This window comes from Bradyrhizobium sp. UBA2491 (assembly GCF_002341725.1).
Lineage (GTDB): Bacteria > Pseudomonadota > Alphaproteobacteria > Rhizobiales > Xanthobacteraceae > Bradyrhizobium.
In genome coordinates this window covers 56,515-100,219 of the sequence record NZ_DDOP01000039.1, presented here as the reverse complement: position 1 = coordinate 100,219, position 43,705 = coordinate 56,515, and the positions used below count along the sequence as shown (strand labels likewise).

Annotated in this window: 36 protein-coding genes and 2 riboswitches; of the genes, 17 read left to right on the top strand and 19 right to left on the bottom strand. The window is 64.4% G+C overall.

Annotated elements, in window-relative coordinates; genetic code table 11:
• Nucleotides 1–125: 125 nt before the first annotated feature.
• Nucleotides 126–1,370: an acyl-CoA dehydrogenase family protein gene (locus B2W55_RS11760; RefSeq protein WP_024580262.1), complete on the bottom strand. Its 1,245-nt coding sequence runs from the start codon at nucleotides 1,368–1,370 to the stop codon at nucleotides 126–128.
• A 351-nt stretch (nucleotides 1,371–1,721) separates the two neighbouring features.
• On the opposite strand from B2W55_RS11760, the gene B2W55_RS11755 reads away from it, so the two are divergent.
• A complete protein-coding gene (locus tag B2W55_RS11755) occupies nucleotides 1,722–3,911 on the top strand; it encodes a prolyl oligopeptidase family serine peptidase (RefSeq protein WP_024580263.1) in 2,190 nt (729 codons plus the stop codon).
• A gap of 247 nt (nucleotides 3,912–4,158) precedes the next feature.
• Here the strand turns inward: B2W55_RS11755 and B2W55_RS11750 are convergent, their stop codons facing one another.
• The 3 genes from B2W55_RS11750 to metE form a co-directional block, all read right to left on the bottom strand.
• The gene (locus B2W55_RS11750) at nucleotides 4,159–5,094 is read right to left on the bottom strand and encodes a helix-turn-helix domain-containing protein (protein ID WP_024580264.1); all 936 of its coding nucleotides are present in this window, start codon (nucleotides 5,092–5,094) and stop codon (nucleotides 4,159–4,161) included.
• 209 nt (nucleotides 5,095–5,303) lie between these two features.
• Nucleotides 5,304–5,501 carry a hypothetical protein gene (locus B2W55_RS11745; protein WP_024580265.1) on the bottom strand — a complete coding sequence of 66 codons (198 nt, stop codon included), beginning with the start codon at nucleotides 5,499–5,501 and terminating at the stop codon, nucleotides 5,304–5,306.
• Nucleotides 5,502–5,643: 142 nt separating this feature from the next.
• Nucleotides 5,644–7,986 carry a 5-methyltetrahydropteroyltriglutamate--homocysteine S-methyltransferase gene (gene metE, locus B2W55_RS11740; protein ID WP_024580266.1) on the bottom strand — a complete coding sequence of 781 codons (2,343 nt, stop codon included), beginning with the start codon at nucleotides 7,984–7,986 and terminating at the stop codon, nucleotides 5,644–5,646.
• A gap of 110 nt (nucleotides 7,987–8,096) precedes the next feature.
• A riboswitch (cobalamin riboswitch) is annotated at nucleotides 8,097–8,296 on the bottom strand.
• Nucleotides 8,297–8,568: 272 nt separating this feature from the next.
• On the opposite strand from metE, the gene B2W55_RS11735 reads away from it, so the two are divergent.
• From B2W55_RS11735 to B2W55_RS11720, 4 genes are all read left to right on the top strand, one after another.
• Nucleotides 8,569–9,558, top strand: coding sequence for a DUF6925 family protein (locus B2W55_RS11735; RefSeq protein ID WP_244442169.1), 990 nt, complete (start codon nucleotides 8,569–8,571; stop codon nucleotides 9,556–9,558).
• Nucleotides 9,559–9,604: 46 nt separating this feature from the next.
• The gene (locus B2W55_RS11730) at nucleotides 9,605–10,186 is read left to right on the top strand and encodes a hypothetical protein (protein WP_024580268.1); all 582 of its coding nucleotides are present in this window, start codon (nucleotides 9,605–9,607) and stop codon (nucleotides 10,184–10,186) included.
• Nucleotides 10,187–10,302: 116 nt separating this feature from the next.
• Nucleotides 10,303–10,523, top strand: a riboswitch (cobalamin riboswitch).
• Nucleotides 10,524–10,638: 115 nt separating this feature from the next.
• A complete protein-coding gene (locus tag B2W55_RS11725) occupies nucleotides 10,639–13,518 on the top strand; it encodes a ribonucleoside-diphosphate reductase subunit alpha (RefSeq protein ID WP_024580269.1) in 2,880 nt (959 codons plus the stop codon).
• A 15-nt stretch (nucleotides 13,519–13,533) separates the two neighbouring features.
• Complete coding sequence (locus tag B2W55_RS11720) at nucleotides 13,534–14,664, top strand: ribonucleotide-diphosphate reductase subunit beta (protein WP_024580270.1); 1,131 nt, start codon at nucleotides 13,534–13,536, stop codon at nucleotides 14,662–14,664.
• A gap of 88 nt (nucleotides 14,665–14,752) precedes the next feature.
• On the opposite strand, the gene B2W55_RS11715 is transcribed toward B2W55_RS11720, so the two are convergent.
• Complete coding sequence (locus B2W55_RS11715; RefSeq protein WP_024580271.1) at nucleotides 14,753–15,526, bottom strand: SDR family oxidoreductase; 774 nt, start codon at nucleotides 15,524–15,526, stop codon at nucleotides 14,753–14,755.
• Between the two features lie 137 nt (nucleotides 15,527–15,663).
• Between B2W55_RS11715 and B2W55_RS11710 the strand changes: the two genes are divergently transcribed.
• Nucleotides 15,664–16,572, top strand: coding sequence for a LysR family transcriptional regulator (locus B2W55_RS11710; protein ID WP_024580272.1), 909 nt, complete (start codon nucleotides 15,664–15,666; stop codon nucleotides 16,570–16,572).
• A gap of 52 nt (nucleotides 16,573–16,624) precedes the next feature.
• On the opposite strand, the gene B2W55_RS11705 is transcribed toward B2W55_RS11710, so the two are convergent.
• The 3 genes from B2W55_RS11705 to B2W55_RS11695 all read right to left on the bottom strand — a co-directional run bounded on the left by B2W55_RS11705 (nucleotide 16,625) and on the right by B2W55_RS11695 (nucleotide 17,768).
• Nucleotides 16,625–16,777, bottom strand: coding sequence for a hypothetical protein (locus B2W55_RS11705; RefSeq protein ID WP_160306739.1), 153 nt, complete (start codon nucleotides 16,775–16,777; stop codon nucleotides 16,625–16,627).
• 144 nt (nucleotides 16,778–16,921) lie between these two features.
• Entirely contained in the window at nucleotides 16,922–17,395 is a 474-nt protein-coding gene (locus B2W55_RS11700) for a hypothetical protein (RefSeq protein WP_024580273.1), read from the bottom strand.
• 46 nt (nucleotides 17,396–17,441) lie between these two features.
• The gene (locus B2W55_RS11695; protein WP_024580274.1) at nucleotides 17,442–17,768 is read right to left on the bottom strand and encodes a hypothetical protein; all 327 of its coding nucleotides are present in this window, start codon (nucleotides 17,766–17,768) and stop codon (nucleotides 17,442–17,444) included.
• 113 nt (nucleotides 17,769–17,881) lie between these two features.
• Between B2W55_RS11695 and B2W55_RS11690 the strand changes: the two genes are divergently transcribed.
• From B2W55_RS11690 to B2W55_RS11680, 3 genes are all read left to right on the top strand, one after another.
• On the top strand, nucleotides 17,882–18,814 hold the full coding sequence (locus B2W55_RS11690; RefSeq protein ID WP_024580275.1) for a LysR family transcriptional regulator: 933 nt from the start codon (nucleotides 17,882–17,884) through the stop codon (nucleotides 18,812–18,814).
• A 113-nt stretch (nucleotides 18,815–18,927) separates the two neighbouring features.
• Nucleotides 18,928–19,542 carry a TetR/AcrR family transcriptional regulator gene (locus B2W55_RS11685; protein ID WP_024580276.1) on the top strand — a complete coding sequence of 205 codons (615 nt, stop codon included), beginning with the start codon at nucleotides 18,928–18,930 and terminating at the stop codon, nucleotides 19,540–19,542.
• A gap of 70 nt (nucleotides 19,543–19,612) precedes the next feature.
• Entirely contained in the window at nucleotides 19,613–20,473 is an 861-nt protein-coding gene (locus tag B2W55_RS11680) for a DMT family transporter (protein ID WP_024580277.1), read from the top strand.
• Between the two features lie 55 nt (nucleotides 20,474–20,528).
• On the opposite strand, the gene B2W55_RS11675 is transcribed toward B2W55_RS11680, so the two are convergent.
• Together B2W55_RS11675 and B2W55_RS11670 are read right to left on the bottom strand one after the other, a co-directional pair.
• Nucleotides 20,529–22,742: a TonB-dependent receptor gene (locus B2W55_RS11675; protein WP_244442171.1), complete on the bottom strand. Its 2,214-nt coding sequence runs from the start codon at nucleotides 22,740–22,742 to the stop codon at nucleotides 20,529–20,531.
• Nucleotides 22,743–22,949: 207 nt separating this feature from the next.
• A complete protein-coding gene (locus B2W55_RS11670; RefSeq protein WP_024580279.1) occupies nucleotides 22,950–23,345 on the bottom strand; it encodes a DUF2946 family protein in 396 nt (131 codons plus the stop codon).
• Between the two features lie 300 nt (nucleotides 23,346–23,645).
• Here B2W55_RS11670 and B2W55_RS11665 point away from each other — a divergent pair, with 300 nt between their 5' ends.
• On the top strand, nucleotides 23,646–24,257 hold the full coding sequence (locus B2W55_RS11665; protein WP_024580280.1) for a PRC-barrel domain-containing protein: 612 nt from the start codon (nucleotides 23,646–23,648) through the stop codon (nucleotides 24,255–24,257).
• Nucleotides 24,258–24,344: 87 nt separating this feature from the next.
• On the opposite strand, the gene tuf is transcribed toward B2W55_RS11665, so the two are convergent.
• Nucleotides 24,345–25,550, bottom strand: coding sequence for an elongation factor Tu (gene tuf / locus B2W55_RS11660; RefSeq protein ID WP_024580281.1), 1,206 nt, complete (start codon nucleotides 25,548–25,550; stop codon nucleotides 24,345–24,347).
• A 363-nt stretch (nucleotides 25,551–25,913) separates the two neighbouring features.
• On the opposite strand from tuf, the gene B2W55_RS11655 reads away from it, so the two are divergent.
• Both B2W55_RS11655 and B2W55_RS11650 read left to right on the top strand, forming a co-directional pair.
• Nucleotides 25,914–26,528 carry a hypothetical protein gene (locus B2W55_RS11655; protein ID WP_024580282.1) on the top strand — a complete coding sequence of 205 codons (615 nt, stop codon included), beginning with the start codon at nucleotides 25,914–25,916 and terminating at the stop codon, nucleotides 26,526–26,528.
• A 114-nt stretch (nucleotides 26,529–26,642) separates the two neighbouring features.
• Nucleotides 26,643–27,416, top strand: coding sequence for an SDR family NAD(P)-dependent oxidoreductase (locus tag B2W55_RS11650; protein WP_024580283.1), 774 nt, complete (start codon nucleotides 26,643–26,645; stop codon nucleotides 27,414–27,416).
• A 103-nt stretch (nucleotides 27,417–27,519) separates the two neighbouring features.
• On the opposite strand, the gene B2W55_RS11645 is transcribed toward B2W55_RS11650, so the two are convergent.
• A complete protein-coding gene (locus tag B2W55_RS11645) occupies nucleotides 27,520–29,721 on the bottom strand; it encodes a TonB-dependent receptor (RefSeq protein WP_024580284.1) in 2,202 nt (733 codons plus the stop codon).
• A 22-nt stretch (nucleotides 29,722–29,743) separates the two neighbouring features.
• On the opposite strand from B2W55_RS11645, the gene B2W55_RS11640 reads away from it, so the two are divergent.
• The 4 genes from B2W55_RS11640 (at nucleotide 29,744) to B2W55_RS11625 (ending at nucleotide 34,243) form a co-directional block, all read left to right on the top strand.
• Nucleotides 29,744–30,424, top strand: a complete 681-nt coding sequence (locus B2W55_RS11640; RefSeq protein WP_145987286.1) for a hypothetical protein — start codon at nucleotides 29,744–29,746, stop codon at nucleotides 30,422–30,424.
• Nucleotides 30,425–30,464: 40 nt separating this feature from the next.
• On the top strand, nucleotides 30,465–31,094 hold the full coding sequence (locus B2W55_RS11635) for a response regulator transcription factor (RefSeq protein WP_024580285.1): 630 nt from the start codon (nucleotides 30,465–30,467) through the stop codon (nucleotides 31,092–31,094).
• Between the two features lie 363 nt (nucleotides 31,095–31,457).
• Entirely contained in the window at nucleotides 31,458–33,629 is a 2,172-nt protein-coding gene (locus B2W55_RS11630; protein WP_024580286.1) for a PQQ-dependent dehydrogenase, methanol/ethanol family, read from the top strand.
• 215 nt (nucleotides 33,630–33,844) lie between these two features.
• Nucleotides 33,845–34,243, top strand: coding sequence for a calcium-binding protein (locus tag B2W55_RS11625; protein ID WP_024580287.1), 399 nt, complete (start codon nucleotides 33,845–33,847; stop codon nucleotides 34,241–34,243).
• Nucleotides 34,244–34,349: 106 nt separating this feature from the next.
• On the opposite strand, the gene B2W55_RS11620 is transcribed toward B2W55_RS11625, so the two are convergent.
• Genes B2W55_RS11620 through B2W55_RS11610 form a run of 3 tightly spaced genes read right to left on the bottom strand, consistent with a single transcriptional unit; the run spans nucleotide 34,350 to nucleotide 37,444 of the window.
• Entirely contained in the window at nucleotides 34,350–35,024 is a 675-nt protein-coding gene (locus tag B2W55_RS11620) for an RraA family protein (protein WP_024580288.1), read from the bottom strand.
• Between the two features lie 32 nt (nucleotides 35,025–35,056).
• Nucleotides 35,057–36,082, bottom strand: coding sequence for an amidohydrolase family protein (locus B2W55_RS11615; protein ID WP_024580289.1), 1,026 nt, complete (start codon nucleotides 36,080–36,082; stop codon nucleotides 35,057–35,059).
• A 30-nt stretch (nucleotides 36,083–36,112) separates the two neighbouring features.
• A complete protein-coding gene (locus tag B2W55_RS11610) occupies nucleotides 36,113–37,444 on the bottom strand; it encodes an MFS transporter (RefSeq protein ID WP_024580290.1) in 1,332 nt (443 codons plus the stop codon).
• Nucleotides 37,445–37,654: 210 nt separating this feature from the next.
• On the opposite strand from B2W55_RS11610, the gene B2W55_RS11605 reads away from it, so the two are divergent.
• A complete protein-coding gene (locus B2W55_RS11605; protein WP_024580291.1) occupies nucleotides 37,655–38,587 on the top strand; it encodes a LysR substrate-binding domain-containing protein in 933 nt (310 codons plus the stop codon).
• A 47-nt stretch (nucleotides 38,588–38,634) separates the two neighbouring features.
• Here the strand turns inward: B2W55_RS11605 and B2W55_RS11600 are convergent, their stop codons facing one another.
• From B2W55_RS11600 to B2W55_RS11585, 4 genes are all read right to left on the bottom strand, one after another.
• The gene (locus tag B2W55_RS11600) at nucleotides 38,635–39,957 is read right to left on the bottom strand and encodes an AAA-associated domain-containing protein (RefSeq protein ID WP_024580292.1); all 1,323 of its coding nucleotides are present in this window, start codon (nucleotides 39,955–39,957) and stop codon (nucleotides 38,635–38,637) included.
• Between the two features lie 15 nt (nucleotides 39,958–39,972).
• A complete protein-coding gene (locus tag B2W55_RS11595; RefSeq protein ID WP_024580293.1) occupies nucleotides 39,973–41,709 on the bottom strand; it encodes an ABC transporter permease in 1,737 nt (578 codons plus the stop codon).
• A 128-nt stretch (nucleotides 41,710–41,837) separates the two neighbouring features.
• Nucleotides 41,838–42,548, bottom strand: a complete 711-nt coding sequence (locus B2W55_RS11590) for a type 1 glutamine amidotransferase (protein WP_024580294.1) — start codon at nucleotides 42,546–42,548, stop codon at nucleotides 41,838–41,840.
• Between the two features lie 78 nt (nucleotides 42,549–42,626).
• Nucleotides 42,627–43,580 (bottom strand): hypothetical protein, encoded by a 954-nt coding sequence (locus tag B2W55_RS11585; RefSeq protein WP_024580295.1) that lies wholly within the window; start codon nucleotides 43,578–43,580, stop codon nucleotides 42,627–42,629.
• Nucleotides 43,581–43,705 lie beyond the last annotated feature (125 nt).

Sequence of the window (43,705 nt, the reverse complement as noted above, 5' to 3'; positions counted from 1 at the left end):
AAGCGCCCCTCGATCGGGTGAGACGGCAGCATTAGACAACTGAGTTGGGGGCCGCGTCAAGAGGAAATTCGGAAAAAGCGAATAGCGGTCGAGGGAGGTCTCGCTCTCCCGGAACTTCCGCCAGATCATGCCGCTCCGCTTGCGGCAAGAGGATCGTAGTCGTGGCTCTTGAACATCGTGTGCAATTGCCGCCGCCGGATGCCCAGATTGCCTCCATCGAAGATCGGCAGCGCGAGCGCGTCCTGGAGCAAGCTGCCGAATGGCGTCTCATGATCGTAGCTGTCGATCCCGACCACCCGCATCAGATCGGTGATGACGCGTACGGCGGCCTCGGAGCCGAAGATCTTGGCTTGCACTGAAAGCTCCTCTGCGGCCGGCGATTGGGTGTCGAGGGCATGGCAGGCGCGCCAGCTGAGATAACGCGCGGCTTCGATCGTGGTCTTGGCATCGGCGAGCGCGTATCCGACCGCTTGATGCTCGATGATGGGGTGAACGCCGCCGCGCTTTTCGGTACGAGCAAAATCCAGCGCGAATGCGAAGGCAGCGCGCATCAGCGCGACGCCGAAGATTCCGACCAGTGCCGCGGTGCCGGTGAACGCCGCTGCGGTCAGCGCCAGGCCGGCACCCTGCTGTCCGAGCAGATTGTGGTGCGGCGCCTGCACGTTCTGGAAGCCAAATTGCGGTACGAGATGGGCGCGATGACCGATGCTGTCGATCGCGCGTTCGAACACGAGGCCGCTCACCGGACCTTGCACGGCAATGATCGAGATCGCCGCATCGGACGCGGCTGCCGGATCGGTCCGGCATACGATGGTCAGAAGATCGGCGCCATCCCTATTCCAGCCTGTCGCCGAGGACACCCATTTCTTGCGACCGTTGATCACCCAATTGTCGCCCTCCCGCCGCGCGGTGGTGCGGACGCCTTCACCGGGCGGCGGCGCGGCGGCGTTGGCGCTGCCTCCCGGTTCGCTGGAGCAGAAGGCGGCGAGCGGCGCGCCATTGGTCTTCAGGAACGGCGCAAGCAGCCGCTGACACTGCGCCGGCGTGCCACCGAGCAGCAGCGGCAGCAGGCCGAGCACGCTGCCGAGCATGGTGAGGGTCACACTCGGATTCACGCTATAGAATTCCTCGGCCAGGATCGCCATGTCGACCATGCCGGCGTTGTCGCCGCCCGCCGGCGCCGGAATGCACTTGCGCAAATAGCCGGCCGCGACCATCGCCTCATAAGTCGGCTTGGTCGCGAGAAAGCGCTGCTCGGGCGTCGGCAGCTGTTCGGCGGCCCTGGCATCGGCCAGCACCTCCCTGGCAAACTTGCGAGAGTCGAGTTGCAGTTCGCGCTGCTGTGCGGTGAGCGTGAAATCGATCGCCATGTCAATGCCCTCTGTGTCGGCCGTTGGGGCAAATGGCTATCCCGATGTGGTCGGGAAATCTTGGACAGCAGCGCCAGATTTCTTGGCGCAGAGTGAACCGGAGCGGCCGTCGGACACGGACGGGCCGCGGCCTTGCACTCGATCTTTCAGCCGCCTGGCTTGTTGTCGGGATCGGCCGAGACAAGGTTTGCAACGATGGGGCGAACGACACTGCCGGGGTGTTGACGAGGAAGTGAGTGTTCCCAAGGCTCAAGTCGCCGTTATGATTTGGGCATAATCATTGGTAGCTGTTGCTCAAAGCATAAACCAAAAAGAGAGCGTCAAGTTCTTAACCTCGAGGGGAACGCAGACGTGGCACTCGACGACAATTTCCAGCCGACGCGCAGGGACGCCTTGATCGGCGGCCTGGCGTCTGGCGCGTTCGCGATCGCGGGGCCAGCCTTCGCACAGGCCGCCGACGGGCTCGTTGCGGCGATCAGCCTTGCGCCTCCGCGCGACGACAGCGTGGTGCAGACCTTTCATGGCATCAACATTCCCGATCCCTATCGGCCGCTTGAGGATACCGCCCGGGCCGAGGTGAAAACCTGGATCGAAGGCCAGAACGCGCGCACGCGCAGCATGATCGACGCGCTGCCGGTCCGACAGCGGTTGCAGGACTTCATGAACGCGGCGCTGGACTACCCGAGGACCACGATCCCGGGCCAGTATGGCCGGCGCTACTTCAGTTTCTTCTCCGATGGCCTCGTCAACCAACGCAGTGTCGGATTTCAGGAGTACCTGGCCGGCCCGCGCAAGACGCTGATCGACGCCGGCGCGCTGTCGTCGGATGGAACGGTTGCGATCCTGTCGTTCTTCCCCGATCGGGTCGGCAGCAAGGTCGCCTATCTGCTGTCCGAAGCCGGCAGCGATCGGGAGACGCTGCATGTCCGTGACGTCGAGACCGGCCAGGACCTGCCGGACGTGCTCGCATGGTGCAAGCACACGACCGTCGCTTGGGCCCGCGACGGACGCAGCTTCTACTATTCCCGCTATCCGGGCGACACAGAGCCTGCCGATTGGTACCGCCGCAGCCAGATCGTGTGCCAGCACCGGATCGGCGAGCCCCAGTCGGCAGATCGAGTGATCTTTCGGCAGTCGGCGCGTCACGATTACTATTGTCAGGTGACGGCATCGCCTGAAGCCGATCTCTTGAAGATCGTGGTGAGCATCGGAACGTCTGAAAAGGCGGGTTACTACGTCGCTCCCCTTCACGACGCATCTGACATCACGGAGATATTCCCGATCGGGATAGCCGGCTTCTACCCGATCGCCAATGTCGGAGCGACGCATTACGCGATCACGAATCTCGACGCGCCGAACTTTCGACTGGTGCGGATCGATCAGGCCGACCCGAAGCCGGACCGGTGGCATACCGTGATCGCCGAAAGCGATGCGGCGCTGAACGCCGCGGCGGTGTTCGACAGCAAGCTGGTGGTCAAGCACTATCGAGATGTCAACCAGCGGGTGGCGATCCACGATCTCAACGGACAGCACCTCTCGACGATCGATCTCGGCGGCCTTGAGAGCGTCGCGTTCGGGCGCTATTTCAGGGGCGACGACCATCTGCTGCTCGAGGTGAACGACTACAAGCGGGCCAGCCGCATCGAATGGCTGGATCTGGAGAGCGGCAAGCCGTCGTTGTTTCGCGCTTCGGCCGCCAGGCACAGCCTCGCCGATGTCGTCGTCGACCAGGTCTTCGTGACCAGCAAGGACGGCACGCGAGTTCCGATGACATTGATCTATCGGCCCGGGATTGCGCGCGACGGCAACAATCGCACGCTGCTCACCGCCTATGGCGGCTTCGGATACGCGTTGTGGCCCTATTACAGCGACAGGATTGCCGCCTGGGTCCGGATGGGCGGCGTCTATGCCCTTGCCTCCATTCGAGGCGGCGGCGAATACGGCCAGCCGTGGCATGACGGCGGGCGGCGAACCCACAAGCAGTCCTCCTACGACGATTTCATCGCCTCGGCGGAATGGCTGATCGGCAACGGCTACACCCGAACCGAGAGGCTCGGCATCAACGGCGCCAGCAATGGCGGGCTGCTGGTGCTTGCGACCATGTTGCAGCGACCCGACCTGTTCGGCGCAGTCGTCTCGGCCGTTCCCGTGACTGACATGCTGCGTTTCCCGAAATTCACCTTCGGCATCAACTGGATTCCGGAGTACGGTGACGCTGAAAGCAATGAGACGGATTTCAAGACGCTGCTCGCCTATTCACCACTTCACAATATCCGCAAGGACGTGAAGTATCCGCCGCTTCTGGTTCTCACTGCCGACAATGATGACCGGGTAGCGCCGGCCCATTCCTACAAATTCGTGGCGACGCTGAATGCCCTCTCTCCGGAGAGTGTCGTATATCTTGGCGTCGAGCGCCGCGCCGGCCACGGCGAGGGCAATGCATTGAGCAAATCGATCAACCGCGACTGCGATACGCTCGCGTTTCTTTGCGACAAGCTCGGTGGTCCGATGCAGGAATTGCCCAAGCTCGCGCCGGCCTGATCGCAGCGGAGCCGCCAAACCTGCCGGAATTGCCCGCGTTGGAGGTGTCGAATGGTCGACACCATCCATCTTGCGAACGGCATGCGGCGCCATGGGGGCCGCCATGCGTCGTCACCTTGAGCTTGCCGAAGCGAAGTTGCGCGAGCGTGCGCATCGATCCAGATCTTGAGGGGATGAGGCGGGAGTCCGAGCCATCGCGATTTCCGGTCTTCGCGGCGTCCGCCGGACTGGCTGGCCGCGTCGTGCGTCAGCTCAAGGCGGTTCGGCGAAACTCGCGGGGGGCCAGGCCATTGTGGCGCTTGAACAGGCGGTTGAAATGCGAGATGTCGCGGAATCCCGCCGCAAAGGCGATCTCGGCGATGGTCCTGTGGGCGGAGTTGCGATCGAGCAGCGCGCGCGTGCATACGGCAATCCGCTCCGCGTTGACGTGCTCGCCCACCGAGCGGCCGGTGGTCGCAAACAGGCGGTGCACGTAACGCTCGGAGCAGTGGAATTGCGTGGCGAGCGCGAGCGCGCCGAGATCGGGGTCGTCGCTGCGGCGGGCGATATGATCGAGCATCATCGACAGCAGCACGGGCGTATGCACGCGCTCCGCCGGCATGTCGGTGAGGATGTCCGGCGCGTGCGCGATCAACTCGGCGATGTGCGTGCCGATCATCGTCGAGGTCGTTGCGCGCTGGCGGCCATTGAGGCAGAGCTCGGCGTAGCTCGCCAGCGTCCGGGACAGCGTGCGGCCGGTTTCGGTCGCCGACAGGCCGAGGCGCGGTCGATCGAACAGCGCATCAGGCAACAGGCGTCGCGGCACGGCGAAGCAGAACAGCTTGAAATCGCGGCGATGGGCGATCTCGAACGGCTGGGTCGTATCCGCAAGCGCAAGGTCGCCGGGTGCGCAGATCTGCTCGTGGCCGCGCTGCGAGGTCCGTCCCAGGCCTTCAAGCTGGAGATTGACAAAGCAGAGATCGTCGGTGCTTGCGGCGATGTGCGACGGGAGCCGGACCACGGTGTGTCCGCTCGCAGTGACCTGGGAGATCTGAACCGGAGCGGCGTCGACCTTGGAGATCGCGCCTGCAAAGGACTCCCCGGCGATCCGGCGCGGCTCCAGCCGCACGAAAGCAGCCGCGAGGTCGTCGGCCCAACTTCCGAAAGGCTGATCCGGACGGGCCGGCCTGGTCGACCATTCCATGAGCGCCTCGAATAGATTGCCACTGCGAAGGGCCCGGCGCCCGAACGATACCGCCGGCAAAACCAGCGGTCAAATTCGGTTCAGGGGATCGACCAGGCGGCGACTGGCCGGGCCGGTCTCATTAATCCGGATGAGCGGCGATCTTGCGAAGATCAGGTGCGGACGTGGGTGCGGACGGCCCGAATTCAGGTCTGATCGTCAGTCTCCCGTTATGCTTTCGTCGTCGGCCCGAGATGCAGCTCCATGATCTGCTGCGGTGTCTCGCGGACCTCCATCGTCTGTCCGTCGCCGCCGACGAAGGCGAGCACGGTGCGCTCGCCGTCGCGCAGCATCGAGCCGACCAGCGCGATGTTGATGTGAATGGCCTGCCCGTTGTCGAACCGCGTGCACTCGATCCAGAAACGCATGGTGTCTCCTTCGATGTCCGGGTTCGACCCGGGCAGGGTTTTTCAAGGCGCGATGACGTTCGGGTGAATGTCATCGCGCCTTGGCTTTTCATAGGAGTATGATCTTTCCCGAAAACCGCTTCACATTTTTCCGGATCATGTTCTAGGCCAGCTCGCGCAACTCGCGGGCCGCGGCGACCATGTTGACGAGGGCCGGGCGGACCTCATCCCATTTGCGGGTCTTCAGGCCGCAATCCGGATTGATCCAGAGCTGGCCGTCGGTCAGGCGCTCCCGTGCCAGCTTGAGCAGCTCGGTCATCTCGGTCACCTCTGGCACACGCGGCGAGTGGATGTCATAGACGCCGGGACCGATCTCGTTCGGATAGCGATAGTTCCGGAACGCATCCAGCAACTCCATCTTCGAGCGCGAGGTCTCGATCGAGATCACGTCGGCATCCATCGCGCCGATCGCGTCGATGATGTCGTTGAACTCGGAGTAGCACATATGGGTGTGGATCTGGGTCTCGTCGCGGACGCCGGACGAGCAGATGCGGAAGCACTCCACCGCCCAGTCGAGATAGGTTGTCCACTCCGAGCGACGCAGTGGCAGGCCTTCGCGCAGCGCCGCCTCGTCGATCTGGATCATGCCGGCGCCGGCCGTCTCGAGGTCGGTGACCTCGTCGCGGATCGCCAGCGCGATCTGCCGGCAGGCCTCGCTGCGCGGGATGTCGTCGCGGACGAACGACCAGTTCAGGATGGTGACCGGCCCGGTCAGCATCGCCTTCATCGGCCGCTTGGTCAGCGACTGCGCATACTGCCACCACTCGACCGTCATTGGCTTCGGACGCGACACATCGCCGAACAGGATCGGCGGCCGGACATAGCGCGAGCCGTAGGACTGCACCCAGGCGTGCTCGGTGAACACGAAGCCGGCGAGCTGCTCGCCGAAATACTGCACCATGTCGTTGCGCTCGAACTCGCCATGCACCAGCACGTCGAGGCCGATGGTTTCCTGCCAGCGCACGGTCTCGGCGGTCTGCTCCCGCAGGAAGGTCTTGTAGTTGGCGTCGCTCAAGCTGCCCTTGGCATGCGCGGCGCGGGCCTTGCGGATCTCCGGCGTCTGCGGGAACGAGCCGATGGTGGTGGTCGGGAACGCGGGCAGGTTGAAGCGGGCATGCTGAACGTCGGCCCGTTCTTCGAACGGGCTGGCGCGGCAGCGCATCGCGGCGTCGACGGCAGCAAGGCGGCTCGCCACCTTCGGATCGTGAATCTGCGGCGAGGTCTTGCGCGCGGCGGCGGCTGCATCGGAGGCCTTCAGCGCATCCGCGATCGACGCGCGGCCGGCGGCAAGCGCGGTCCCGAGCGCGGCCAGTTCCTCGATCTTCTGCACCGAAAAGGCGAGCCAGCTCTTCACCTCGGCATCGAGCTTGGCTTCGAGTGCGAGATCGATCGGCACATGCAGCATCGAGCAGGAGGGTGCGATCTGCACCCGGTCCTTGCCGAGCTTGGCGACCACAGGTTCGAGCCGGTCGAGCAGCTTGCTCAGATCGGCGCGCCAGATGTTGCGGCCGTCGAGCACGCCGAGCGAGACGACGCGGTCGGCCGGTAGCCGGGCAAGATCGTCGAGTTGCTCCGGCGCGCGGACCAGATCGAAATGCAGGCCGGCGACCGGAAGCGCGAAGGCCGTGTCGCGGTTCGCGCCGAGGCTGCCGAAATAGCTCGCCAGCATGATCTTGACCTGCGGTACCGCCTTGGCGATCTCGGCATAGGCGTGGCGCAGCGCATTGCGCGCGGCATCGTCGAGATCGAGCACCAGGCAAGGCTCGTCGATCTGCACCCAATCGGCGCCGCGCTTGGCGAGCTCGCGCAGCACCTCGATGTAAACCGGCAGCAGCCGGTCGAGCAGCGACAGCGGCTCGAAGCTGACGTCCTTGCTTTTGGCGAGCTTGAGGAAGGTGACCGGACCGACCAGCACCGGGCGGGTCTGGTAACCGAGCGCCTTGGCTTCCTCATATTCCTCGATCGGCTTGCGCGAGGCGAGGGTGAACTGCTGATCCTTCGACAGCTCAGGCACCATGTAGTGATAGTTGGTGTCGAACCATTTGGTCATTTCCTGCGCCGGTACGCCATGACCGTGGCCATGATGGGCGTGGCCGCACGACGCGTCGTGCGTGTCACCCTGCGCGCCGCGCGCCATCGCGAAGTAGGTGGCAAGCGGTACTGGACCGCCGCTCCAGCCATAGATCGCGGGAATCGCGCCGACCATCACCGAGGTGTCGAGTACCTGGTCGTAGAACGAGAAATCGTTCGACGGGATCACCGAGACGCCGAGCTTCTTCTGGCGCGCCCAATTGGCGGCGCGCAATCCGATACCGGTGTCGATCAACACCTGCTGGCTTGACGCGCCGGACCAGAAGCTTTCGAGCGCGAGCTTGAGTTCGCGCCGCGGACCGATCCGCGGCGTGCCGAGTGTGGTAACCGGAAGAGAGGAGAGATTGGTAGACATTGGCTTAACCCCAAACAGTTGGGGGCAAAGGCCGTAGTGACACGTCTGGACTCCGCACGTGCCAAGGCGCTAGCGGGTCGCAACCGCACCACCGGGACACCCCGCCCGAGGACGTGTATGTTGTCGGGGCAGGTCTCCTGGCTCGCGGGTCGTCGCTCTTGTCCTGCCTTCCCGAGGCTCGCGCCTCAGTGGCTTTGGATGGACAACAGCTCGCCGCTTACAGTTGCGGGGGCAGCGCCGGCATCACACCGGCTTCCCTCTTAGCTCCAGGTCAATCGGGACCTGGAGAACCTCGACGAGCCTGATTAGCGGCTATCGGCTGGTGACGTCAACCTTGCCGCGGTCATCCCGCGGCGCGATCGATCTAAGCCATGGTCCGGATTGGACATTCGTGACTGGCCGCGTGCCGTGCCGAGATAATCCTGTCGTGAAGTTGCCGCGGTCTGACATAATATCTTCATGCCGGCACGAGCGACGCAGGCATTCTGGAACCATTCCTGTCGTGGATGGATGAGAGAGTCGGAAATGAGCGCAGCAGTCGCGCGAGCTTGATCGGCCGATATGACAACAGATCCTGCCACCATGGTCATGCTCGCCGCGCAGCTTGATGATCCACAGGCCGGCTGGAGCGTCGGCACGTTCGGCGCCATCGCCGAGTTCACGCGCGAGCCCGACGAACCCGTGCGGATGACACGGGCCGGCGACGGGATCACTGCCGTGACTGACAAGGGCGCGATCAGGATCGTTGCTCACGCCGGCCTGCGTCTGATCGCGTCGGAATCGCCGACCACGGATAGCTGGATGCATCGCGTCGCGCTCTGCCTTCCACAACATGGATGCGCCATGGGTGGGAGGACAGAATTGACCGAAGTCGGCCCGGATCACGACGCGTTGCGCAGCCGGGATCGCAACAGCGTGCTGTTCGACCTCGGCCTGGGCGTACTGCATATCGATGCCTGCGTACGGCTCGACGACGAGGACACCGTCCGCGCCCTCCGGAGCCGTGTTGGCAAATCGCTGTTCGCGCCGGGCAACGATGCGATGGGGATCATCCTCGGCGCCAATCCGCATCGCGTTTTCACCAGCCGTATCGGACGGGTCGAGGTGTTTCAACCGATCCCGCCCCCGGGCGGCAGGAGTCCGGACGGTCCGCACACCCATGTTCTGCCCAAACTGCTGGCGCATGGCCGCACGCATGCTGCGACCGAGCCGTTGCCCGATGGCTGGATCCCTTGCGCGCATCTCTATCCGGCACATCCGCTCCGCGATCAGCTCGGCCGCAAACGTGAATTTCGGCGCGAGCATCACGTCGCATTCCAGGCACTGCTCGCGCGCTTCGGCTTGCCTGAACTGCTGGCGTTGAAGCGCAGGGTCATCGAGGCCGTCGCCGCCGGACAGGCTCCAGATGCAGTGGTCTTGCCGGGCGACCGTTTCGCTAGGGCGACCGTCCGGGTTGCCCTTCGACAATTGGGGGCGACGGAACAACTGACGCCGGTGCTTGTCGAATGGCTTGCTGTGCACGACCGGCTCGATCTGGTAGATTCCGAGAACCCGATGGAAGCGCCGCATTGAGGCCAAGCGGCATGGGACGTGAGAAATTGCCGGAAGGAGATACGCCATGGCTTTGAACGATCTGCCTTCCAGTGATCGATTCCGGCTGCATCCCGTCGAGCCGCGCTATGCGCCGATGTTCTGCTTTGCGCTCTCGACCGCCGCATCCGCGCTCGCGAGCTTCGTGTTCGCCTGCGCGACGCCGTTTGCCGCGTTCGCCGTGATCGCTGCGGCCGTGTTGCCGCTGCGCGGGGCCATGCTGGTGGTGTTCGGCACGTGGCTGGTCAACCAGACCATTGGATTTGGCGTGCTGCACTATCCCGTCGATGCCAAGACCATCGCCTGGGGTTTTGTGATCGGGGCTGCGGCCCTCGCCGGCACCGCGGCGGCATCCGCCGTCTTTCGCCAACTGCCCAGGAACCGCGTGGTGGGTACCTTCCTGCTCGCCTTCGTCGGCGCCTATGCTGGCTATGAAATCACGCTGTTGGCCGCCACGCCGGTCCTCGGCGGGGCCGGGGCATTCACCCCGGCCATCGTTGCGCGCATCGGGTTGCGCAGCGCGCTCTGGCTTGCCGGCTTGGTTGCGGCCTGCGAAATCGTCCGCTTGCTCAATCCGTTTGGTCGCCGACGCGCGGTGCGGCTGCCGTAGTAACCCTACGGGGTTCCAGGATGATTCATCCACAGACCCTTAACGAGGCTTTGGATAAGCATCGAAATATTTTGGATAGGCCGTCTGGTGGGCGTTGACACCCCAGCCCAAATCACACCAGATATAGGCGTCACGGTCTGCCATATCCCTAGATTTGGTGGCTAAGAGGGAAGCCGGTGAACTACGGGTTGATCCGTAAAAACCCGGCGCTGCCCCCGCAACTGTAAGCAGTGAGTTGTTCCCGATAGCTAAGTCACTGATGCCGCAAGGCATTGGGAAGACGAGGGAGCAATGACGACCTGCGAGCCAGGAGACCTGCCGCGACACCGAAATTACGTCCACGGGCGGGGTGTCCCGGCGGTCGCATGCAGAGCCGTGCCGGTGGCGCCAGCCGCCGGGTGATGCAGCGTCCCCTGACATCCAGTCCCAACAAACATCACGGGGTCTGCACGATGTCTCTCTCTCTCGATCGCGAAACAAAGCCAGCGTCAGTTGTCCTGCTGCGTCCGGAAGCGCTTGCCGCGCCGGAAGCCGCGCCGCCGATGCAGGTGATCCGCCGCAACGGCACGGTGTCGAGATTCGACGCCAGCAAGATCTCGGTGGCGATGACCAAGGCGTTCCTGGCGGTCGAGGGGCACACCGCCGCCGCGTCGCGCCGGGTGCATGAGATCGTCGAGCAGCTCACCGCCGAGGTCGTCACCGCGCTGTCGCGACGCATGAGCGAGGGCCGCACCTTCCACATCGAGGACGTGCAGGACCAGGTCGAGCTTGCGCTGATGCGCAGCGAGCACCACAAGGTGGCGCGGGCCTATGTGCTGTATCGCGACGAACGCACCAGGCAGCGTGCCGAGCAGGACGCGGCAAAGGCTGTTGCCAAGCCCGCGGCCGGTCCGACCATTCACGTCACGCTGCCCAATGGCAGCAAGGTGCCGCTCGACCACGCGCGGCTGGCGCTGATCATCAACGAGGCCTGCGCCGGCCTCGACGGCGTCGATGCGGCGCCCGTGGTCGCCGAGACCCAGCGCAACATCTATGACGGCATCAGCCAGGACGAGCTGGCGCTCGCCTCCGTGATGGCCGCCCGCACCCTGGTGGAGCAGGAGCCGAACTACACCTATGTCAGCGCGCGCCTGTTGCTCGACAAGCTGCGCACCGAGGTGCTGTCCTATGTGCTTGAGGTGCCGACCAGCGCCTCGCAGGCCGACATGGCAAGCCGCTACGCCGAGTACTTCCCGGCCTATATCAAGACCGGGATCAAGACCGAACTGCTCGACGCCGAACTCGGCCGCTTCGACCTGGCGCGGCTCGCCGCGGCGCTGAAGCCCGAGCGCGATCTGTCGTTCCAATTCCTCGGCTTGCAAACGCTGTACGACCGTTATTTCCTGCATGTCCGCGGCAACCGCATCGAGCTGCCGCAGGCGTTCTTCATGCGCGTCGCGATGGGCCTGGCGCTGCGCGAGATCGACCGCGAGGGCCGCGCGATCGAGTTCTACAATCTGTTGTCGTCGTTCGACTTCATGGCCTCGACGCCGACATTGTTCAATTCCGGCACCCAGCGGCCGCAGCTCTCGTCGTGCTTCCTGACAACCGTGGCCGACGATCTCGACGGCATCTTTAAGTCGGTCAAGGACAACGCGCTGCTGGCGAAATATTCCGGCGGGCTCGGCAACGACTGGACCCGCGTCCGCGGGCTCGGCGCGCACATCAAGGGCACCAATGGCGAGAGCCAGGGCGTGGTGCCGTTCCTCAAGGTCGCCAACGATACCGCGATCGCGGTCAACCAGGGCGGCAAGCGCAAGGGCGCGGTCTGCGCCTATCTCGAGACCTGGCATGTCGACATCGAGGAATTCCTCGATCTGCGCAAGAACACCGGCGACGACCGCCGCCGCACCCACGACATGAACACCGCGAACTGGGTGCCGGACCTGTTCATGCAGCGCGTCGAGGCCGACGGCGAATGGACGCTGTTCTCACCTGACGAGACGCCGGATTTGCACGATCTCTACGGCAAGCCGTTCGCCGAGCGCTACGCCCATTACGAGGCCAAGGCCGCGCGCGGCGAGATGCGGGTGTTCAAGCAGATTCGCGCCGTCGATCTCTGGCGCAAGATGCTGACCATGCTGTTCGAGACCGGTCATCCCTGGATCACCTTCAAGGACCCGTGCAATCTGCGCTCGCCGCAGCGCCATGCCGGCGTGATCCATTCCTCGAACCTCTGCACCGAGATCACGCTCAACACCTCGGACGACGAGACCGCGGTGTGCAATCTGGGCTCGATCAACCTCGCCAACCACATTCAGGACGGCAAGCTCGACGACGCCAGGCTGAAGGCGACGGTGACGACCGCGATGCGGATGCTCGACAACGTCATCGACATCAATTTCTATACCATCCCGGAGGCGCGCCGCTCCAATCTGCGGCATCGCCCGGTCGGTCTCGGCCTGATGGGCTTCCAGGATGCGCTGCATGCGCTGCGGATCGCGGTGGCGTCGGACGCGGCGGTTGCCTTCGCCGACCTCAGCATGGAGGCGATCTCCTACCATGCGATCTGGGCCTCCAGCGATCTCGCCGCCGAGCGCGGCCGCTATCCCTCGTTCGAGGGCTCGCTGTGGAGCCAGGGCATCCTGCCGATCGATTCGATCGACTTCGTTGCCGATGCCCGCGGCGGTGTCGCGATGGATCGCGCCTCGACCCGTGACTGGCCGACCCTGCGCGCCCGCGTCACGTCGGTCGGCATGCGCAACTCCAACGTGATGGCGATCGCGCCGACGGCGACGATCTCCAACATCTGCGGCGTCGCGCAGTCGATCGAGCCCGCCTACCAAAATCTCTATGTCAAATCCAACATGTCCGGCGACTTCACGGTGGTGAACGACTATCTGGTGCGCGACCTCAAGGCGCGGGGGCTGTGGGACGAGGTGATGGTCAACGACCTCAAATATTTCGACGGCAGCGTCGGCTCGATCGACCGCATCCCGGACGATCTCAAGGCGCTCTACGCGACCGCGTTCGAGATCGACTCAAGTTGGCTGCTCGAGGCCGCGGCGCGGCGGCAGAAGTGGATCGACCAGGCGCAGTCGCTCAACCTCTATATCGCCAATCCTTCCGGCAAGAAGCTCGATGCGCTGTATCGTCTGGCCTGGTCGCTGGGACTGAAGACCACCTACTACCTGCGTTCGCGCAGCGCGACCCATGTCGAGAAGTCGACGCTGAAGGGCACCGACGGCAAGCTCAACGCGGTGTCGTCGGTGGCGCTGGCATCACCGGCGCCGGATTTGTCGGGTGCGATCGCCTGCTCGATCGACAATCCCGACTGCGAAGCCTGCCAGTAAGAAGGATCAAAAAACATGCTCGACTGGTCAGAGACCACAGCCACCGCCAAGAAGGCACCGCCACCTGTCATGGCTGTGTCTGCCGCATCGACCGAGGCCGCCGGCCTCGGCGCCATCGACCGCCATGGCGGCCGCGTCTCGGTCGACGAGAAGCGGATGATCAACTGCCGCGCCGACGTCAACCAGCTGCTGCCGCTGAAATACAAATGGGCGTGGGAGAAATACCTCGCCGGCTGCAACAATCACTGGATGCCGACCGAGGTCTCGATGCAGGCCGACATCGCGCTGTGGAAGTCGCGCGACGGTCTCACCGAGGACGAGCGCCGCGCCATCAAGCGCAATCTCGGCTTCTTCGCGGCGTCGGAAAGCCTGGTCGCCAACAACATCGTGCTGGCGATCTACCGCCACCTCACCAACCCGGAGTGCCGGCAATATCTGTTGCGCCAGGCTTTCGAGGAGGCGGTGCATACCCACACCTTCCAGTACATCGTCGAAAGCCTCGGCCTCGATGAGGGCGAGCTGTTCAACATGTACCGCGAGGTGCCGTCGATCACCGATAAGGCGGCATGGGCGATCAAGCACACCCAGCATCTCGACGATCCCGACTTCAAGACCGGCACGCCGGCTGCCGACCAGGCGTTCCTGCGCGACCTCGTCGCGTTCTACGTGATCTTCGAGGGCATGTGGTTCTACACCGGTTTTGCGCAGATCCTCTCGCTCGGCCGTCGCAACAAGATGGTCGGGATCGCGGAGCAGTATCAGTACATCCTGCGCGACGAGAGCATTCACCTGAACTTCGGCATCGACGTCATCAACCAGATCAAGATCGAGAATCCGCACCTGTGGACGTCGGCGTTCCAGGACGAGATCCGCGGCATGATCCGCGAGGCGGCCGAGCTCGAGGCCGCCTACGGTCGCGATACGATGCCGCGCGGCTTCCTCGGGCTGAATGCCGTGCTGTGCGAGCAGTACATGCACTTCATCGCCAACCGGCGCTGCGCCCAGATCGGGCTGACGCCGGTGTTCGCGGAAGCCGAGAACCCGTTCCCATGGATGTCGGAAGCGATGGACCTGAAGAAGGAGAAGAACTTCTTCGAGACCCGCGTGATCGAATACCAGAACGGCGGCGCGCTGAGCTGGGATTGAGCGCATCGGCGCCCGTCATTCGGTAACTTGCCAGCGGGCCACGCAATGCGCGGCCCGCTTCATTTTCGTGAGTTAACGCCGGCGCGCCTTACTTCGTGGTGTAGCCTCCATTGACCAGGATGGTCTGGCCGGTCATCCACCAGCCCTCCGACACCAGCAGGCGAATCCACGGCACGATGTCCTTGATGTCGGTGAGGCCGGTCTTCGAGAAGCCGGACAGCGCCGCGGCCGATTTGTGATAGGCGACCGCATCGGCGCCCTCGGCCGGATAGAAGAACGGCGTGTCCATCGGGCCCGGTCCGATCGCGGTGACCGAGATGCCGCGCGCGCCGAACTCCTTCGATGCGGCGCGGGTGAAATGCTCGACCGGCGCCTTGGTGCCGGCATAGGCCGCGTAGTATGGCGTGTAGGCGCCGAGCAGCGATGTCACCAGCGTGCAGATCTTGCCGTTGTCGTTGACGTGGCGACCGGCCTCTTTGAGAAAGAAGAACGCCGTCTTGGCGTTGACCGCGCTCATCGCGTCATATTCGGCTTCGGAGATCTCGACCATCGGCTTCTTCAGCACCTTGCCGACGGTGTTGATCGCGATGTCGGGACGCCCGACTGCGGCAACTGCATCGGTGAACAGCTTCGCCATCGCGCCGGCGGCCGTGAGGTCAGCCTGCAAGGCAACCGCCTTGGCGCCCGCGGCCTGCACCGCCGCGACCGTCGCGTCGGCATCGGCCTTGGTCGCGGCGCTGTTGTAGTGGATCGCGATCGCCTTGGCGCCATGGGCGGCGAGATCGCGCGCGATCAGGCCGCCGAGATTCTTGGCGCCGCCGGCGATGATGACGGTCTTGTCCTTGATGCTGTGGTCGGTCATTGGCGTTTCGCCTCTCCGGATGGTGCGGCCACGCCCTGCGGCCGCTTTCTGGAGAGGACGATATCGTCTAGGATTGGCAGATAAAGCTACCAATTCTGACCTCACTTGTCAGAAATTGCGAACAATTGGAGCCGATTCTGGACCGTATCGATCTTTTCCGCATCTTCGCCCGCGTCGTCGAATGTTCGAGCTTCACGCGGGCGGCCGACACGCTTGGCGTGCCGCGCTCGTCGGTTTCGTCGGCGGTGGCGGAGCTGGAGCAACGCGTCGGCGCACGGCTGCTGCATCGCACGACGCGCAAGGTATCGCCGACCCATGACGGCGCGGCGTTCTACGAACGGTGCCTGCGCCTCGTCGCCGATGTCGAGGATGCCGAAACGCTGTTCCGTCAGGCCGCGGCCGAACCATCGGGCCGGCTCCGGGTCGACGTGCCCGGGAGGATCGGGCGCCTGATCATCGCGCCGGCGCTGCCGGCTTTCCTCGATCGCCATCCGCAGATCGAGATCGATCTCGGCGTCACCGACCGTGCCATCAACCTGATCGAGGATAGCGCCGACTGCGTCGTGCGCGTCGGCGCGCTCGGCGATTCCGCACTGATCGCGCGACCGCTCGGCAATCTGACGCTGATCAATGTCGCAAGCCCGGCCTACCTCGCCCGCCACGGCTCGCCGCGAATACCTGACGAGCTCGCCGCGCATTGGGCGGTCAACTACGCCTCACCATCAACCGGCCGCATCGAGCAATGGGAGTGGTGCGAGCAGGGCGCCTCGCGTACGACAGCGGTGCGCGGCCGCGTCACGGTCAACAGCGCCGAGGCTTATATCGCCTGCTGCCTCGCCGGTCTCGGCTTGATCCAGATTCCGGCCTACGACGTGAAGCGACATCTCGATGCCGGCGAGCTCGTCGAGGTGATGCCACATCACCGCGCAGCGCCGATGCCGATGACCCTGCTCTATCCGCATCGCCAGCATTTGTCGCGGCGGTTGCAGGTGTTCGCGGATTGGCTGACGGCGCTGTTGAAGGAGAAGCTGCGCGTCGCGGGCTGAGCGAATTTCCCGTCGGGCTTCTCCGCGATGGCCGCGCAGAAGGCGCGGCGCGTCATCGCCCGCGGTTGCCGGCGCGGGTCGCGGCCGCCGTTCTCGCACTAGCCGGCTCGACCTTGGGTTGGAAGAACAAGCGGGGCGCCACCGAGACCAGTCCGAAGGTCATTCCGAGGAATGCCAGGAACGTATCGAGATAATTGAACTCCATTTGAGTTGCCTCCATTCGGCTTGCACAGACTTGGCGAGGTGCTTGGGCCCGGTGCAATGCGTTCGATGGACCAGATATGGTCCGATACATTACTCGGTGCAATATAAACATTGATCTCGGAGCAATACTTTCAATGCTCCGGGTTTAGGCCGCGATCCGGCCCCGCTGGCGCGGATCCGCGTGCCGCTGTTCGATGGCGTTGACGGAGTTTTCGAAGGCTTTTTCCAGGACGCCGCTGCCGATCGTGCGCAGCACGAGGCCGAGGATCCGTCCTTTGACGTTCCTGCCGTCGCGCACCACGACCACGTCGATGTCGGTGGTGCCATCGGGCCGGCGCGTGAAGCTGTAGGTATGGCCCGATCTGCCACCCCAGACGTTGGAGTCGGTCGTGGTCAAGACGACGTGATCGGGGTTCGACCAATCGTAGTGCAGCCGCTCCCAGATGCCGTTCGAGCCCTCCGTCACGTCCGCGTGCGACGGGCCGCGATCATGCACCTTGAGATGGGCATCGGCGCTGTTGCTGAACAGCCTGGAGCGGCCCGGCCCGAAATCGGTGAGACCGGCGACGTATTGCTCGGGCGTCAACCAGGTCGTCCGGTGAAGGTGGATCGTGGACATCGTTGGCTCCTGCACGGGTGATGGAACGGTGCTGACGCTGCGCGGCTCAGTCGTAGAGCGCGTGCGACTTGCGAACCGTCAGGCTGTCGCCGGTGCGGCTGATCTCCACTGCACCGGCCTGTGTCGGCGTCGAGAGCAGCGCACGCTGACCCGGCGCCAGTACCGACACGAAACGCACCGGCGTGCCGGCCGTGCCCTGCGCGAGCGTGGTCACGACGCGATATCCGTCCGGTTCGACCGTGTAGTAGGCGACGCCGGAGAGGTCGCCGAGATGGATGCTTTGGGCCTCGAACGGCTTCAGCCCATCCGCGTGCGCGGTTCCCCATGAGGCCAGGGTGAAGGCGGCGGCGAGAATTGTACTGCGGATCGACATGGGATCCTCCTTTGGCTCGGGTCTCAGAACTTGGGTGGCGGGCAATGCCGCCGGCTCCCTTGCCGAAGCAGATGGTCAGGCTATGATCATCGATCAAACAGATGAGATCGATAATGGCCATCGATACCGTCAATTTAGGCCGCGTCGACCTGAACCTGCTCGTTCACCTCGACGCGCTGCTGACCGAGCGGAGCGTGACACGGGCGGCGGCGCGCGTCGGGATCGGCCAATCCGCGATGAGCCACAACCTCGCTCGCCTGCGCGAACTGCTCGATGACGAGCTGCTGACGCGGGCGGCCGACGGCATGCGCCTGACCCCGCGCGCGGTGACCTTGCTCGAGCCGGTGCGGATGGCGCTCGCGCAGGTCGAGGCGGTGCTCCGGCGCGAGCAGACCTTCGATCCGGCCACGGCGGTGCGAACCTTCAGGCTCGGCCTGTCGGACAGCATGGAAATCCTGATCGTGCCGCGCCTGCTGGCCCGCATGCGCGAGATCGCGCCCGGCATTCACCTGCGGCTTTACAATGTCGATACGTCCCGCTTGCTCGATGACCTCGACGCCGACGAATTCGATCTCGCGCTCTCCTATGGGCCGATCCAGCAGGGGCAATTGCACCACAAGCAGCGCGTGCTGTTCACCGAGAGCTTCCTTTGCATGTTCAATGCCGAGAAGACCGGCGTCACGCCGCCGATCTCGCTCCAGGATTACATCCGGCTTCCGCACGTGCTGACCAGCCTGCGGCCGGGGCGCAGCGTGCGCGGCTTCGTCGACGATGCCCTCGATGAGCTCGGCCTGCATCGCACCGTCGTGCTGACCACGCCGCGTTTTCTCACCGTGCCGTATCTGGTGGCGCAGGCGCCTGTCATCGTCACCATGGGCGCGCGGCTGGCGCGTCGTTTCGCCGCCGATCTCGGGCTCAGCCTCAGTCCGCCACCGGTGAAGGTCAAGGACGTCACCGTGTCACTGCTGTGGCATGCGTCCTACGATCACGATCCGGCTCACGTCTGGTTGCGCGACCAGCTGGTCAAGCTGGTCGCCGAACTGTGAGCCGCGCACTTTCGCCTCGGCGAAGCGTGCTCGCGGGCTTCTGCGTGATGCCGGCATGGTCGCCGCGGCGCGGGCTCGCTTGATATCAAGACCGAATGGTCTATATTTACGCGATGAGCCGTCAAACCCCTGTGCAGCTGCCCCGTGGCCGCCCGAGAAGTTTCGACACGGAGGCCGCCGTCGAGCGCGCGATGAATGTGTTCTGGACGCGCGGCTACCACGCCACAGCGCTGCCGGACCTGCTTCGCGCGACGAAGCTGTCACGCGGCAGCCTTTACGCAGCGTTCGGTGACAAGCATTCGTTGTTCTTGCTCGCGCTCGATCGCTACATCGCCGATGCCCACACACGGATGGATCTCGAACTCGATCCGCGCCGGGATCCGATCGAGGGCCTGCGGGCCTACCTTGCCGGCTACGTTGACCGTAATAGCGGTGCCAACGGTCGACGCGGATGCCTGCTGGTCGCCACAGCCATGGAACTGGCTGGCCGCGATGCCGACGTCGATCGTCGCATCGGGCGCTTTTTCAAAGACATGGAGGCGCGGGTGGCTGGTGCACTCTCCCGGGCGAAAGCCGCGGGCAAGTTGGCCGATGGCGTCGAGCCTTCGAGCGCGGCCCGAATTCTCGTCTGTTTCGTCGAGGGCCTGCGGGTGGTTGGTAAAACGGCACCGACGCGGATCATTTCGCAAGCCACCGTCGACGCCTTTCTCGAGCGCTTCATCAGGTAAAGCAACCCATCGACGCCTCTCTTGTCCGCGCGCCGATATATGGACCGATCGGTCTTGAAAGAAGAAAACCATGTCTGCCATCCAGATCATCTGCGCCGTGCTTGTTCCCTTGCTCTGGGGCTATCAGTTCGTGGCCATCAAGGTGGGCGTCATGGAGTTTCCACCGCTGTTCTTCCTCGCGTTGCGCTTCCTGGCCATCGCGCTATTGCTTGTTCCGTTCGTCAAGAGGCCGACACGCCAACAGCTCGGTCCTGTCGCAGCCATTTCGGTCTTCCTGGGCGGACTGAACTTCGGGCTGTTCTATGTTGGCCTTGGACTCGGCTCGGGAAGCATTTCTGCCGTGGCCTATCAACTCGCTCCGCCCTTCACCGTCCTGTTGGCCTGGCCGCTGCTCGCGGAGAGGCCGTCGCTCACCACGTCCGCCGGCGTGGTGCTTGCCTTCGGCGGGGTGGTCGTGCTGGCAGCGGGGCCTGGCCTGTCGGCGGACGCGCTTCCGCTGCTGCTCGTGGTCGGGGCAGCCTTCGCGTTCGCGGTGTCCAACGTCTTGACGAAACGCTACGGCCCTTTTGATCCCTTGATGTTGATGGGATGGTTCTCGCTGTTCACGGTGCCACAGGTGATGCTGATGTCGCTGCTGCTTGAGCATGGACAAGTCGCGAGCCTTGTCGCGGCGGATCAACGCGGTTGGCTCGCGCTCGCCTACACGATTTTCATCGGAGGGATTGCCGGGTTTGGCCTCTGGTTCTGGCTGATCGGGCGTTGTTCCATGGGCCGCGTTGCGCCGTTCGGTCTGCTGCTTCCGGTGTTCGCCTTGATTTCGAGCGTGCTGTTTCTTGGCGACCGCATGACCCCGAAGTTGATCGTCGGCGGACTGCTCGCGATCTCCGGCGTCGCCATGACGCAGGCCAGACCGGGGACGCGGTCGGCCTGAATCCGGACGTCGCGTTTCGGCGACCTCCGGATTTGGTTTCTTCGGCGATCAGCTGTCAGAACTTCTGCGTGATGCCGGCATAGACGCCGCGGCGCGGGCCGTATTGCGGCGCGAACACACCGATGCCGGAGCCGTCGCGGATCTGGTAGACGGTGTCGAACAGGTTGACGACGTCGAGGCGCAGCGTGGTCGGCTTGTTCGGCGCGACCAGATAGAAGTCGTGCGAGACGCCGAGATTGACCTGCGTGTAGGGCGGCACGGTGCCGATATTGGCGAAGCCGTCACGCAGGCCCGAACCGTAGATCAGCGATGCGCTGAACTTGGTGTCGCGCCACTGATACCAGCCGCCGACCGATGCCGTCAGCGTCTGGGCATGGTCGGTGTTGACGTAGTTGTTGGCGATGTAGGCCAGTTCGTCCGGATCGAACAGATACTGGTTCGACACCACGTTGGTCGCGATCTGCTTGGCGATGGCGACGTTGGCGTAGAGATGCAGGTTGTCGTGGTTGTAGTTCGCAGTCAGCTCGACGCCCTGGTTGATGCCCCGCGCGTAGTTGAAAGCGGTCAGGACATAGGCCTGGCCGAACTGGCCGTCGTCGAGCAGGTCGGTCGCGATCTTGTAATAGGCATCCATGCCGACCTCGAGGCCGGGGATCGCATAGACTTTCTGGGTGACGCCGACATCGAACACGTGGGAACGCTCGGGCAGCACGGGATCGTTGGCGGTGGTGGCCGGCTGTGCCGTGGTGTTCTGCACCAGTGAAAGATTGGTCGGAGCCGCCAGCACCTGCTCGGGCGGCGTGAAGTTGCGCGCATAGCCGGCATGGAAGGTGGTGCCGTCGTAGGGCTTCCAGGTCAGGCTGACCCGGGGGCTGAGCTGGTTGGCGTCGACATATTGCCACATCTGGTCGAAGCGCAGCCCGGCGCTGAGCGTCAGCTGGTTGGTGATCTTCCACTCGTCGGCGATGTAGGTGGAGAACAGATAGCCGGTCTTGGCGCTGGAATCGAACACCGAGAACGGCGCGTCGACCGGATTGCCGGTGGCGTCGAGCGGCAGCACGGTCGAGCCATTGTTGACCAGCGAGCGCTCGGCGCTGAAGGCCACGCCGAACTTCAGGGTGTGCGCGAAGCCGAGCTTGTAGGAGGTGTCCTCCTGGATTCCGTTGATGAAGCTCTGGCGGTACACGTCGGACGCGACCCCGTTGAAGACCAGGTCGCCGATCGGGTCGGGCGTGAAGTGGAGCTGGCTGTAGCGGTTGAAATAGGCGATCTGGTAGTCGAGCCCGTCGGCCGATTTCTGGTAGGCCACGACGTTGAACTGGTTGAACTCCTTCTGCCGCTCGTTCAGCAGCGCGGAATCGAAATTGGAGACGCCATAGGCGGTGAAGGCCGGCGGCTGGCCCGGATTGTTGGGGATCTGGTAGGCGCCGTTGGACACGCCGCCGATATAGGTCAGCCGGCTGGTCGGATCGATCGCCGTCGAGACGTAGGCAAAGCCCTTCTCCTGGTCCGTCCTGTCATGGATCGCGTTGTAGGCCGGCGTCGGGTTCTCGATGCCGACATCGCTGCCGAAATAGCGCCCCGAGACGTAGTACTGGGTCTGTCCGACCGTGCCGCCATAGTCGACGCTGGTCGTGAAGTTGCCGTGGCTGCCGCCGTAGACGCTGACGCTGCCGGAATTGTTGAAGGCGTCGGTCTTGGTCTGGATGTCGAGCACACCGGCGGTGCGCAGGCCATATTGCGCGGGCAGGGCGCCGGTGATCAGCGCCATGCTGCCGACGATCCCGGTGTCGATGATCTGGCCGAAGGCGCCGACGCCGTCCGGCAGCATGATGCCGTTGATGCGGTATTGCAGGTTGGCGTGCTCGTTGCGCACGTGCAGCTCGCCGCTTGCGGCCGAGTCCTGCGAGACGCCGGGAGCTTGCAGCAGCGCCTTGTCGAGCGTGGTGTTGGTCCCCTGCGGCAGCGACTGAAGGAATTGCTGACTCATCTGGTAGGTGTTGGCGCCGGTCGGCGCCAGCAGGGCGGCACGCGCCTGGTCGAGCCGTTCATTCTGGCCCGCGATTCCCCGCGCGCGGGCCTGCTCGGGTGATTCCGGCGTGGCCGATACCGCTCCGGCTCTTCGCGCGCGGTGTCCGTTCCCGGTTGCGACGCGCGTCCGCGGTTTTCTCGGTCCTGCCGGTGCGTGGTGGCTTTGCGGCGCCGTCACCGTGATATCCGGAAGTTCGGTGGTCGGCGCCGTCGTCTGCGCGAATGCGCTTGCACTCATCCCGCAGAACAAGAGCGATGCCGCGCTCGCGCTGGCGTGTCGTCTGATAGGTCCTGACATGTTGGTTCCCGATCTCATCAAGCCGCGATCCGGATCCATCCGAAGAGGACGCGGCCGAGCCTACCGTCGATGCGCGACGGCCAGATTCCCATTGCTCAAACGGCAGCCGGATTGCGGCCGCGTTCGACGTTCAGTTGTGCTGGGAGATCAGGAGATCGGAGGTGCGCGCGGCTGAAAATGCAGCCGGCCGGTTTCGACCGGGGCCGCATAGCTGGTGAGGTGCCAACGGAGCAGATTGACGGCATCCGGCAACTGCAATGGCGGCAGTGCCGGCGCCGGCACGGCCGTGTTGACCATCGCAACGACGGCGCAGATGGCGCACAGGTCCGTGGACTGATCGGAGTCCGGGTTTGATCGCGGCTCGTCGCGCGAGGCACTCTCGACATGCGCAACAAGCGAGGCGCAGGCGGTTCCGATCGAAGCCTGCGACGGACGCGCCGCTGCAATGGCATGAAAATGCCCGAACGACAGCACGGACTGGATCGCCAGCGCCAACAGCGCCAGCCGAGCCCCGTGCCTGATGTTCGAGCGAAACCAGTTCATGTCGACGCCATTCCGCGCCGGGCCGGATCAGCATTGGCACGAAGCCGGCAGTCCCCATGCGGCGCAATGCCGCACAGTTTCGAAAACGCTCCAGCCTGTCAATCGGCATTGCTGGAGCGATGCGATGAATTTCCGGGCACCGGGCGATTTTGCAACATCGCCGGCACAGGCCGGCGCCGGCCGCTCGGCTAAGCAAAAGTTCATGCAACTGGCGTTGCGGCGCATCGTTGAATCAGCATCGAGGCTACAGTTGAAAGGAGCAAGACGATGCGCTCGAACACTTTACTTGCAGGAGCGGCAGTGGCCGCGCTTGCCGTTGTCAGCACGGCGGCCTGGGCCGCCGAGACCACCGCGCCGTCCACGCCGCCGAACCTGCGGAGCAATCTCACCCAGATGCTGCGCAAGTCGGGCTATACCGACATCCGCGTGGCGCCGTCCTCCTTCGTCGTCCGCGCCACGGACGACAACGGCAATCCCGTCGTGATGTCGATCAGTCCCGACCAGTTCACGGAGGTGACGGCGTTCGGCGCGACACCTCGGCACGCCACGAACCAGGGCGCGGCGGATGCCGGCGCCGCGAACAGCGATGCCAATTTCGTCAGCGTGCCCGCCAGCGATGACTTCAGCTCGAAGGTCATCGGGCTCGGGATCTACAATAACGACAACAAGGACATCGGTACGATCAAGGACATTGCGCTGAGCCCCGGTGGTCATGAGGCCGCCTACATCGTTTCGGTCGGCGGCTTCCTCGGGATGGGCGGCCATGACGTGGCGGTCGACCCGTCCGCCGTGAAGGTTACCTACAACACCAACGACAAAACCTGGCACGCCAGCATGAATGCGTCGGCCGATCAACTCAGGAAGGGGCCGGCGTTCAAATATTCGACGTCCTGGAGCAGCGGCAGGATCTGATGCGCCTCGCGCCGGGCTGGCCATCGAGTCAGGGCGCGCAAGCGTCGAAAGTGAATGGAGGCCCGGCTCGCACCAGGCCTCCATCCGTTACTCCACGATCTCGGTCACGACACCCGCGCCGACGGTGCGGTTGCCTTCACGGATCGCAAAGCGTGAGCGCGCCTCGAGCGCGATCGGCTTGTTGAGCTCGATCGTGAACTCGGCGCTGTCGCCCGGCATCACCATCTCGGCGCCATTGCCGAGCTGGACGGTGCCGGTGACGTCAGCGGTGCGGAAGTAGAACTGCGGACGATAGTTGGCGAAGAAGGGCGTGTGGCGCCCGCCTTCGTCCTTTGTCAGCACATACACCTCCGCGCGGAAGGTCCGGTGCGGCGTCGCACCGCCCGGGTGCGACAGCACCTGGCCGCGCTGCACCGTGGCCTTGTCGATCCCGCGCAGCAGGCAGCCGACATTGTCGCCGGCCTGCCCCTGATCGAGGATCTTGCGGTAGCTCTCGATGCTGGTCACGACGGACTTGCGGGTCTCGCCGAGACCGACGATCTCGACCTCGTCGCCGAGCCTGACGACGCCGCGCTCGACCAGCCCGGTCACCACCGTGCCGCGCCCAGCGATCGACTGCACCCCCTCGATCGGCATTAGGAACGGACGATCGTTCGGTCGCTCGGGCAGCTCGATAAAGCTGTCGAGTGCCTCGAACAGTTTCAGGATCGCCTGATCCGCCAGCGGACCGCGCTCGCCGCGCAGCGCCTGCATCGCGGCACCGCGCACGACCGGCGCGTTGTCGCCGTCGTACTGGTACTTCGACAGCAGATCGCGCACCTCGATCTCGACGAGATCGACCAGTTCCGGATCGTCGGCGACATCGCACTTGTTCAGGAACACGACGATGCGGGGCACGCCGATCTGGCGCGCCAGCAGGATGTGTTCCCGCGTCTGCGGCATCGGCCCGTCGACCGCGGAGACCACCAGGATCGCGCCGTCCATCTGCGCCGCTCCGGTAATCATGTTCTTCACATAATCGGCGTGGCCCGGGCAGTCGACGTGCGAGTAGTGGCGCGTCTCCGTCGAGAACTCGACGTGGCTGGTCGCGATCGTCAGGATCTTCGAATCGTCACGCGTACCTTGCGCGGCCGACGCCTTGGCAACGTCCTGGTAGGAGACGAACGCGCCCCAGCCGTGATCGGCTGAAACCTTCGTCAGCGCTGCCGTCAGCGTCGTCTTGCCATGATCCACGTGACCGATCGTGCCAACATTGCAGTTGGGCTTGAGGCGGATGAACTTCTCTTTGGCCATGGGACACCTGTGGTGTTCGAGCTCCCGTGCTGGGTTTGCACGACTCGAGGCACCGCGAGAGCCCGTTCGGCGCCAGGAGCCGCTTCCGCTCCGGGCCGCCGTCCAATGTCAGGTGTGACGTGAGGTCAGGTCCAAAGCAGAATGGCGGCGGACGAGGGCATTAGCCCTCCCGTCATCAGCACTGATGCTCGCTGTGACTGCCGCATGTTGGAAACCTGGGTCGCTCGCTTTCAAAAAGGAGGCGTGTACATAAGGAGCGGTCACGCGATTGGCAAGAGGCGGGCGCGTTGCCGCGGAGCGGCGCGCTGGCGTTCCCGGCCACCGCGGCGTATAATTCGCGCGCGTACGTGGTGGTTGGTCGGAATGTCCCTCGCAAGCAAAGCTGGTCTCGCATCCCTGTTCGTGGTGCTGTGCCTGAGCGGCCAGCAGGCCAATGCCCAGGCCGGTCCGGTGCGCTACTGGACGCCGGGCTCGCTGTTCGGCTTCGGCGGCAGCCTGGCCGATGGCCAAAAGGCCGACACCTACGGCAACTTTCCGGGCTTTGATGCCACCAGCGCGCAAGGCGGCGCCGCATATCTGAATGGCCGGCCCGACGGCTGGTTCGTCGGCAGCGAAGGCGGCCGCGCTGGCTGGAGCGCGCTCGGCCAATCGGCCGCGTTCGGCTCGCTGGAATATCAGGGCACGCAGGTCGGCTACAATTTCAGAGGCGTCGGCGATACGCCGGTGACCTTCTTCGCTGGTTTCGACAGCCTGAAGTACAATCCGCCCGGCGCCGGCGGGCCGCTGGCGCCATTCAGCGGCAATCCCGGCGTCAACGCCGGCTATTCGGCGCGCGCGGGCGTCGAGTTCCGGCCGACCTCGAATCTCAGCCTTTCATTGGGAGCGAGCTTCACCCAGCAAGGGGCGGAGCGCATGGACAGCGACATTCATTCGCAGCTGCTGCCCGGCCAGTCTCCGGTCCTGTTCGGCGGCCGCTAGGCGACACGAACATAGCGCGTCAGCGCAAGACCCCAGCGCTGCGGTCCTGATCCAACCAGAGCTTGAGCTCAAACCGAGAAGGCCCGAGGCCACGGGCACAGTCAGGATCGCAACATGGACATGCAGGGCAAGATCGCACTCGTCACCGCCGCCGCATCGGGCGCCGGCCGCGCCGGCGCGCTGATCCTCGCGCGCGAGGGCGCGGCGGTTGCCGTCGTCGACCAGAACGAGGCCGGTGCGAAGGCGGTCGTCGACGAGATCAGGAAGGGCGGCGGACGCGCGCTGGCACTGGCCGGCGATCTTCGCGACGACAAGTTTTCGCGTGATATCGTCGCGGCGACCGTGAAGGAATTCGGCGCGCTCGACTGCGTCTGGAACCATCTCGGCATTCCCGGGCCCTCGGTCATCGACGATCTGGAAGGCTGGGATCTCAGCGTCGATCTCAATCTGCGTTCGCAGCTGATCACCACCAACGCTGCGCTCGGTCAGATGACGGCGCGGCGCAAGGGCAGCATCCTGTTCACCGCGTCGACCTCGGGCCTGGTCGGCTCGCCGTGGAGCCCGACCTATTCGGCGGCCAAGGCCGGCGTGATCGGCCTCGCGCGGGCGCTCGCCAAGCGCCACGCCAAGGATGGCGTGCGCGTCAATGCGATCTGTCCCGGCGCGATCGACACGCCGATGCTGCGGGTGTTCGTCAACCGCCCCGACCAGCCGGGTCACAACGAGGCTAATCCGGAGGAACTGATCAAGGCCGCCGTCACCCGCAATCCGATGGGCCGCGCGGCGCGTCCGGAGGAGATCGCGGAGGTCGCCGTGTTCCTGCTGTCGGACAAGGCATCGTTCGTTACCGGCATCGCGATGCCGGTCGACGGCGGCACCGTCGCGTAGCTAGATCACAAATACGATCACGCGGACTAGCACGCGTGATCGCGTCGCCCCGTTTGCGTACAAGCACTCCGGAAAGCCGCTTCGCAGCTTTCCGGATCAAGCCCTAGAACCTCGCCCTGATGCCGGCATAGGCAGCGAGCGGCATGCCCGGCACGAAGGTGCGGGGATCGGACAGCTGCGCCATCAGGTTGGTCACCCCGCGCGTCGTGCTGGCGAAGCCGCCGGTCTCGTAGAACGCGCCGCTCAGATAATAGTGCTGGTTGAACACGTTGTTGATCAGGCCGAAGACCTCGATGTTCGGCGTGATCTGGTACGAGGTGTGCAGGTTGACGACGGAATAGGCAGGGATCTTTGGGCTCTGGTTGGTGTCGTCGTGGATGATCCACTGGCTGCCCACGACGTTAACGTCGGCGCCGACCTTCCACGCATCGGTGACGTTGTATTCGACGCCGGCCTTGAAGCGGTGCGCGGGAATGCCCGGGATCTGGTCGCCCGGCCTGACATTGACATACGAGACGTCGGAGTTGTTCGGATCGGTCACGGCGTTGGGATTGTTCGGCGAGAACAACGTGATGTCGCTTTGATAGGTTGCCCTGACATAGGTGTAGCTGGCGTACGCATTCCAGCGGTTGTAGCGATAGTCGAGCTTGGCCTCGATGCCCTGCCGCAAGGTCTGCCCTGCATTCTGGAAGAAGCCGAAATTGTTGACACCGAGCGGGCTCGCCACCTGGATGATGTCGTCGTCCGATTGGGTGCGGAACGCACCAAGGCCCCAGCTCAGCCTGCCGGTCCTTGCATCCTGGCCCCAACTGCCGCGCAGGCCGGCCTCGACGGTGTGCGCCACCACCTGCTTGAGCGGCGGATCGGCCACCAGGAAGCTGTCGATCATGCAGGGATGGTTGGGGTCGGAGCAGCCGAGCTCGAGTGGCGTCGGCGCGCGGTTGGCTTCCGAATAGCCGGCATAGGCGGTGAGGTTCGGCGTGATCTTGTAGGTACCGCCGATCACCGGGTTCAGCCGCTGGAAGCGGTTGTTGCTGTTGAGCAGGTCGTTTGTCCCGGTCTGGTCGCGCAGTTCGATCTGGGCGAAGTTGAAGCGGCCACCAGCGGTGACCGAGAACCTGCTCGTCACATCGAATGTGTTGGTGAGGTAGAGGCCGGTATAGGTGTTGGTTGCGTGCAGGTCGACCGGGCTGAGGCCGGCGTCGGGCTGGTTGATGAAGATGCCGGTGCCAGTGACGAACAGGTTTTGATCGACCGTGCCGAGCTCGCTCGATGCGTTGAACTTGGTGTAGCCGTGGTCGACGCTGACGCCCATCACGAGATGGTTGTCGTGGCCGAACAGCTGATCGGTGTTGGTGAATTGCGCGGTGCCGCCGAAGCTCTTGGTGTCGACCCGGTTGCGGTCGATCTCGCCCAGGAAGACGGTGCCGAGCGTGTTCGGGACCGGCGGACCGCCGACCGGTCCGTAGATCGGGTCATTGTCGTGGTTGCCGTCGATGCACAGGTTGCGTCCCCTGTTGCAGCCTTCGACGTCGGTGCCGTTGCCGTCGACGTGGGATTGCCAGAAGCCGCGGAAATAGGCGTTGCCCTGGAACGACCAGGTGTCCGAGAAATTATGGTTCAATGTCGCATTGACGAAGGCGAGCTGAAGCAGCGTCGATTGCGGCCAGGTGTAGACGCTCGACCAGCGCTGGTTGAGCATCTCGACCGGCGTGGCGGCGACGTTGCCGAGCAGATTGCTGGCGCCGGTGAAATTGATGTGGAATTCGGTCTGGTCGTTGCGCGCGCCGACGTCGACATACATGCGGTTGACGTGCGACGAATTCGCGTAGTCGCGCCAGCCCCGGTCGTAGGCGGATTCGAAAGCGGCGTAGGCGGAGACATTGTCCTTCTGGCCGCCGGCCTGCACGCTGCCCTGCACACGGCCGTATGAACCGCCGAACACTTCACCCTCGACGCCCTGATAGGTGAAGCCGTTCTTCATCTGGATGCTGAGCGCGCCGCCGATCGCGTTGAGGCCGAACACCGGATTGTTGGGAAACAATGCGACGCTGTCGATGGCCTTCTCCGGGATGAAATCCCAGTTGACCACGTCGCCCCAGGATTCGTTGATGCGGACGCCGTTCTGGTAGACCGCGATGCCCTGCGGCGTGCCCTGCACCGGTGAAGCGGTGAAGCCGCGATAATCGAGATTGCGCTGGAACGGATTGCCGGTCTGATCGGTGAGCGTGACGCCGGGCAGCTTGCGATTCACCGAGTCCAGAAAATTGGTCGAATAGTTGCGGCTGAAATCGGTCGAGGTCAGCACCTCGGTGTTGGACGGAACCTTGTCGCGATCGATCAGGCTCGAATCGCGCTCGGAGGGGCTTGGCACACCGATGCCACCTTCCGGCGCCGCCGCGGTTCGAGCCGGTGCGGCCCGCGTTCTGGTGGTCCGCGATGTCTGTACCACCGGGCGCGTGGCCGGCCTGGTGCTGCGGGTGCCGGCGAGCGGCGAGGGCGCAATCACGGTGACTGGCGGCAATTCGGTCGGGGCAGGTGTCTGCGCGTACACCGCCGTCAACGGTGCAACGACGCCGATCGCCGTAAGCACGGCTGCTGCGCCGCGCGTGTGTGCTGAAGACAACGAAAATCGCGTTGCGACTTGCAACGTACCAGCCATAGCGCCCACCCTTTTTTCGCGGCTCGCCATTTTCCCCGACGAACCATTCGCGTTCGAGACTGCTGGAGGCATGCCAGTTTGGCAAACAAGTTTTGTCCCGGACGTGCGGGATTGTTTTCCAGCGGAGGTCGGGAAAAATTCCCGGTTGTTGCGCAGGGCTGTCGTGCCGGCAATCTGGCCGCTGGCCCGCGACGATTCGTCTCATGCAATCAGTACGTTGTCGCGGGGGCAATGGAGTGGACATGGCCACGAAATCATGCCTAAGCCGGGTCTTTCAGCATTGATTTGTATCGGCGCCGCAATGCGCATTAAGTGTCGCTTGTTCCCGCCCGGATGGCGCCTGTAGACATGGCTCCAATATCCATCAATCGCTGCTCCGAGGACCGATGCGAGTCCTGATTGTCGACGATCATCCGATCGTCATCGCGGCCTGCCAGGCCTTGCTGGCCGATGAAGCCGAAATGACCGTGACGGCTGCCGCGGATGCGGCGGGAGGTCTCGCGTCGTTTGCCGCCGAGGCGCCGGAGGTCTGCGTCATCGACATCAATCTGCCGACGGTCTCCGGCCTCGAACTCGCACAGCAGATCCTCGGAAAGGATGCCGGAGCGCGCATCGTCATCTTCAGCATCAATGACGATCCCGTCTTCGTCGCGCGTGCCGTCGATGTCGGCGTCAAGGGCTATGTGTCCAAGTCGGGAGATCCCAACGATCTGGTGGTTGCGATCCGTGAAGTTGGCAAGGGTGGCACGTTTCTGCCGTCCCGCAGCCGCGGGGATACGCCGGTGGCTGATCCGTCGGTCGCGGCGAACCGGCTTGCGCAAATCAGCGCCCGCGAAGCCAGGATTCTTCACCTGCTCGTAGCTGGCCAGACCTTGGCCGAGATCGCAAAGCTGATCGGCGTTTCCTACGGAACGGTCGCGAACGACACCGCGATCATGCGGCACAAGCTCGGAGTTCGGTCGACGAGGGAATTGGTGCAACTGGCTGCCGGCATGTCCATGAACCTGCCGAGCTGAAGCGACGCCTTCTCACGACCGCCGTCGAACCGCGTCAACGCATCGCTGCTGACGTCAGCGACAAAAATAACCCCGCTCTCACGGAGGAGGCGGGGTTACAAGTTCATTGGGATAAATCCTGCGCTATGCGCGGGAAGTAGCAAGACGGATCGTATCGTTGCCGCTGTTCTGATCAACGAGATTGTCTCTCGCATTTTTCGGGAAGAATTCCCGGCTCGTCTTGGAAAGATAACCTGACGTTCGTCATCTCGCGCATACGCAAATCATGCGCGTTGCGCGTCATCGTCATGCATCGATCTTGATGTCGCATAAACGCGCGTCTACGCTCCCAGCAGATCCGTTAGAGATCGCTGGAGGAAGCACATGAAGCGCTTGCTGTCGTTCGAGTTGACGCACTGCATTGCAGACGGGAGGAGAACCTCTCCACGGCTGCTGGCTGCGAAGGTCGTCTTCGCCGGAATAATTGGACTTTCGGCCTTCTGCGGTGCCGCCTCGGCACAGAACGCCACGCCTGACCGCATCAAGGAAGTCACGTCGAAGGTCGACAGCGATTTCATCAAGGCGAACACCGCCACCTCCAAGGACTGGCCGACGATCGGTCTCGATTATGCGGAGACGCGATTCAGCAAGCTCAACCAGATCAACGCCGACAACGTCAAGGATCTCGGACTGGTCTGGAGCTACAATCTCGAATCATCGCGTGGCGTCGAGGCGACGCCGGTCGTGGTCGATGGCATCATGTATCAGTCGGCGTCATGGAGCGTGGTCCACGCCATCGACGCGCGTACCGGCAAGAAGCTGTGGTCGTTCGATCCGGGCGTCGACCGCTCGAAGGGCTACAAGGGGTGCTGCGACGTCGTCAATCGCGGCGTCGCCGTCTACAAGGGCAAGGTGTTCGTCGCCGCCTATGACGGCCGCCTGATCGCGCTCGATGCGGCCACCGGCCAGAAGGTCTGGGAAAAGGACACGCTGATCGATCACGAGCACTCCTACACCATCACCGGCGCGCCGCGCGCCTTCAACGGCAAGGTGGTGATCGGGCAGGGCGGCGCCGAGTACGGCGCACGCGGCTACATCACGGCCTATGACACCGAGACCGGCAACCAGCTCTGGCGCTGGTTCACCGTGCCGGGCGATCCGTCGAAGCCGTTCGAGGATGCCTCGATGGAAGCCGCGGCCAAGACCTGGGATCCGTCCGGCAAATACTGGCTCAACGGCGGCGGCGGCACGCCCTGGGATACGATCACCTACGATCCCGAACTGAACATGGTCTATGTCGGCACCGGCAACGGCGCGCCGTGGAATCGCAAATTCCGCAGCCCGTCGGGAGGCGACAATCTCTACCTCGCCTCGCTGGTCGCGCTGAACGCCGACACCGGCAAATACATCTGGCACTACCAGGAGACGCCCGGCGATAATTGGGACTACACCTCGACCCAACCGATGATCCTCGCCGACATCGCGATCGATGGCGCGCCGCGCAAGGTGATTCTGCACGCGCCGAAGAACGGCTTCTTCTTCGTGATCGACCGGACCAACGGCAAGTTCATCTCGGCGAAGAACTTCGTCGATGTGAACTGGGCGACTGGCTACGACGCCAATGGACGCCCGATCGAGGTGCCGGCGGCGCGCGGCGACGAGCCCTTTGATGCAGTGCCCGGTCCGTACGGCGCTCACAACTGGCACCCGATGTCGTTCAATCCGCAGACCGGCCTCGTTTACCTGCCGGCGCAGAACGTTCCGGTCAATCTGACGTCGGAAAAATCGCTGACGCAGAATGCGGCGACCCCCGGCAAGTTCGGCGGTACCACCGGCTGGAACGTCGGTTTCGTCCTCAACGGCACGCCGCCGAAGGCGCCAGCCTTCGGCAAGCTGATCGCGTGGGACCCGGTGAAGCAGAAGGAAGCATGGAAGGTCGACTATGTGTCGCCATGGAATGGCGGCACGCTGACTACCGCGGGCAATCTGGTGTTCCAGGGTACCGCCGACGGACGTTTCGTGGCGTATGATGCAAGGAACGGAAAGACGCTGTGGGAAACGCCGACCGGCACCGGTGTGGTGGCGGCAGCATCGACCTACACGATCGATGGCCAGCAATATGTCTCGATCGCGGTCGGCTGGGGCGGCGTGTTCGGCATCGCCACGCGCGCGACCGAATACCAGAATCCCGGCACGGTCTACACCTTCGCGCTCAACGGCAAGGCCAAGATGCCGGAGTTCGTGAAGTACCAGACCGAGGGCTTGCTGCAAGGCGTGAAGTACGACCCGAAGGACGTCCCTGAGGGTACCGCGATCTATGTTGCGGCCTGCGCCACCTGCCACGGGGTTCCCGGCGTCGATCGCGGCGGCAATGTCAGGAATCTCGGTTACGTCCCTGCCGAGGAGATCGCCAACCTGAAGGACATCGTGTTCAACGGACCGTTCCGTGATCGGGGAATGCCTGACTTCACCGGCAAGCTGACCGAGGCCGACGTGGTGAAGATCCAGGCCTTCATCCAGGGAACCGCGGACGCGATCCGGCCGAAGAGCAAATAGCATGACCTGCAAATAGCATGACCTGAACGGGTCATGCCGCAGGGATCGCGCACGGTCTGCCTCGGGTAGGCCGTGCGCGATCGGTTTTGGGATTGTTCCCTTCGAATTCGGGAATTTTTCCCGAATATATCGGGATAATTGCTTGAGGATGATGCGTCGACCAGCTAATTCGTCTGTTAGGTCCACAACGGACGTAATTGGATGGGAGACCGAGAATGACTTCGCGCCCATTGGCTGGCCTGGTGCTGGCCGCTGCCATGACCTTGTCGGGAGCGGCCTTCGCTGCGAGCCACGACAACACCATCAAGATGTTCGACCCCGACAATGACGGCACGCTCGATCTGTCCGAGGTGAAGAACGCAGCGTCGGCGCTGTTCGACAAGCTCGATCCGGACAAGGATGGCACCCTCGATGCGCGCGAGCTGCGCGGCAGACTGAGCAAGAAGGAGCTGGCTGCCGCTGATCCCGATCATGACGGCACCCTGACGAAGGATGAATATCTTGCCGTCGTCGAGCAGCGTTTCAACGCGGCCAATCCCGACAATGACGGAACGCTGGATGCGAAGGAACTGAAGTCGCACGCCGGGCGCGCGCTGCTTCGCCTGATGAAGTAAAGATTTCGGCGCTTCGGTTGTTGCGCCGTGGGGCCTCAGCGCCGGTCGCGCTGAGGCCTTTGTTTTTGATCGCCCGTCCGTGATGCCACGCGGGACCGGCGTCAGGTCAATCCTTGAACTCGCAGCCGAGGCGGTGCAGGGCCTCATCGACCCAGCGGCGGTCGCTGGTGCCGGCGAGGATCTGCTGGATGGCTTTCTCCTCGGTCGCCTTCTTGGCCTCGGTCAGCTTGCAGATCGCCTCGGCCTCGTCATGGGGCACGCAGAGCACGCCGTCGTCGTCGGCGACGATGAGGTCGCCGGGCTCGACGATCATGCCGTCGATCGAGATGGCGCAATTGATCTCACCCGGGCCATCCTTGTAGGGCCCGCGATGGGCAACGCCGGCCGCGAACACCGGGAACGATCCGGCACGGATCGCGCCGGCATCGCGGATCGAGCCGTCGATCACGAAGCCCGCGACGCCCTTCTTCTCAGCCAGCGTCGACATGATCTCGCCGATGATGGCGTTGACCAGCACGCCGCCGGCATCGACCACGATCACGTCGCCGGCTTGGGCGAGGTCGATCGCCTTGTGCACCATCAGGTTATCGCCGGGCCGGGTTTTCACAGTCAGCGCCGGACCGCCGAGCCAGCCGCCCTTATGCATCGGCCGCAGCCGGTTGGTGCCCGCGATCCGCGACATCACATCGCTGATATTGGCGACCGGCAGCGTACGGTAGCGCGCGACGAGGTCGGGCGAGATTTTCCGCTTCGCCTTGTGAATTGCAAATCCTATGGCCATCGTTTTCTCCGGTGTGTTGGCGGTGCGCCCGCTCAATGCGCGCGGCGGTCGAGATGGGCGTTGAGGCGAGGATAGACGCGGCGGGCATTGCCTTCAAAGATCTTGGCCTTGTCTTCGGCGCTGAGCGGCAACGCGTCGATATAGCGGCGGGTGTCGTCGAAGTGATGACCCGTCTCCGGATCGATGCCGCGAACCGCGCCGACCATCTCCGAGGCAAACAGGATGTTCTCGACCGGGATCACCCGGGTCAACAGCTCGATGCCGGGCAGATGATAGACGCAGGTGTCGAAGAACACGTTCTTCAACAGATGCTCCGAAAGCGGCGGCAGCTTCATGTCCTGCGCCAGGCCCCGGTAGCGGCCCCAATGATAGGGCACCGCACCGCCGCCATGCGGGATGATGAAGCGCAGCGTCGGGAAACGCTCGAAGAGATCGGAGGTCAGGAACTGCATGAAGGCGGTGGTGTCGCCGTTGAGGTAATGCGCGCCGGTGCCGTGGAAGCAGGGATTGCAGGACGAGGAGACATGGACCATCGCCGGCACGTCGAGCTCGACCATCTTCTCATACAGCGGATACCACCATTCATCGGTCAGCGGCGGATCGCACCAGTAGCCGCCGGCGGGATCGGGATTGAGGTTGCAGCCGACGAAGCCGAGCTGGGTCACGCAACGCTCCAGCTCCTCGATGCAGTTCTTGGGCGCCACTCCGGGGCTCTGCGGCAGCTGGCAGACGGGGACGAAGTTTTGCGGAAACAGCGCGCAGACCCGGTGCACCAGGTCGTTGCAGATCGTGGTCCATTCGCGGCTGGTGGCTTCCTTGCCGACATGATGCGCCATGCCGGCGGCGCGTGGCGAGAAGATGGTGACGTCGGTGCCGCGCTCCTTTTGCAGGCGGAGCTGCGCGCCCTCGACGCTGCTGCGGATCTCGTCATCAGTGATGCCGAGATTGGTGGTGAGCGGCCGGCGCGATTTGTCGGCGAGGCCGGCGAGCTGCTTGTCGCGGAAGATCTGCAGCTTGGCCGGCTCGGTGGTGTAGTGGCCGTGACAGTCGATGATCATGGTGGCTTCCTTGTTGTCCCCTTGGCAGGGCTATCGGTGTGCGAGGGATGACGGGATCGCGCCGGTCAGTTGGGTCTCGCGCGGCTTGACGCGCATGGTGGCGGCGATGGCGGAGGCGACCAGCAGGAAGCCGGCGATCCCGACCAGCGCCCAGGAGAAGCTTCCGGTGGAGTCCTTGATCAGGCCGATGCACCACGGCCCGATCAGGCCGCCGAACTGCGCAAGCGTGTTGACCATGGCGATCGAGGCGGCGCCGGCCGCACCCGTCAGCAGCGAGGCATTGATGCTCCAGAACAGCGGGTTGCCGGCGTTCAGGCTGAAGCCGACGATGCAGAGGAACACGAAGGCGAGCACCGGGCTCGACACATAGGCGCTGCCCAGCATCGCGACGGCGGCGAGCAGATAGACGGCCGCGAGATGAAACTTGCGATCGCCTGTTCTGTCCGAGCTGCGGCTGACCACGATGGTGCCGATGACCCCGAGCAGCGGCGGGATCGCCGAGAGAAAGCCGACCTGGATGTTGCTGAGGTCGCCCATGCCCTTGATGATCTGCGGCAGCCATAGCAACAGGCCGTAGATGCCGACCAGCGCGCAGCCGAACAGCGCCGCCAGCAGCCAGACCCTGATGTCGAGGACGCATTCGATCAACCTGTGCTGCCCTTGTCGTTCGATCTCGGCCCGCTCGGCGGCGAGCTCGCCCTCCAGCCAGGCTGCCTGCTCGTTCGTGAGCCAGCTCGCCTTGGCCGGTCGGTCGGTCAGATAATAGAGCGTGAACAGGCCGAGCAGAATGGTCGGTACGCCCTCGGCAATGAACATCCACTGCCAGCCATGCAGTCCGCCTGCGCCGTCGAGGAAGGTCATGATGCTGGTCGAGATCGGCCCGCCAAGCACCGCGGAAAATGAGCCGGCGATGATGTAGCCGGCGACCGCGCGGGCGCGATAGCGCGACGGGAACCAGTAGGTGAGGTAGAGCACGACGCCGGGCATGAAGCCGGCTTCAGCGACGCCGAGGCCGAACCGCATCACATAAAGGCTGAGCGGATTCCAGACGAAGGCGGTCAGCGTGGCGACGAGGCCCCAGGTGATCAGGATGCGCGCCAGCCAGATCCGGGCCCCCAGCCAGTGCAGCATCAGATTGCTCGGCACCTCGAGCACCATGTAGCCGAGGAAGAAGATGCTGGCGGCGAAGCCGAAGATCGCCGGGCTGAGTCCCAGATCCTTGTTCATCGTCAGCCCGGCATAGCCCAGATTGATGCGGTCGAGATAGTTGAAGAACATCATCACGAACAGGATCGGGATCAGCCGCCAATAGACCCGGCGGATGGTGTCGCGCTCCAGTTCGCTTGCTGCCGCTTCGGCCATTGTAATCCTCCCTTGCTTTTGTTTTGGCGCCGGTGGATCGAACCGGGCGCAGCGCCGGTTATTCGCGGCGATTTCGCATGGCTGACCGGCTGTGCGCGTTGCCCCGCATTATCCCTTGGAGCACCGGCATTTTGGCGCCAAGATCGGGAAACGGTCCTGGGAGGTCAAATACCGCTTTGACCCTTCACTTATAGGGAATCGGAATAAGCGATGGATTACAGGCAGCTTCGCTATTTCATCGCGGTGGCCGAGGAGCTCAGCTTCAGCCGCGCCGCCAAGCGACTGCATGTCAGTCAGCCGCCGCTCAGCACCCAGATCAAGGCGATGGAGGAGGAGCTCGGCACCCAACTGCTGTCGCGGACGCGGCGCGCCGTCGAGCTCACCCAGGCCGGCCAGTTGCTGCTGGAACATGCGCGGCGCGCCGTCAGCGAGCTCGATCTGGCATCCGAGACCGTGCGCCGCGCAGCGCGTGGCGAGGCCGGCGCGGTCCGGGTCGGCTTTACGGATTCCGTTCCGATGCTCGACATGTTCGCCGAACTGTTCCGCAGCTTCCGCGCCAGCTATCCGCGGGTGAAGATCGAGCTGCGGCACATGTCGACGGCCAAGCAGCTGCAAGCGATAGCCGACGCCGAGCTCGATGTCGCGATCATGCGGCCGCCGCTCGATTTCCGCCCCGCCGCCGACCTGCAAGTTCATGTCGTGTGGCGCGACCGGTTGATGGTGTTCCTGCCGATCGATCATCCGCTCGCCGCAGCACCTGGCAAGCTGACCGTCGCCGATCTGGCCGAGCACGAGTTCGTCGGCATGGCCGAGAGCGGTTGCGGCGTCGGCGACCAGGCGGCGATGCTGTGCCGGCGGGCCGGCTTCGCGCCGCGCATCGTGCAGGAGGCGCATGAACTGCGCACCGTGCTCAGTCTGGTCGCGGCCGGGATCGGGCTTTCGATCCTGCCGTCCTGCTACCAGCAGGCCGGCGTCATGAACGTGGTGGCGAAGACCTTGGATACGCCGGATGCGGAAAGCCGGATGCTGGTGGCGATGCGTTCGAACGCCTCGCTGCTGCCGCGCCGGTTCGTCGAATGCGCCTTGCAGGCAGCGTCGCGAAGCGCGCTGCCGCGCGTCGAGGTGGCGGCTGCCGGCGGTTGACGCCCTGGGGCAAGCCGTCGCGTTGGTTCGGAGGCTCGCCGCACCGCTCAGGCGCCGTCGTGGCCCGGGTTTTCGAGGCTGAACGTCTCGGACTGTTCGTCATAGGCGAACAGCTCGGCATAGCGGCCCCAGGATACGATGGTCTTGAGCGTCTCGTCCGCATAATCCTCGGACATGTAGTCCTCGAGCTCGTTGCGGAAGCGCGCGGCAGGCGCCATGTGCGAGGGCCGTTCGTCGAGCACACGCTTGATCAGGCCGAACACCGGCACATGGTTGACGAGATGCTCGGCGAACAACTTCTTGCGCGCGTCGGTGTCGAGGTGCGCGAAGCGGACGCCGGGGTCGGTCAGCACTAGGTCGCCTTCGCTGAGATGGGCAAAGCGCAGCAGCTGCAACGACTCGCCGAGATGCAGGATCTCGTCGGTCTCAAGCTGGAGCTGGCTCGCCAGCACCGGCAGGTCGGCATGTCCGCCATAGGGCGGCCCGGCCAGCGTCTCGATCAGGCCGGACAGCTCGTTGGAAGAGACATGGTCGAGCACCATGCCGACGCCGCCGCCCGGAACCCCTTCGAGCGACGGTGCCCTGGGCTCCGCGCGCTGCGTCATGCGCGCATAGAGCTGCTCGACGAGCTGGCGGAAGGACGGATCGAGCCGGTTGCGCGGATGTTTCAGGTCGATCTTGAACTCGGCCGCGACGCGCCCCGGATTCGACGAGAACACCAGGACGCGGTCGCACATCAGCACGGCTTCCTCGATGTTGTGCGTCACCATCAACACCGATTTGATCGGCAGCCGGCCTTCGATCCAGAGGTCGATCAGGTCGGTGCGCAACGTCTCGGCCGTCAGCACGTCGAGCGCCGAGAACGGTTCGTCCATCAGCAGCAGGTCGGGGTGCACGACCAGCGCCCGCGCGAAGCCGACGCGCTGGCGCATGCCGCCGGACAATTCCTTGGGGTAGGCGGACTCGAAACCGTCGAGGCCGATCAGGTCGATCGCCGCGAGCGCGCGCTTGCGGCGCTCGGTGGCGTCGACGCCCAGCGCCTCCAGTCCGAGCTCGACGTTTTGCAACACGGTCAGCCAGGGGAACAGCGCGAATGACTGGAACACCATGGCGACGCCGTTCGGCGGTCCGGCGATGGCTTCGCCGCGGCAGGTCGCGGCGCCCGACGACGGCGCGACCAGCCCGGCGATGATGCGCAGCAAGGTCGACTTGCCCGATCCGGAGCGGCCGAGCAGCCCGACGATCTCGCCGGCATGAATCGTCAGGTCGACATTCTCGAGCACCAGCAGCTGCTCGCCGCTTCCCTTCGGGAACGAGCGGGAGACGCTGCGAATGTCGATCAGCGCGGTCTGGTTGGTTTGGTCGAGCATCGGAATTCCTCTCGATCAGCCGAGGCGAAGGCGGCGCTCGCCGAAGGCGTAGAGCGGCCGCCACAGCATGCGGTTAAACAAAGTGACCAGGACGCACATCACGACGATGCCGAGCACGACCTTGGGAAAATCGCCGGCCTCCGTCGCGCGCGCGATATAGGCGCCGAGGCCGGTGGCGACGAGATGGGTATCGCCCCAGCTCGCGACCTCCGCGACGATCGATGCGTTCCACGAGCCGCCCGACGCGGTGATCGCGCCGGTGATGTAATAGGGGAAAATGCCCGGCAGCACGACTTTCACCCACCATCGCCAGCCCCCGAGGTGCAGGCTGCTGGCCGCCTCGCGCAGGTCGGTCGGGAAGGCGGCCGCGCCCGCGATCACGTTGAACAGGATGTACCATTGCGTGCCCAGGATCATCAGCGGGCTGAGCCAGACATTCGGATCGAGGTGGAAGCGGACGATCAGCACGACAAAGACCGGGAAGGCAAGGTTGGCCGGGAAGGCGGCGAGGAACTGCGCGAGCGGTTGGATCCGCTCGGCGAGCTTCGGCCGCAGTCCGATCCAGACGCCGACCGGCACCCAGATCAGCGACGCCAGCGCGATCAGGACGATGACGCGCAGCAGCGTGACGAGCCCATAGCCGACGGCAGCGGCGAGATCGGACAGGCCGAGCGACGCGGAAAGATATTGATACGCCATCCAGGCGGCGTAGCCGGCCGTGGCGACCACCACCGCAATCCAGATGCCATCGACGACCCGCGAGGGCTGCCCCGGTTTGCCGGTGGGCCGAAGCATCGCGGGCCACGCGATGCGCATGGTCGAGACCGCCTTGTTCACCGTGGCGAGCTGATAGGTCAGGGCGCGCAGCGCGCGGGTGCGCCGGAACAGGTCCAGCATCCACGACGTCGGGGCTTCGCCGGACGCGGTCTGCTCGAAACGGAATTTGTCCGCCCAGGCGACGATCGGGCGAAACAGCAGCTGGTCATAGGCGATGATGACGATCAGCATCGCGAGCAGCGCGTAGCCGATCGCGGGCAGGTTCTTCTGATCGATCGCGGTCGCGACATAGGCGCCGACGCCGGGCAGGGTGACCGTCGTGTTGCCGACCGTGATCGCTTCCGATGCGACGACGAAGAACCAGCCGCCCGACATCGACATCATCGCGTTCCAGATCAGGCCCGGCATCGCGAACGGCACGTCGAGCCGCCAGAACCGCTGCCAGCCCGAGAGGTGGAAGCTCGCGGTCGCGTCCTCGAGATCCTTCGGCACGTTGCGCAGCGACTGGTACATGCTGAAGGTCATGTTCCAGGCCTGGCTGGTGAAGATCGCGAACACGCAGGCGAACTCGGCGCCCAGCACGCGGCCGGGAAACAGGTTCATGAAGAACACGACGGTGAAGGTCAGGAAACCGAGGATCGGCACCGATTGCAGGATGTCGAGCATCGGGATCAGCACGATCTCGGCGCGCCGGCTCTTAGCCGCGACGGTCGCGTAGATGAAGGTGAAGATGGCCGAGCAGACGATCGCCAGCAGCATCCGCATCGTGGTCCGGAGCGCGTAATACGGCAGGTTGGCCGGATCGAGCGACACCGGGCTGCGCGCGAGCTCGGACAGCGGCACGGTGGTCTGCTCGCCGCCATAGACGACGAGCACCATCGCGCCGACCAGCAGCAGCAGCGCCGCGACGTCCCAAAGATTGGGCCGGAGTGAGACCGGTCCCCATACGGCGCTGCGAACGTCCTGAAAGCTCATAAGGCCACCCTCGGGGCAGAACTCGCCATCTATGCGCCCGAAATGACCGGGACCGGCCCCAGCCGGCGTTATAGGCAGGATTTGCGACAAACTGGTAGTCCGTCCTGCGGCGCAGCGCCGCCGCGCGGCTAGCGCGGTCGCTGCGTCAGGAAGCGCGTGACCACGCCGCCAAGCGTGGCGTGGTCGAGCGGCTCGGTGAGCGATGCCTTGGCGGTTTCGACCACGGCGTCGGGCGCCAGGCCGCGCCGCAGGTCGCACAGCGCGTCGGCATAGCCGGCGGTGAATTCCGGGTGCGGCTGCACCGACAGCGTCGTGCCGTTGGCATAGAGCAGCCCGGCATGGGGCGTGAATTCGGACGACATGATGGTGCGCGCCGAGGCCGGCGGGGTGATCACCTGATCCTGGTGCGAGGCGGCGGCCGCGACCGTCTCGCCTTCGAGCAAGCCATTGTCCGGCGCCAGCCGATAGACGTGGCGGCCGATGCCCCAACCCTTCTCCGATTTGCGCACCGTGCCGCCGAGCGCCTGCGCGATCAGCTGATGACCGAAGCAGACGCCGACCATCGGAACATGCCTGTCATGGGCCGCACGCACGAACGCTTCGAGCGGCGCCATCCATTCGACGTCATCGTAGACGCCGGCCGCTGATCCCGTGATCAGGATCGCGTCGAGTGTCGCGGGATCGGGAAGCGCCTCACCCCCGGCGACGCTCACGACATCGCAGGCCGCCGACGGATCGGCTGCGGTCACCATCCGCTCGAACATCTGCGGATAGCTGCCGTGACGCTCGCGGTATTGCGGGCTGACGAGCCCGGTTTCGATGATGGTGATGCGGGGCATGGAAAGCGCTGAGGGCTGAATGGGGACGACCCAGCGTTTACTCCGAAAGCGCCTGGCGCCACAAGCCGCGTGGGTCGATCAATTCCGCGACGGCGTGGCTGTGTCGATCGTTGCGGTGTGCTGCGCGGTGGGCGTCGTGCTGACTGTCGCCGGCGCCGCCGTCACGATCGCAGGCTCGGTGCGATAGCGCGGCAGCTGATCCTCGAGCGAATAGCCGACGCAGAGCGCGAGGCTCGACCACACCGCCATGCTGAAATACAGCGACATCCAGGCGATCTCCTCGCGCCACTCGGCGATGTCATGGGTGACGACCCAGCGCCGGCTGACGTCGCGCAGGCCGTCGAGCGGATGCAGCAGGGTGCCGCCGGCGGCGAGGTTGGCGCGCCAGCGGTTGAGGTACATCGGGACGTCGATGGTCATCAGGAAGGCGAGAAAGGCGGCGATGCCGACGATCGCCACGATGAGGGCCCAGCGCACCGGGCCATGAAACTCGGGCAGCAGCCGGCACAGTGCGATCCCGACCAGGAAGAACACCACGGCCCAGATCGAGTTCTCGATCGCGTTGCAGAGATAATGCGTGGTCAGCACCGCGTACCAGGAGAAGCATTCCGCGATCACGATCAGCGGCACGATGATCCAGGCGATGGTCACGGTGGTGTCGGCGCCGGTCATGGTGCCGAGTTGATGCAGGATGATCGCCCATTGCGCGGCGAAGCAGACCTCGGCGACGGTGGCGACGGTGCGGCCGACCACGACGCTCGACAGCCAGTGGTCGAACAGGCAGATACGCTGCACGTCGGCGCGCGGCAGCACCGAACGGAACGCGCAGCCGAACACATAGGCCGCGCACAGCAGCATCATCAGGCCGATGCCGGATGTGTTGCTGAAGCTGCCGTTGGACTGTTCGTGGAACTGGCGATACAGCGCGAACCAGACCGCGATGTTGGCGGCGCTGACGAGGCTCAAGAGCCCCCACCACCGGACCACTGGATTCGACCAAGCCAGCGAAACCGGCCGTGCCCGCCGCTCCATGCTCATTCACCGCTCCGCGTGTAACCGAATTGATATTGAACTGTAGTAATTCTGTCATAGAAGGTCACGAATCACGACTAAAAAATGCGTGTGGCACGGGCAGGGCGGCTACGGGATTGTGACAG

Excerpts from the sequence above, each read along its gene's own strand:
- B2W55_RS11760 (WP_024580262.1), bottom strand. The coding sequence starts at position 1,370 with ATGGCGATCGATTTCACGCTCACCGCACAGCAGCGCGAACTGCAACTC.
- B2W55_RS11750 (WP_024580264.1), bottom strand. The coding sequence starts at position 5,094 with ATGGAATGGTCGACCAGGCCGGCCCGTCCGGATCAGCCTTTCGGAAGT.
- B2W55_RS11745 (WP_024580265.1), bottom strand. The coding sequence starts at position 5,501 with ATGCGTTTCTGGATCGAGTGCACGCGGTTCGACAACGGGCAGGCCATT.
- metE (WP_024580266.1), bottom strand. The coding sequence starts at position 7,986 with ATGTCTACCAATCTCTCCTCTCTTCCGGTTACCACACTCGGCACGCCG.
- B2W55_RS11735 (WP_244442169.1), top strand. The coding sequence starts at position 8,569 with ATGGTCATGCTCGCCGCGCAGCTTGATGATCCACAGGCCGGCTGGAGC.
- B2W55_RS11730 (WP_024580268.1), top strand. The coding sequence starts at position 9,605 with ATGGCTTTGAACGATCTGCCTTCCAGTGATCGATTCCGGCTGCATCCC.
- B2W55_RS11725 (WP_024580269.1), top strand. The coding sequence starts at position 10,639 with ATGTCTCTCTCTCTCGATCGCGAAACAAAGCCAGCGTCAGTTGTCCTG.
- B2W55_RS11720 (WP_024580270.1), top strand. The coding sequence starts at position 13,534 with ATGCTCGACTGGTCAGAGACCACAGCCACCGCCAAGAAGGCACCGCCA.
- B2W55_RS11715 (WP_024580271.1), bottom strand. The coding sequence starts at position 15,526 with ATGACCGACCACAGCATCAAGGACAAGACCGTCATCATCGCCGGCGGC.
- B2W55_RS11705 (WP_160306739.1), bottom strand. The coding sequence starts at position 16,777 with ATGGAGTTCAATTATCTCGATACGTTCCTGGCATTCCTCGGAATGACC.
- B2W55_RS11700 (WP_024580273.1), bottom strand. The coding sequence starts at position 17,395 with ATGTCCACGATCCACCTTCACCGGACGACCTGGTTGACGCCCGAGCAA.
- B2W55_RS11695 (WP_024580274.1), bottom strand. The coding sequence starts at position 17,768 with ATGTCGATCCGCAGTACAATTCTCGCCGCCGCCTTCACCCTGGCCTCA.
- B2W55_RS11690 (WP_024580275.1), top strand. The coding sequence starts at position 17,882 with ATGGCCATCGATACCGTCAATTTAGGCCGCGTCGACCTGAACCTGCTC.
- B2W55_RS11685 (WP_024580276.1), top strand. The coding sequence starts at position 18,928 with ATGAGCCGTCAAACCCCTGTGCAGCTGCCCCGTGGCCGCCCGAGAAGT.
- B2W55_RS11680 (WP_024580277.1), top strand. The coding sequence starts at position 19,613 with ATGTCTGCCATCCAGATCATCTGCGCCGTGCTTGTTCCCTTGCTCTGG.
- B2W55_RS11675 (WP_244442171.1), bottom strand. The coding sequence starts at position 22,742 with ATGAGTGCAAGCGCATTCGCGCAGACGACGGCGCCGACCACCGAACTT.
- B2W55_RS11670 (WP_024580279.1), bottom strand. The coding sequence starts at position 23,345 with ATGAACTGGTTTCGCTCGAACATCAGGCACGGGGCTCGGCTGGCGCTG.
- tuf (WP_024580281.1), bottom strand. The coding sequence starts at position 25,550 with ATGGCCAAAGAGAAGTTCATCCGCCTCAAGCCCAACTGCAATGTTGGC.
- B2W55_RS11655 (WP_024580282.1), top strand. The coding sequence starts at position 25,914 with ATGTCCCTCGCAAGCAAAGCTGGTCTCGCATCCCTGTTCGTGGTGCTG.
- B2W55_RS11650 (WP_024580283.1), top strand. The coding sequence starts at position 26,643 with ATGGACATGCAGGGCAAGATCGCACTCGTCACCGCCGCCGCATCGGGC.
- B2W55_RS11635 (WP_024580285.1), top strand. The coding sequence starts at position 30,465 with ATGCGAGTCCTGATTGTCGACGATCATCCGATCGTCATCGCGGCCTGC.
- B2W55_RS11630 (WP_024580286.1), top strand. The coding sequence starts at position 31,458 with ATGAAGCGCTTGCTGTCGTTCGAGTTGACGCACTGCATTGCAGACGGG.
- B2W55_RS11625 (WP_024580287.1), top strand. The coding sequence starts at position 33,845 with ATGACTTCGCGCCCATTGGCTGGCCTGGTGCTGGCCGCTGCCATGACC.
- B2W55_RS11620 (WP_024580288.1), bottom strand. The coding sequence starts at position 35,024 with ATGGCCATAGGATTTGCAATTCACAAGGCGAAGCGGAAAATCTCGCCC.
- B2W55_RS11615 (WP_024580289.1), bottom strand. The coding sequence starts at position 36,082 with ATGATCATCGACTGTCACGGCCACTACACCACCGAGCCGGCCAAGCTG.
- B2W55_RS11610 (WP_024580290.1), bottom strand. The coding sequence starts at position 37,444 with ATGGCCGAAGCGGCAGCAAGCGAACTGGAGCGCGACACCATCCGCCGG.
- B2W55_RS11605 (WP_024580291.1), top strand. The coding sequence starts at position 37,655 with ATGGATTACAGGCAGCTTCGCTATTTCATCGCGGTGGCCGAGGAGCTC.
- B2W55_RS11600 (WP_024580292.1), bottom strand. The coding sequence starts at position 39,957 with ATGCTCGACCAAACCAACCAGACCGCGCTGATCGACATTCGCAGCGTC.
- B2W55_RS11595 (WP_024580293.1), bottom strand. The coding sequence starts at position 41,709 with ATGAGCTTTCAGGACGTTCGCAGCGCCGTATGGGGACCGGTCTCACTC.
- B2W55_RS11590 (WP_024580294.1), bottom strand. The coding sequence starts at position 42,548 with ATGCCCCGCATCACCATCATCGAAACCGGGCTCGTCAGCCCGCAATAC.
- B2W55_RS11585 (WP_024580295.1), bottom strand. The coding sequence starts at position 43,580 with ATGGAGCGGCGGGCACGGCCGGTTTCGCTGGCTTGGTCGAATCCAGTG.